The sequence below is a fragment of the Saccharopolyspora sp. MMCC62 genome (assembly GCF_057736575.1).
Genome location: NZ_JBYKCM010000007.1, coordinates 342,732 through 394,849 on the forward strand (window position 1 = coordinate 342,732; position 52,118 = coordinate 394,849).

The 52,118-nt window shown below is 72.8% G+C and carries 47 protein-coding genes and 1 pseudogene (1 of these 48 only partly in view); 15 read left to right on the plus strand and 33 right to left on the minus strand.

The features are described 5' to 3' along the window. Both AC29IT_RS18665 and AC29IT_RS18670 read right to left on the minus strand, forming a co-directional pair. Positions 1 to 305, minus strand: the 5' portion of a protein-coding gene (locus AC29IT_RS18665) for a GntT/GntP/DsdX family permease (protein ID WP_358439366.1). Its footprint begins 1,051 nt before the window's first position; 305 of the gene's 1,356 nt are visible here — the first part of the coding sequence; it begins with the start codon at positions 303 to 305; the stop codon falls past the left edge of the window. After that, entirely contained in the window at positions 302 to 1,678 is a 1,377-nt protein-coding gene (locus tag AC29IT_RS18670; RefSeq protein WP_488219610.1) for a homoserine dehydrogenase, read from the minus strand. The genes AC29IT_RS18665 and AC29IT_RS18670 overlap by 4 nt, the downstream gene beginning before the upstream one ends. 245 nt (positions 1,679 to 1,923) lie before the next feature. On the opposite strand from AC29IT_RS18670, the gene otnK reads away from it, so the two are divergent. From otnK to AC29IT_RS18685, 3 genes are all read left to right on the plus strand, one after another. After that, positions 1,924 to 3,180, plus strand: a complete 1,257-nt coding sequence (otnK, locus tag AC29IT_RS18675) for a 3-oxo-tetronate kinase (protein WP_488219611.1) — start codon at positions 1,924 to 1,926, stop codon at positions 3,178 to 3,180. Beyond that, the gene (locus AC29IT_RS18680) at positions 3,177 to 3,815 is read left to right on the plus strand and encodes a class II aldolase/adducin family protein (protein ID WP_358439375.1); all 639 of its coding nucleotides are present in this window, start codon (positions 3,177 to 3,179) and stop codon (positions 3,813 to 3,815) included. Before otnK ends, AC29IT_RS18680 begins: the two co-directional genes overlap by 4 nt. A 271-nt stretch (positions 3,816 to 4,086) precedes the next feature. Further along, a complete protein-coding gene (locus tag AC29IT_RS18685) occupies positions 4,087 to 4,545 on the plus strand; it encodes a helix-turn-helix transcriptional regulator (protein ID WP_358439378.1) in 459 nt (152 codons plus the stop codon). Positions 4,546 to 4,557: 12 nt separating this feature from the next. On the opposite strand, the gene AC29IT_RS18690 is transcribed toward AC29IT_RS18685, so the two are convergent. The 13 genes from AC29IT_RS18690 to AC29IT_RS18750 all read right to left on the minus strand — a co-directional run bounded on the left by AC29IT_RS18690 (position 4,558) and on the right by AC29IT_RS18750 (position 17,237). Next, positions 4,558 to 5,367, minus strand: a complete 810-nt coding sequence (locus tag AC29IT_RS18690; RefSeq protein ID WP_358439380.1) for a TIGR03619 family F420-dependent LLM class oxidoreductase — start codon at positions 5,365 to 5,367, stop codon at positions 4,558 to 4,560. 53 nt (positions 5,368 to 5,420) lie between these two features. Continuing rightward, positions 5,421 to 6,617, minus strand: coding sequence for an MFS transporter (locus AC29IT_RS18695; RefSeq protein WP_358439383.1), 1,197 nt, complete (start codon positions 6,615 to 6,617; stop codon positions 5,421 to 5,423). A gap of 30 nt (positions 6,618 to 6,647) precedes the next feature. Next, positions 6,648 to 7,433 carry an alpha/beta fold hydrolase gene (locus tag AC29IT_RS18700; RefSeq protein ID WP_358439386.1) on the minus strand — a complete coding sequence of 262 codons (786 nt, stop codon included), beginning with the start codon at positions 7,431 to 7,433 and terminating at the stop codon, positions 6,648 to 6,650. A gap of 35 nt (positions 7,434 to 7,468) precedes the next feature. Next, entirely contained in the window at positions 7,469 to 8,476 is a 1,008-nt protein-coding gene (locus AC29IT_RS18705; protein WP_488219612.1) for a zinc-dependent alcohol dehydrogenase, read from the minus strand. Between the two features lie 73 nt (positions 8,477 to 8,549). Then, positions 8,550 to 9,734 carry an acyltransferase family protein gene (locus AC29IT_RS18710; protein ID WP_488219613.1) on the minus strand — a complete coding sequence of 395 codons (1,185 nt, stop codon included), beginning with the start codon at positions 9,732 to 9,734 and terminating at the stop codon, positions 8,550 to 8,552. Beyond that, a complete protein-coding gene (locus AC29IT_RS18715; protein WP_488219614.1) occupies positions 9,731 to 10,405 on the minus strand; it encodes an HAD-IA family hydrolase in 675 nt (224 codons plus the stop codon). The genes AC29IT_RS18710 and AC29IT_RS18715 overlap by 4 nt, the downstream gene beginning before the upstream one ends. After that, positions 10,402 to 11,178 (minus strand): sugar phosphate isomerase/epimerase family protein, encoded by a 777-nt coding sequence (locus AC29IT_RS18720; RefSeq protein WP_358439398.1) that lies wholly within the window; start codon positions 11,176 to 11,178, stop codon positions 10,402 to 10,404. Before AC29IT_RS18720 ends, AC29IT_RS18715 begins: the two co-directional genes overlap by 4 nt. After that, on the minus strand, positions 11,175 to 11,924 hold the full coding sequence (locus tag AC29IT_RS18725; protein ID WP_488219615.1) for an SDR family NAD(P)-dependent oxidoreductase: 750 nt from the start codon (positions 11,922 to 11,924) through the stop codon (positions 11,175 to 11,177). The genes AC29IT_RS18720 and AC29IT_RS18725 overlap by 4 nt, the downstream gene beginning before the upstream one ends. Beyond that, entirely contained in the window at positions 11,924 to 13,042 is a 1,119-nt protein-coding gene (locus tag AC29IT_RS18730) for an alcohol dehydrogenase catalytic domain-containing protein (RefSeq protein WP_488219616.1), read from the minus strand. Before AC29IT_RS18730 ends, AC29IT_RS18725 begins: the two co-directional genes overlap by 1 nt. Further along, on the minus strand, positions 13,039 to 14,052 hold the full coding sequence (locus AC29IT_RS18735) for an ROK family protein (RefSeq protein WP_488219617.1): 1,014 nt from the start codon (positions 14,050 to 14,052) through the stop codon (positions 13,039 to 13,041). The genes AC29IT_RS18730 and AC29IT_RS18735 overlap by 4 nt, the downstream gene beginning before the upstream one ends. Continuing rightward, entirely contained in the window at positions 14,049 to 15,242 is a 1,194-nt protein-coding gene (locus tag AC29IT_RS18740) for a sedoheptulose 7-phosphate cyclase (protein WP_358439409.1), read from the minus strand. The genes AC29IT_RS18735 and AC29IT_RS18740 overlap by 4 nt, the downstream gene beginning before the upstream one ends. A 322-nt stretch (positions 15,243 to 15,564) precedes the next feature. Beyond that, positions 15,565 to 16,725, minus strand: coding sequence for an MAB_1171c family putative transporter (locus AC29IT_RS18745; protein WP_488219618.1), 1,161 nt, complete (start codon positions 16,723 to 16,725; stop codon positions 15,565 to 15,567). Beyond that, on the minus strand, positions 16,707 to 17,237 hold the full coding sequence (locus tag AC29IT_RS18750; RefSeq protein WP_488219619.1) for a hypothetical protein: 531 nt from the start codon (positions 17,235 to 17,237) through the stop codon (positions 16,707 to 16,709). The genes AC29IT_RS18745 and AC29IT_RS18750 overlap by 19 nt, the downstream gene beginning before the upstream one ends. 325 nt (positions 17,238 to 17,562) lie before the next feature. Here AC29IT_RS18750 and AC29IT_RS18755 point away from each other — a divergent pair, with 325 nt between their 5' ends. Next, the gene (locus AC29IT_RS18755; protein WP_488219620.1) at positions 17,563 to 17,751 is read left to right on the plus strand and encodes a class II aldolase/adducin family protein; all 189 of its coding nucleotides are present in this window, start codon (positions 17,563 to 17,565) and stop codon (positions 17,749 to 17,751) included. Here AC29IT_RS18755 and AC29IT_RS18760 read toward each other — a convergent pair whose 3' ends face one another. Further along, entirely contained in the window at positions 17,752 to 18,834 is a 1,083-nt protein-coding gene (locus tag AC29IT_RS18760; protein WP_488219621.1) for an amidohydrolase family protein, read from the minus strand. A gap of 118 nt (positions 18,835 to 18,952) precedes the next feature. Here AC29IT_RS18760 and AC29IT_RS18765 point away from each other — a divergent pair, with 118 nt between their 5' ends. Beyond that, on the plus strand, positions 18,953 to 19,561 hold the full coding sequence (locus AC29IT_RS18765; RefSeq protein WP_488219622.1) for a TetR-like C-terminal domain-containing protein: 609 nt from the start codon (positions 18,953 to 18,955) through the stop codon (positions 19,559 to 19,561). A gap of 54 nt (positions 19,562 to 19,615) precedes the next feature. On the opposite strand, the gene AC29IT_RS18770 is transcribed toward AC29IT_RS18765, so the two are convergent. Together AC29IT_RS18770 and AC29IT_RS18775 are read right to left on the minus strand one after the other, a co-directional pair. Then, the gene (locus AC29IT_RS18770; RefSeq protein ID WP_488219623.1) at positions 19,616 to 21,883 is read right to left on the minus strand and encodes a GH92 family glycosyl hydrolase; all 2,268 of its coding nucleotides are present in this window, start codon (positions 21,881 to 21,883) and stop codon (positions 19,616 to 19,618) included. Between the two features lie 561 nt (positions 21,884 to 22,444). Next, entirely contained in the window at positions 22,445 to 23,014 is a 570-nt protein-coding gene (locus AC29IT_RS18775; RefSeq protein WP_358439430.1) for a TetR/AcrR family transcriptional regulator, read from the minus strand. Between the two features lie 220 nt (positions 23,015 to 23,234). Here AC29IT_RS18775 and AC29IT_RS18780 point away from each other — a divergent pair, with 220 nt between their 5' ends. The 9 genes from AC29IT_RS18780 to AC29IT_RS18820 all read left to right on the plus strand — a co-directional run bounded on the left by AC29IT_RS18780 (position 23,235) and on the right by AC29IT_RS18820 (position 31,940). Continuing rightward, positions 23,235 to 23,768, plus strand: a complete 534-nt coding sequence (locus AC29IT_RS18780) for a DUF4242 domain-containing protein (RefSeq protein WP_358439433.1) — start codon at positions 23,235 to 23,237, stop codon at positions 23,766 to 23,768. 1 nt (position 23,769) lies between these two features. After that, entirely contained in the window at positions 23,770 to 24,837 is a 1,068-nt protein-coding gene (locus tag AC29IT_RS18785) for a hypothetical protein (protein ID WP_488219624.1), read from the plus strand. Further along, positions 24,813 to 25,547, plus strand: coding sequence for an ABC transporter ATP-binding protein (locus AC29IT_RS18790; protein WP_488219625.1), 735 nt, complete (start codon positions 24,813 to 24,815; stop codon positions 25,545 to 25,547). Before AC29IT_RS18785 ends, AC29IT_RS18790 begins: the two co-directional genes overlap by 25 nt. Then, positions 25,544 to 26,719 (plus strand): ABC transporter substrate-binding protein, encoded by a 1,176-nt coding sequence (locus tag AC29IT_RS18795; protein ID WP_358439440.1) that lies wholly within the window; start codon positions 25,544 to 25,546, stop codon positions 26,717 to 26,719. Before AC29IT_RS18790 ends, AC29IT_RS18795 begins: the two co-directional genes overlap by 4 nt. Next, entirely contained in the window at positions 26,716 to 27,516 is an 801-nt protein-coding gene (locus AC29IT_RS18800) for an ABC transporter permease (protein ID WP_488219626.1), read from the plus strand. Before AC29IT_RS18795 ends, AC29IT_RS18800 begins: the two co-directional genes overlap by 4 nt. A gap of 97 nt (positions 27,517 to 27,613) precedes the next feature. Beyond that, complete coding sequence (locus AC29IT_RS18805; protein ID WP_488219627.1) at positions 27,614 to 29,041, plus strand: alpha/beta hydrolase; 1,428 nt, start codon at positions 27,614 to 27,616, stop codon at positions 29,039 to 29,041. 228 nt (positions 29,042 to 29,269) lie between these two features. Further along, positions 29,270 to 30,109, plus strand: coding sequence for an ABC transporter permease (locus tag AC29IT_RS18810; RefSeq protein ID WP_358439448.1), 840 nt, complete (start codon positions 29,270 to 29,272; stop codon positions 30,107 to 30,109). Positions 30,110 to 30,133: 24 nt separating this feature from the next. Next, on the plus strand, positions 30,134 to 31,168 hold the full coding sequence (locus AC29IT_RS18815) for a taurine ABC transporter substrate-binding protein (protein WP_488219628.1): 1,035 nt from the start codon (positions 30,134 to 30,136) through the stop codon (positions 31,166 to 31,168). After that, positions 31,161 to 31,940 (plus strand): ABC transporter ATP-binding protein, encoded by a 780-nt coding sequence (locus tag AC29IT_RS18820; RefSeq protein WP_488219629.1) that lies wholly within the window; start codon positions 31,161 to 31,163, stop codon positions 31,938 to 31,940. The genes AC29IT_RS18815 and AC29IT_RS18820 overlap by 8 nt, the downstream gene beginning before the upstream one ends. A gap of 88 nt (positions 31,941 to 32,028) precedes the next feature. Here the strand turns inward: AC29IT_RS18820 and gdhA are convergent, their stop codons facing one another. From gdhA to AC29IT_RS18840, 4 genes are all read right to left on the minus strand, one after another. Further along, positions 32,029 to 33,378, minus strand: a complete 1,350-nt coding sequence (gene gdhA, locus AC29IT_RS18825; RefSeq protein ID WP_358439456.1) for an NADP-specific glutamate dehydrogenase — start codon at positions 33,376 to 33,378, stop codon at positions 32,029 to 32,031. 428 nt (positions 33,379 to 33,806) lie between these two features. Further along, a complete protein-coding gene (locus AC29IT_RS18830; protein WP_358439459.1) occupies positions 33,807 to 35,231 on the minus strand; it encodes a sodium:solute symporter family protein in 1,425 nt (474 codons plus the stop codon). Further along, on the minus strand, positions 35,228 to 35,560 hold the full coding sequence (locus tag AC29IT_RS18835; RefSeq protein ID WP_488219630.1) for a hypothetical protein: 333 nt from the start codon (positions 35,558 to 35,560) through the stop codon (positions 35,228 to 35,230). The genes AC29IT_RS18830 and AC29IT_RS18835 overlap by 4 nt, the downstream gene beginning before the upstream one ends. Positions 35,561 to 35,691: 131 nt before the next feature. Further along, positions 35,692 to 36,651 (minus strand): 2-hydroxyacid dehydrogenase, encoded by a 960-nt coding sequence (locus AC29IT_RS18840; protein ID WP_358439465.1) that lies wholly within the window; start codon positions 36,649 to 36,651, stop codon positions 35,692 to 35,694. A gap of 279 nt (positions 36,652 to 36,930) precedes the next feature. Between AC29IT_RS18840 and AC29IT_RS18845 the strand changes: the two genes are divergently transcribed. Next, a complete protein-coding gene (locus AC29IT_RS18845) occupies positions 36,931 to 38,178 on the plus strand; it encodes a flavin-containing monooxygenase (RefSeq protein WP_488219631.1) in 1,248 nt (415 codons plus the stop codon). A gap of 3 nt (positions 38,179 to 38,181) precedes the next feature. Here the strand turns inward: AC29IT_RS18845 and AC29IT_RS18850 are convergent, their stop codons facing one another. The 11 genes and pseudogenes from AC29IT_RS18850 to AC29IT_RS18900 all read right to left on the minus strand — a co-directional run. Then, complete coding sequence (locus AC29IT_RS18850) at positions 38,182 to 40,908, minus strand: DUF5682 family protein (RefSeq protein ID WP_488219632.1); 2,727 nt, start codon at positions 40,906 to 40,908, stop codon at positions 38,182 to 38,184. Continuing rightward, the gene (locus tag AC29IT_RS18855) at positions 40,905 to 42,017 is read right to left on the minus strand and encodes an ATP-binding protein (protein WP_488219633.1); all 1,113 of its coding nucleotides are present in this window, start codon (positions 42,015 to 42,017) and stop codon (positions 40,905 to 40,907) included. The genes AC29IT_RS18850 and AC29IT_RS18855 overlap by 4 nt, the downstream gene beginning before the upstream one ends. A gap of 63 nt (positions 42,018 to 42,080) precedes the next feature. Then, positions 42,081 to 43,559 carry a VWA domain-containing protein gene (locus AC29IT_RS18860; protein ID WP_488219634.1) on the minus strand — a complete coding sequence of 493 codons (1,479 nt, stop codon included), beginning with the start codon at positions 43,557 to 43,559 and terminating at the stop codon, positions 42,081 to 42,083. Beyond that, positions 43,556 to 44,932 (minus strand): hypothetical protein, encoded by a 1,377-nt coding sequence (locus tag AC29IT_RS18865; RefSeq protein ID WP_488219635.1) that lies wholly within the window; start codon positions 44,930 to 44,932, stop codon positions 43,556 to 43,558. The genes AC29IT_RS18860 and AC29IT_RS18865 overlap by 4 nt, the downstream gene beginning before the upstream one ends. Continuing rightward, entirely contained in the window at positions 44,932 to 45,435 is a 504-nt protein-coding gene (locus AC29IT_RS18870) for a hypothetical protein (protein ID WP_358439482.1), read from the minus strand. The genes AC29IT_RS18865 and AC29IT_RS18870 overlap by 1 nt, the downstream gene beginning before the upstream one ends. A 383-nt stretch (positions 45,436 to 45,818) precedes the next feature. After that, complete coding sequence (locus AC29IT_RS18875) at positions 45,819 to 46,901, minus strand: S-(hydroxymethyl)mycothiol dehydrogenase (RefSeq protein WP_488219636.1); 1,083 nt, start codon at positions 46,899 to 46,901, stop codon at positions 45,819 to 45,821. A 46-nt stretch (positions 46,902 to 46,947) separates the two neighbouring features. Then, positions 46,948 to 47,535, minus strand: coding sequence for a sarcosine oxidase subunit gamma (locus tag AC29IT_RS18880; protein ID WP_358447071.1), 588 nt, complete (start codon positions 47,533 to 47,535; stop codon positions 46,948 to 46,950). After that, positions 47,528 to 50,365 (minus strand): 2Fe-2S iron-sulfur cluster-binding protein, encoded by a 2,838-nt coding sequence (locus AC29IT_RS18885; protein ID WP_488219637.1) that lies wholly within the window; start codon positions 50,363 to 50,365, stop codon positions 47,528 to 47,530. The genes AC29IT_RS18880 and AC29IT_RS18885 overlap by 8 nt, the downstream gene beginning before the upstream one ends. Continuing rightward, positions 50,362 to 50,631 carry a sarcosine oxidase subunit delta gene (locus AC29IT_RS18890; protein ID WP_224963073.1) on the minus strand — a complete coding sequence of 90 codons (270 nt, stop codon included), beginning with the start codon at positions 50,629 to 50,631 and terminating at the stop codon, positions 50,362 to 50,364. Before AC29IT_RS18890 ends, AC29IT_RS18885 begins: the two co-directional genes overlap by 4 nt. A gap of 13 nt (positions 50,632 to 50,644) precedes the next feature. Beyond that, positions 50,645 to 51,877, minus strand: a complete 1,233-nt coding sequence (locus AC29IT_RS18895; protein WP_358447064.1) for a sarcosine oxidase subunit beta family protein — start codon at positions 51,875 to 51,877, stop codon at positions 50,645 to 50,647. Continuing rightward, a pseudogene (locus AC29IT_RS18900) lies at positions 51,877 to 52,118 on the minus strand (serine hydroxymethyltransferase); the annotation flags it as partial. The gene AC29IT_RS18895 and the pseudogene AC29IT_RS18900, both read right to left, overlap by 1 nt.

Sequence of the window (52,118 nt, forward strand, 5' to 3'; positions counted from 1 at the left end):
ATCCACTTGACCGGCCGGGCGCCGATGAACGCGGTGGCGATGCGGTCGGCGCCACCGGAGCCGAGCAGGATGCCGCCGAGGATGGTGCCGAGGCCGATGACGGGCCCGGTGTCGCTGAGCGCGTCGCCGAAGCCGGTCTGGAAGTGCTCGGCGGTCTCGCCGGGTGCGATGCCGTTGGCGAAGCCGAGGCCGAGCGCGGCGATCATGAGCGCGAGGAACGGGTGCAGCTTCATCTTGGTGATGAGCAGGATCAGCACCACGATCGCGCCCGCCGCGAGCAGCAGCGGGGTCAAGTCGGTGCTCATCTGGTCTCCTCGCCCTGCTGCCAGGCCTCGACGAGGGCGGCGTCCGGGTTCTCCAGGTCGGACAGGGTGATCAGGTCGCCGGCGCGAACGTCGCGGCGCAGCGCGGTGTGCGCGGCGAGGTACAGCGGCGCGACGTCGGCGGGGGCCTCGTCGCCGCGCAGCAGCACGGCCTGCACGCCGGTGACGTCGTGGTGGTGCCCGCCCATGTCGAGCACGGTGCCCGCGCCGATGTCCTGCTTCGCGCGCCCGGCGAGCACGGCGTGCCTGCGGGGTTCGCGGGTGAGCGCGTCGCGGCCGCGGGCGACGAGGTCGAGCAGCGTCGCCGGGGTCTCCACGCCCATCAGGTGGAAGGGCAGGTAGAGCACGGCGTAGCGGCCGTCGCGACTGACGACGTGGCCCTTCTCGGCGAGCAGCCGCCAGGTCTCGGCGTCGTTGGTGCGCAGCACCACGAATTCGCCGCCGGCGAAGGAGGCCTCGCCGGGCAGCCGCAGCGCGCTGAACACGTCCACGGCGCCGGGTTCGCGCAGCACCCCGCCGTCCTCGCGCAGCGCGTAGACGTCGGCGAGCTCGGCGATCCGCGCGACCGGGTAGTGCAGCAGTTCCACGTCGGGCCGGAATCCGGTGCCGTTGGCGACGACGGCCATCTCGCAGTAGTCGGCGGTGGCTCCGGTGGGGAGCGCCGCGACCGCGTCGGCGCGGGCGGCGAGGGTGGCGCGCACGTCGGTACCGAGGTCGAGCAGCGCGCCGAGCGCCGGGGCGTCGACGGTGCGGTCGAGCTGGGTGACGGTCCCGCGTTCCGGGTCGTAGACGAGGTCGTACTCGGTGGACTTGCCGATGGCGACGACGTCCATGCCGAGCAGCCGCGCCCGCTCCAGCAGCTTGAGCAGGTTGCCGGGCTGGTCGCCTTCGGCGGGCAGGTAGGCGACGTCGTTGGCGGCGGCGATCCGGGCCAGGTGCAGCCCGGCGACGGAGTCGACCTCCTTGCTGACCATCGCGACGTGCCTGCCGAGTTCGAGCGCGGTGCGCGCCATCGCGTAGCCGTGGGCGGGGCTGCCGGTGGCTTCGACGAGGACGTCCCAGCCGCCCGCGGCGATCAGCTCGTGGTCGGCGACGAGGGCGATGTCCCCGGCCGCGGTGGCGGCGGCGGTCTCCGCGGCGTCGGTGCAGGTGCGCAGGCGTGCCTCGGGGTAGCCGAGTTCGACGCACAGCGCGCGCAGCCGCGGGACGTCGACGTCGCAGAGCACGGCGGGTTCGAGCGCGGGGATCAGCCTGGTCTGCGCCAGCAGGGTGCGCGCGAAACCGCCCGCCGCGCCGGAGAGCGCGTACCCGACGGGCCGGTCGCCGGCGCCCGGTGGGCGGGGCTGCTCGTTCATGAGTCTCCTCGTTGAGTCTCGCGTCGCGATAGCTCGGGGGCCGTGCGGCGCGACGGCCGATCAGGTGGGACCGGCAGCACACTGTTTCACAGAAGATATTCACTGATTCACACAAGAGTCAAGCGTGCTAACATATTTTCACGGCCGCGTTGCGGTTCGTCCGCGACCCCCGATCCGGGCGACCCCCGGCCACGCCTTCGAACCCCCGTCCGCGCGCACCGCGGACCACCTGCCAGGGAGGACGCATGCCGCTGCTCGGCGCGATCGCCGACGACTTCACCGGGGCGACCGACCTCGCGACGATGCTCGTCTCCCGCGGCTTCCGCACCGCCGTGGTGATCGGCACCGCGGCACCCGCGGAACCGCTCGCCGAGCTGGACGCGGTGGTGGTGGCGCTGAAGTCCCGCACCGCGCCGGTGGACGAGGCCGTGCGGGACTCGCTGGCCGCGCTGCGCTCGCTGCGCGCGGCGGGCTGCGAGCGGATCTACCTCAAGCACTGCTCCACGTTCGACTCCACACCCGAGGGCAACATCGGGCCGGTGGTGGACGCGGTGCTCGACGAGCTCGGCGCGCCCGGCGCGGTGGTGGTGCCGTCGTTCCCGGCGACCGGCCGCACCGTGCACCGCGGGCACCTGTTCGTCGGCGACCAGCCGCTGGCGGAGAGCCCGATGCGGGACCACCCGCTGACCCCGATGCGGGACTCGAACCTGCTGCGGCTGCTGGCCCCGCAGACCCGCAGGCCGGTGCAGCTGGTCGGGCACGACGTGGTGCGTGCCGGAGCCGACGCGGTCCGCGCGCGGCTGGCCGAGTTCGGCGCGGACCTGGTGGTGGTCGACGCCGCCACCGACGAGGACCTCGCGGTGATCGCGGCGGCCACCGCGGACGCGCCGGTGCTCACCGGCGGCGCGGGCCTCGCGCTCGGGCTCACCGGTCCGCACCCGGGGCGGGCCCGCGCGGGATCGGCCGGGGCGGGCCCGGCGGTGGTGCTGGCGGGCAGCGCATCGGCCGCGACCCGGTCCCAGGTCACGCACGCGAAAACCCGGCTGCCGCACCGGAAGCTGGACCTCGCGGCGCTGCGCGCGGACTTCGACGGCACCACCGCCGAGCTCGTCGAGTTCGTCCGCTCCTGCTGGGCCGGTGATCCCGCGCTGCCGCCGCTGCTCTACGCGGTCGGCGTCGGCGACGAGGTCGAAGCGGCGCGGGAGGACGACGCCGAACCCGCCGGAGCGCTGCTGGAGCGGGCGCTGGCGCGCTGCGCCGCCGAGCTCGTCGCGCACGGCGCGCGGCGGCTGCTCGTCGCGGGCGGTGAGACCTCCGGCGCGGTGGTGCTCGCGCTCGGCGCCACCACCCTGCACGTGGGAGCGCAGATCGCGCCGGGAGTTCCCTGGTGCCGCACCGAATCCGATGTGGACGGTGAGCGTCGACCGGTGGACGTCGCGTTGAAATCGGGCAACTTCGGCGGGATCGACATCTTCACCACCGCATGGGACGTGCTGTCATGAACGAGGCCCGCACCGAACTGGCCGCCGCGGGCGCGAAGCTCGCCGCGCTGGGCCTGAGCCCCGGTTCCTCCGGCAACCTGAGCATCCGGGAGGGCGACCGGATGCTGATCACGCCGACCGGCGCGGACCTCGGCGACCTCGACCCGGCGGCGCTCGCCGAGCTGTCCCTCGACGGCGAGCACCTCGGCGGGCCGCGGCCGTCGAAGGAATTCCCGCTGCACGGCGCCTTCTACCGCCGCGACCCGGCCACCACCGCGGTGGTGCACCTGCACTCCCGGCACGCGTCCGCGGTGTCCTGCCTGCAGCCATGGTCCGAGCGCAGCGCGATCCCGCCGCTGACCCCGTACTTCGTGATGCGCGTCGGCCAGGCCCCGCTCGTCCCGTACGCCGCGCCGGGCGATCCGGCGCAGGCCGGTGCGCTGGCGGCGCTGGACTTCGAGTTCCGGGCCGCGCTGCTGCAGAACCACGGCCCGATCACCGCGGGCACCTCGCTGGCGGCGGCGGTGGACGCGGCGGTGGAGATCGAGGAGGTCGCGGCCCTGCTGCTCGGCCTCGGCCAGCACCACCCGCGCCTGCTCGAACCCACCGAGATCCACGAACTCACCGCGAAGTACGGCACCCCGTGGGACGTCTGACCGAGCACGCAACGACTTCGCACGATCACGCAGCGAATTCGGCCCGGGGTGCCCGGAACGCCCCGGATCGGACCACGAAGAGGATCACCGGAACCGAACCCGGCCCGTGGTACTCTTCCGCGCAAGTCGGCCGCACACCTCCGAAAACGGGTGCGCGGACCCCCGGACCCCGCCGAAACGCACTCGCGGTGGACCGGAATGCGGGCGAACCGGATCGGACCGGTCGGCCACGACGGAGCGTGACGGCCGGCGGTCCCGCCGTGGAGGTGCGATGAACCCGGAACCCGGCTCGATGGAGCAGTCGCCGCGGACGCTCGCCGACAAACTCGTGTACCTGATCGACGTGTACGCCCAGCAGAACGCCGCTCCCGGGCAGCAGGCGCAGTGGCCGACCTTCGAACGCCTCGCAGCGGAGATCAGCACGAGCACCGGGAAATCCATCTCGCACGGCTACCTGCACCAGCTCTGCCGCGGCCAGCGGGACAACCCGACCCTGCACCACCTCCAGGCGCTCGCCGAGTTCTTCCGGGTTCCCGTCGCCTTCTTCACCGACAACGAGGCGACCCGGGAGATCGTGGCGCAGTACGAACTGGTCCTGGCCATGCGCAACAGCCGCATCCGGGAGATCTGCACCTACGCCCCGCTGCTCGACTGGGAAGGACTGGATGCGGTCACCGCGCTGGTGAAGGACCTGGCGGGCGGGGCGAAGCGGCCGGAGACCGGGAGCTGACCGCTCCGGTGCTCATCCGGCGGCGGCGATGAACCGCGCCATCCGGTCGCGCACCCCGTCGTCGGAACCCAGCCACACCGCGACCGAATCGGCCCCGGCCGCGGCATAGGCGTGCAGGTCGTCCACGACGGCCGCCAGCTCCGCGCCGCCGCCGAGCCAGGACGTCCGCACCGAGACCTGGATCGGCCGCGCCGCGTTCGCCCGCAACCACGTGACGCGCGCGGCGAACTCGGCGGGCTCCGGGGCGATGGGCTGCCACCCGTCGCCCGAGCGGGCCGCGCGGCGCAGCGCCCGCTCCCCCGAACCACCCACCACGATCGGCACCGGTGTGCCGGGCTTCGGTTCGAAAACCCCGGCGTCGTAGTGGAAGTGCGTGCCGTGGAACGGGCCGGACCCGCCGAGCAGATGCCGGATCAGGTCGATGGCCTCGTCGGCGCGCGCCCCGCGGTCGGCGAAATCGGCGCCCACCGCGGCGAATTCCGCCCGGTCCCAGCCGATGCCGACGCCGAGGGTGAAGCGGCCGCCGGAGATCCGCTCCAGTGTGGCGGCCTGCTTGGCGACGGCGAACGGGCTGCGCATCGGCAGCACCAGCACCGAGGTGCCCAACCGGATCGTCCGGGTGCGCACCGCGATGGCGGCCAGCGCGACCAGCGGATCGTAGATCCCGCCGTAGCTGCCGGGTGCGTAACGGGACGGCGGCAGCAGGTGGTCCGGCAACCACACCGCCCCGTATCCGAGCCGCTCGGCCGCCACCGCGAGATCGCCGAGCTCCGTGAACGGCAGCTCCGGCGATTCCGCGGGCAGCACCAGTTGCAGGTCCACCCGTCACCTCCTCCGCTCGGGTGCGGCCGGGGTCCGCCGACCCCGGCCGCCGGTCACACCGCGGATTCCACCGCGACCCGGTCACCGCCGCTCGATGACCGGTTCCGCCACCAGTGCGAGGTGGCGGCCAGCAGCAGCGCGAGCCCGCACACCACGGCCGAGGTCAGCGGCACCGCCCCGGTCCCCCAGCCGAGGTCGAGCACCTGCCCGCCGAGCCAGGCGCCGAATCCGTTGCCCAGGTTGAACGCGGACACGTTCACCGACAACGCGAGGGTCGGAGCGGCGATCGCGATGCGCTGGATGTGCGCCTGCAGGCTCGGGATGATGGAGAAGCCCGAAGCGCCGAACAGGAACAGCGCCGCCACCGCCAACGCCGGGACCGGACCGCAGAGCCAGAACACCAGGCACACCGCGGTGAGCACGGCCAGCACGGCGAGCACCGCCCGGCCCACGTCTCCGTCGGCGAGCCTGCCACCGGCGAAGTTCCCGACCACCGAGCCGACACCGAACACCACCAGCAGCACCGAGATCGACGCGGGCGCGAACCCGCTGACCTCCTGCAGGATCGGCACCAGGTAGGTGGAAGTGGTGAACACCGCGCCTTGGGCGAGCACCGTGACCACCACGGCCACCGCCAGCACCGGACTGCGCAGTGCCGCGACCTCCTGCCGCAGCCGTTCACGCCCGGTGGCCGCCTGCTGCTGCGCGGGCGGCCGCATGAACAGCGCGATCAGCACGATGGTCAGCCCCGCCACCAGCGCGATGGCGACGAAGGTGAACCGCCAGCCGAACCGCTGCCCGACGAACGTGCCCAGCGGGGAGCCGAGCGCGTTCGCCAGGTTGAACCCGAGCGCGATCTTGGCCATCGCCGAACCCTGCTTGTCCGGCGCGGAGATGGCAGCGGCCAGTGAGAACGCGACCGCGACGAAGGTTCCGTGGCTCATCGCGGTGAACACCCGCGCCGCCATCAGCACCCCGTAGTCCGGCGCGACCACCGCGGCGGCGTTGCCCGCGGTGAACACGGCCATCAGCACGAGCACCAGCGCCTTGCGCGGGACCTTCGTGGTCAGCAGTGTCACCGCGGGCCCGATCACCGTCACGCCGAGGGCGTATCCGGTGACCAGCAGACCCGCCGAGGGCACGCTGACCGCCAGGTCCGCCGCCACGTTCGGCAGCAGTCCGGAGATCGCGACCTCGGCGGTGCCGACGCAGAACACGCCGAGCATGAGTGCGAACACGGGAATGGGCATGGGCGAACCTCGCGGAGCGGTGGTCGTCGGTCAGTTCTCGGGGTGCAGGAATCCGCGGACCAGGTCGACCAGCTCGTCCGGCCGTTCCATGACGACCAGGTGCCCGCTGTCGATCTCGGCGTAGGTGCTGCCTTCGATGGACTCGTGCAGTTCCCGGGAGTGCCCGACGGGCACCAGCTGGTCGTGGGTGCAGCCGATGACCAGCGTGGGCGCCTGGATCTTCGGGGTGAGGTCGCTGATGTCCACGGCGAGCCCCAGGTCGATCTGCCGGTTGGTGCCGTCCGAGCACTTGGTGCCCGCGACGAACTCGGCCAGCGCCTCCACGCCCATCCGGCTGACGAAGCCCGGGGTGAACAGCAGCAGCGTGATCAGCCGCGCGTAGGAGGACTCGTCGAGTTCCGCCAGGTCACGCCACAGCTTGAAGGTGAGCTGGTGGCGCGGATCGGTCGAGTCCTGCCAGCCGGCGATGAGCACCAGCCGGTGCACCAGTTCGGGGTGCTTGGCGGCCACTCCCGCTGCGACGACGGCGCCCAGCGAGAACCCGCCGAGGTCCACCGGCTCGCCACCGTTGTCCCGGATGACGGCGGCGACCTGCTCGATCAACGCGTCGAGGGTGATCGCACCACCGTCGTCCTCGGTGCCGCCGCTGCCCGCGTAGTCCGGGGTGATCACGGTGTGCCGATCGGTGAACCGGTCCACCAGGTGGCCGAAGTTGGCGACCGAATCGGCTCCGGTCCCGTGCACCAGGACGAGTCCTGGCCCCGCGCCGTGCGTCGTGTAATGCACCACCGCGCCGGGGATCGAAACTGTACTCACGATGAGTTCACTTCTCCTTTCTCGTCCGGTCACCGTCAGGACATCCGAATCAGGATCTTCGGGCGTCGGCGACCGCTGCTGGCAAGCCGTTGGAAGGCGGCACCGACTTCCGAACGGGAGAAAACGGAATCTACCAAGGGATCCAGCCGGATCAGGCCGCTTTCCACGAACGTGATCAACTCCTCCCAGCACCCGATCCCGGAAAGGACCGCGTGCACCGTGACGTTCTTGATCACCAGGGCGGCGATCGGGAATCCGTCCACCGAATGGTGCGGAGTGCCCAGTTGCGCCATTCGGGCGCCCGGCGCGCACAGCACCGGCGCGGACCTGGCCGCGGCCACCGAACCCGATGCCTCGATGACGGCCGAGTAGCGGTCCGCTTCGGCGTTCTCCGGAACCGAGACCGGGAAGCCGAGCTCCGCGGCGAGCTCCCGCGGCTCCGGCTGCGGGTCGAACACCTCGACCCGCGCGCCCAGCGCACGGCACAACTGGGCCGCTACGACGCCGAGCGTGCCGGCGCCCAGCACCGCCACCCGGTCCGCATCGGTCACCGCCAGCCGCCGCACCGCGTGCAGCGCGGCCGAGGCGGGTTCCAGCAGCGCGGCGACGTCGTCGCCGAGCGAGTCCGGGATCCGGACCAGCGTGCCCGCCGGGGCTTCGAGGTAGTCGGCCGCGGCGCCTTGCTCCCGGCCGAGCACGCCGATCTCGCTGCGGGCCGGGCAGTACCTGAGGTCGCCGCGTCCGCACGCGGGGCAGTTCCCGCAGGGGCGGAAATTGTGCCCGGTAACGCGCTGCCCGACTTCGAATCCGACGACCCCGGAGCCGGTTTCGACGATCCGCCCGCTCCACTCGTGGCCGAACACGAACGGGAACGCCTTCAACCCGTCGTGCAGGTAATTGCTCGATCCGTCGTAGAAACCCAGATCCGTGCCGCACAGGCCGATCCGGCTGATCCGGATCAGGCAGTTCCCGCGGCTCGGCGGGGCCACCGGAATGCGCCGCTCCCGCACCACCCCGGGAGCTTCCAGCACCAGTGCGGACATCGCAGACGACGCGCCTTCGGGCGAATCGGGCGAAACACGGCCTGTCATGTCGGTGGAATGGGACATGCGCACCTCACTTGGCGGGAACGGGTTCGGCTGGGACGGATCCCTCGGGTGCCCCGGGCGCCGCGGGCGGGCGGCGACGGCCGAAGCGCCGCATGATCGGCCGTTCGACGGTGGTGTACAGCAGCCACGCACCCAGCACCGAGACGACGAGTTCGGCGAGCACCACCCCGCTCGCGGCCCAGAAACCGAAGTAGGCGTCCGGTCCCAGCAGCTCCCGGGTACCGCTCAGCACCAGCGCGTGCACCATGTAGAACGCGAACGAGATCTCGCCCAGCCACACCGCGAACCGCCCGCGCAGCGGCGAGCGGCCGCCTCGGACGTCGGCGCACGCGGCCGCCGGGATGAGCAGCGCCAACGGGATGATCGTGACCGCGTTCAGGTGGAACACCCACGGCACGAAGGACGCCAGTACGTACCCGCCGGCAGTGAGCAGCGCCGCGGTCCCGAACCCGAGCCCGATCCAGCGCCCGCTCAGCACGATCCTGGCCAGCACGATGCCGAGCGCGAAGTCCAGCGCGCGCACCGGCGGCAGGAAGTACACCAACCAGAACTGCCACACCGAGCCCGGCGAGTTCGCCTCCGGCAACCCCGGTTCGGTGGGCACCAGGAACTGCGCCACGAACGCCACCGCGAACACCGCCGCGATCAGCCCGATCGCGGTCGCCCACAGCCGAGCCGCGGGAATCCGCTTGATCAGCGGGAACAGCACCGGGAACGCCAGGTAGAACAGCAGCTCGCAACCCAGCGACCAGCTCGGCACGTTCACGCTGAGGAACGTGTCGTAGTCCGGCACCCACGGGTGCAGCAGGAACAGGTTGGCGAGCACCGTCCCGGCCGCCGCGGTGCCGCCGCCGAACAGCACCAGCGCCAGCGCCCAGGTCACCAGGTGGTTCGGGAACACCTTCACCAACCTGCGCCGCCAGAAGTCCAGCACGTCCCCCACGGAGTCGCTGGACCAGGTGAGCACGAATCCGCTGAGGATGAAGAAGAACGCGACACCGATGCGGCCCGCGTCGGCGGCGACGGTGCTGAACGCGCTCGCCTGCGCCGGGTCGCCGAAGAACGTCCACGGCGGCGTCGTGCAGGAAGCGTGGAACAAGAACACGAGCAGCGCGGAGATGAACCGCATGCTCGTCAAGGACGGTAACCGCGAGGTGCGGGCCCGCTCGGTGATCCCCCAGGTCTGCGTCATGGTCGTGCGGTCCTCGTTTCTGCGAGTCGGACCCGCAGGCGTTCGCCGTCGCTGGATGCGGTGACCGCGTCGAGGTCGGCGACGCGCGGCAGATCTGCGGCGACCCGCCCTCCGTGGGCGCCGACGACGACCGCCCGCGCCCCGCTCGCCAGTGCCGAGAGCAGGCCTGCCTCGGCGTCCTCGAACACGATCGCCGCTTCCGGTGGCACCCCCAGGTGCCGGGCGGCGAGCGAATACCCCTCCGGGTCCGGTTTTCCTTGTCGGACGTCTTCGGCGCTGACGACCACGTCGGGCAGCCGCAGCCCGGCCGCCGCCATGCGCCGCCGCGCCAGTTCGCGGCCGGCCGAGGTGACCACGGCCCACCGCCCCGCGGGCAGGCTCGCCAGGAGCTCGGCGGCCCCGGGAATCTGCACGATCCCGTCGACGTCGGCCACTTCCTCCGCGACGAGCCGGGCGGTCTCCGCGGCCACGTCGCCGCCGGTCGGCAGGTGCCGCGCCACGGTCTCCCCGGTCCTCCTGCCGTGCGCGTCGGCGAGGATCTCGGCGCCGTCGAGCCCGTGGCGGCGGGCGAAGCGGTGCCAGGTCCGTTCGACGACGGTGGTCGAGTCGACCAGGGTGCCGTCCATGTCGAACAGCAGCGCTTCGGCGGTGAGCAGCACATCTTCGGTCATGGCCGGGCCTCGCTCGGTCGTCGGGTCAGGGTGTCGGCGTGTCCGCGCAGCCGCGCCAGGTCGACGCGCAGCCGTTCCCGGTCGCCGTCGCGGTGGTCGTTCTCCAGCACCAGGGCGTGCACGTGCCCGCCGTGCGCGCGGACCGCGGCGAGGGCGGCCTCGGTGTCGCCACCGTCCTTGACGTGGATCTGGTCGGCGAACCGGTCGCCGAGCGCCGCGACCAACGCCGCGACGTCCACGCCCGCCTGGTGCGGGTTGGCCGTGTCAAGGAGCAGCCGGAAGGAGTCCGCGCCGACCTGGTCGAGCAGCCGTTCGGCCGCGGGACCGTCGAGGACGTTCTCGTTGGCCAGCAGCAGGCCGCGAGCGGCGGCTTCGGCACTCGCCCAGCGCAGCACCTCGGCGGTCGCCGACAACGTTGCGGGGCCGGTGATCGCGCTGCGCCGGAAGCTCGGCACGAACACCAGCGGTGCCTCCAGTTCCCGCGCCGCGTCCAAGGCGCGGGTCAGGGTGCCGCGCACCACCGCCGGGTCGGCGACGGTGAGCCCGATGTCGTTCATCAGGTTCACCGCTACCCCCAGCACGCGGACTCCGGTGGCGGCCGAGGTCTCCCGGATCCGCCGGATGCGCCCCGGTCCGTCGAGCGGTGCGCCGCGTCCCGGACCGCCGAGGTCGAGCTGCACCCCGTCCACGCCGAGCTCTGCCGCGAGGGTGAGCACGTCCGCGCCGTCGGCGTCGACGCGCCAGCCGGTGAGCCCGATCAGCGGCCGGTTCACGAACCCAGCCCGCGGCTCTGCGACTCCGGCGGCTGCTCGCGCACCGAACGCCAGCGGCCGTCGGCGTCGACGACCAGGCTGTCGCCGTGGTGCTCGCCGCCGCGGGTGCGCAGCAATTCGGTGGCGACCGGGCCGAACCCGGCCGGGCGCATGTAGTCGCTGTAGTCGAAGTCCTCCGGCCGCCGGCGGCGGATGCCCGGGGTGTCGACCATGCCGGCGGGCAGCACCTGCACGATCCGCAGCCGCGCGGCGTCCTCCTCCTGGGCCAGCGAGTGGAGCAGGCCGGTGCCCGCCGCCTTGGTCGCGGCGTAGCCGGACCGGCCCGGTCCCGCGTTGTAGACCACTTCGGAGGAGACGCCGAGCAGCAGTCCGGGGCCTGCTTCCCGCAATGCGGGCAGCGTGGCCGCCAGCGTCAGCCACAGGCCGTGCAGGTTCACGTCCACCTGGCGGCGCCATTCCTGTTCGGTGACGTCGCGGAACAGCGCCCGCTTCGTCCCGTAGTGCACTGCGGAGAAGCACACCGCGTGCAGCGGGCCCGCGTTCGCGACCTCGGCGAGGGCCTGTCGGGCCTGGTCGGGTTCGGTGAAGTCCAGCGGCGCCCAGCCCAGCGCGGCGTCATCGGGCTCGCTGCGGCTCGCGACGACGACGTCGGCGCCCGCTTTCGCCCAGGCGTCGGCGATGCCGCGACCGATGCCCGTGGAGCCGCCGACCACGAGCGCGCGGACCGGTCCGGAAATGTCTGCCATCAGTTCTCCTCGTGGTGTCGGGGCCGCGGAGCGGAGATCCGCACGGCGAGCTTCACCAGCCGGCGGCCGTCGATGTCGCGGCCGCGGCCGGTCGCGAGCTCGCGCATGATCCGCGCCGCTCCGTGGAGGTCGGTGCCGTGCGTGACCAGGTCGCGGTAGCGCTCCGGGGCGCGCACCAATTCGTCGGCGGCGATCCGCAGGTGGTCGTTGCCGACCCCGCGGTGCCCGAACAGGTGCACGCGGTCGCCGGTGGTGGTGCTGAGCCCGGCGTGTTCGGGCGGGTCGGGTGTTCCCGCTCGGTTGGCGGCGCGGAGCGCGACGAGGTCGGCACCGGGCAGCATCGGCGTGCCCGCCGCCGGTGGCAGGCCGCCCACCAGGTCCACTGCGAGCTCATGGTCCGCTGCCGCCGCGATCGCCGCCTCCAGGCAGCCGACGGTCGCGTCCCGCGGGGTGGCGATGAGCACGGCGACGGCCCCCGGCGCCATTTCCGCCGCCAAGTCGGCGCCGGGTTCCAACACCGCGTGCACCGGCTCCGGCGGCAGTTCGTCGGCGGTGCGGCGCACCAAGACGCGCCGCTCGGCCTCGGCCAGCCATCGGCTCGCGGCGCGCACCGCGAGCCTGCCGACCGTCCCGGCGCCGAAGACGACGAGGGTGCGCGGGCGGAACCGGCGCAGCGCCGAGAGCGCGTAGCGCACCACCGCGAGCGGTTCCAGCAGCGCCGCCAGGTCGGGTTCCGGCACCGCGGTCAGCGGCAGCACCAGGCCGGCGTCGACGGCCGATGCCGGTATCCAGGTCCGCTCCTGCAGCAGTCCGCCCACGTTGTGTCCCAGCAGGAACGCGGGATCGGTGGGGTGCGTCGGGTTCACCACGACCTTGGTGCCCGCGGCGAGCTCCGGTGCGACGCCGGGCCCGGCCGCCACCACGGTCGCGATGCCTTCGTGGCCGATCACCTCGGCCGGGTCGTCCCGCATCCCGCGCAGCATCTGGACGTCGGTGCCGCACAGGCCTGCTACTTCGGTGCCCAGCAGCAGTTCTCCCGGACCGGGCGGCCGGGTCGGCCGGTGTCGGACCGCGATGCCGGTGCCGTCGCGCACCACGGCTCGGTGCATCCGGGTCATCTGCCCTCCCGCGCCGCGAGTCCCGCTCCGACGAGCCCGCCGGAGGTACTCGCGTCGTCGACGACGAGCCGCCGCGCCGCCCAGCCGGGGACGCGGTCCCCGGTCAGGTAGGTCCCGGCGCGTTCCAGGTGTGCCAGCACCGCGCCGCGGTAGTGCTCGCCCAGCCCGGCGACGACGCCACCGGTCAGCACCAGGTGGTCCAGTTCCGGGTCCAGGCACACGGCGGTGCGCAGCAGGTCGGCGACCGGTGCTGTGACGGTGGCCAGCAATGCGGTGGCGAGCCGGTCGCCGTGGTCCAGCGCGGCGCGGAACGCGTCCTCGAACGCGGTGCCATCCTCGACGCGCCCCAGTTCCGAGTTCCGCCATCCGACGGGATCGCGGCGCCGGATCTCCTCCGCGACCCGGCGGATCCCGGGCCCTGCGGCGAACGCCGAGAGGTGGTCGTCGACTCCGCAATCGCAGGGCAGGTGCAGTTGTTCGCCGCGCCACGACGCGGCGACCGGCAGGTGCCCGATCTCGCCCTGCAGACCGCACTCGTCGACCGGGATCTCGCCGCGGCGGCGGTCCACGGTGCGGCAGGCGATGCCGGTGCTGATCGTCGCGAGCAGCACCTTGCGGTCGTCCGCGTACCTGGGCGCGGTGATGGCGTGCAGCAATGCGGCGGTGACGTCGTTGACGACGTGCCAGCGCACGTCCGGGCGCGCGGACCGCAGCTCGCCCAGCAGGTCGAACGGCTCCGCGCAGGATCCCCACAGCGGTGCCGAGGCGTGCACGGTGCCGGTCCGGTGGTCCAGCGCGGCGCCGAAGGAGATCCCGGCGACGCGGCCTGCCGGCACCGCGGCGCACAGGTCCCGCACGAGTTCGGCCCGCAGCTGCGCGACGTCGGCGTCGGGATCCCTGCTGATGCTGGGCGAGGCGGTCTCGGTGATCTCGGCCAGCCCGTGCTCCGGCGTCCAGTCGGCGGCACGCAGCCGGGTGCCGCCGACGTCGATCACGGTGATCGGGTTCATCGCGCCGCACGCACCAGAGCCGCGTCCGATTCGGCCCGCTCGTGCACGAATCGGAGCGCCTCGTCGAGCTCCTCGCGGGTGATGTCGTGCACGAAGGTCGCGGAGCCGATGCGGTCGGTCAGCGGAATCCGCTGCTCGCCGTCCCGGTGCTTCACCGCGTCGCGCAACGCTTCGACGAGCAGGTCGGTGGTGAACACCGGGTCGGTCACGGGCAGGCCTGCGGCCTGCAGCAGCCCGATCGCCCGGGCTGCGTCCGCGGTGCCGAGCATCCCCCGGTTGTGCGCGAGCGCCACGCACACGGCCATGTCCACCGCGACGGCTTCGCCGTGCAGCAGCGGCGGGTCGGCTCGCAGTTCCAGCGAGGGGCTGAAGGTGTGCCCGTAGTCGACCGAGCGCTCCAGCACCTCTTCCCACAGATTCGGTTCCAGCTCGTCGAGCATGCCGCCGATCGCCCGCGACATGATCTCCATCGCCGGGCCGCCCGGCTCGCCGTCGGCGAACGCGGCCGCGTCCAGGTCGTGCACGGCGAGCTCCAGCAGGTCGAACAGAGCCGCGTCCTTGATCAACGCCATCTTCACGATCTCGGCGATCCCGTTCGCGATGTGCCGTTTCGGCACCGTACGCAGGAATTCCGGGTCGATCAGCGCCACTTCGGGCGCGTAGTAGCTGCCGAGCCGGTTCTTGTGCGTGCCGTGGTTGATGCCGGTCTTGACGCCGATCCCGGCGTCGACCTGGCCGATGAGCGTGGTGGGCACGCGGACGTAGGGAACGCCGCGCCGGTACAGTCCCGCGGCCATGCCGGCGACGTCGAGGACGGCTCCGCCACCGACCGCGACGACCTTCTCCGAGCGCCGCAGGATGCCCATCCCGGTCATCGCCTCGGTGATGGCGACGACTTGGTCGAGGTTCTTGGACTGCTCTCCGCCGGGGACGACGTGCCACTCCACGTCGATCGACCACGCCTCGAAGTAGGCGCGGAGCCGGTCGCCGTGGAGGACGTCGACGGAGTCGTCGACGATCAGCAGGCAGCGCGGTGACCTGCCGGGCGCGGTTCCGCACGCGTCGGCGAGCGCCGAGTTCGACGGCGACAGCAGCCCGTTGAGCACGCGGACGTCGTAGCCGACCGGTTGCCGGGCGCGGACCCGCCAGTCGGTGCCGATCTTCGCGGTGCCTCCGGAGTTCGCGGACATCACAGAGTCCTCCCAGTGGTGGTTCCGGCGCCAGGACGCGCGGTCCCGGCGCGCAGAGGTGCGCTCCCGAATTCGTGGATGGGTGGATCCGGGCGGGGTCGTGCCCTCGCCGGATCAGGTCGGCTGCGCTGCCGACGATCAGTTCGGTCGACCGAACTCCCCAGTTGCGCGAGCGAAGCCGATGCCCCAGATCATCCATATCAGCTTACGTCGCGCAGCCTAATGCTAATCAGAGCGGATGAACGTCGTCAACTGAAATGGATGAAAACGGGAGGTTGCCTGTTTTCCCTGGTCCCGGGACGGGCCGGTTACCGGGCGCTGCTCAGCGACCCGCGGGCTGCGAACGCTCCGCGCGGCGGAAGTCGAGCGCCGGCGCCGCCTCGTACTCCTCGGCGACCATCAGCAGGAAGCGGATCTCCGAATCCAGATCAGCCCCACCGGGCAGCGGCGCCGAACTCCCGGCCGCCACGGCGCCCTGCGCCCGGACGTCCTCCGCCGCCCGCAGCCAGCAGGCCAGCACCGCCGCCGCCACCCGGCTCGGCGGCACCCCCGTCGACACCACGTGCGCGCGCGCCCGCTCGACCAGTTCGGCCGAGCAGTGCCCGCTCAACAGCAGCACCGCATCCCGGATCTCGATCACGAGCCGGTAGCACGCCAGCTCCACGGCGGCACGCGACCGGAACACCTCCCGCCCCGCAGCAGCGACCGGAACACGCCGGACCTCGGGCACCCCGGCGGTGATCTCCGCCCACAACGGCAGCAGGCGCCGCAGAACCCGGCGCTTGGCCGAGGACCCGCGCACCTCGGCCCACAGCGGGGCGGATACCCCCACCGCGAAGCACCCGGCCTGCACCCCGGTGACGAAGGGCGCGACCGACAGCGGCGACGACTCCCCCGTCGAGGCCGCGAACGCCGCCAGCGGGCAGAGCACGAGAACCGACAGGAAGAAACCCGCCCCGTACGCGAGCAGACCGAACCGCGCCCCACCCGATCCCCCGCGCACGCCCGCACGCACGCACAACCCGCACGCCACCGCGTGCGCGACGACGTGCAGCAGCAGAAAACCCGACCAGTAGCTGTCCAGCACCGCGACCGGCACCGGCGAACCTGCGAAACCGACCGCGGACAGATCGGAGCGGACCAGCAGCGAGACCACCACGGCCCCACCGGCCCACAGCAGCGACCTCCGAGCGCCACGCACCTGAAGGAAAGCCGAGAAGCCGTGGAGCACCAGGCAGGAACTCGTCACCGCGATCGAATTGCGCAGCACGTGCACCGCCTGCGCGCTCAGCGCGGACTCGCGCAACCACGTGCAGGAAGCGTCGGTGTGCAGCGTCATCGTCGTCGCGAGCCCGGCTCCGACGAGCCAGAACACCCGGGTCCGGCGCTGCCGCACCGCCTGCGGTGCGCGGAACAGGACCGCGAGCCAGAGCGCCCCGATGCCCGCGAACTCCATCATCGAGCTCACCGCAGCGGCGGCCACGGGGTCACCGCGAACCCGAACGCCTCCTCGATTCCGCCCACCCGCACCGGAGTCGGCAGAATTCGGCTGCCCAGCAGCACCGCGATCTCCTCCGCCTCCCGCTCGGCCGCGGCACCGTGCCCGCCGTGCGAGCGGGCCAGCAACCGGGACACCGTTCCCGGGTCGAGGTCCGGGACCATCCGCCGAAATTGCGCAGCCCGCCGCTCCGAGTGATCAGCGGGTTCCGCTCCACCGTGCGCGAGGATGTGGCCGATCTCGTGCAGGATGATGTGCTTTCGGTGCAGTTCGCTGGTACGCGGCTCGACGAAAACGTAGTCGGTGTCCGCGGCTTCCACCCAGAGCCCGTGCGGACGGGCCGAATTCGCCACCCCCGGAAAGGGGAGCACGCGCAGCGGACGTTTCCGGCGCGCGGAGATGCACTCGATCAACTCTTCCATCGAACAGACGGCAGGCAGCGCCAATTCCTTGATCAGCCTGCGAAAACGCGCGCGCGAACGCCACCCCTCCAGCACCGGAAGCCCTCCCCGGTCACATGTCCACCCCAGTACGCTGAGCACTCTGTCCGACACTTTCCGCTACAGTCAATGCCTCCTGCGTCACAGCGCACGAAAATCGCGCCCCCTTAACAGAAGGTTCACGTTCTCACGAACGATTTCCAGATAATGGGCGAAATGGCGCGGCACCGCGCGGAAATGGAGCAGGCGCCCGGTCCCGGTGTCGGCACCGGGACCACCGCGATCAGGCGGCGGGGCCGATCTCGATGCACGCGCCGGACACCGCGGACCTTGTTCGCAGTACGCCCGCTCCCACGCCGGCGCCGCCGTCGGCCCGCACGTCGTGATCGTCGAGCACGTCGAGACCGGCACCGTCCCCAGGTCCGACGTGGAGTCCATCGTGCACCTCGAAGGGCCGCGGCCCTCGAAGGAGTTCCCGCTACGCGGGGCCTCCTACCGCCGCGACCCGGCCCCCACCGCGGTCGTGCACCTGCACTCCAGGCACGGCACCCCGTGGGACGCGTCGGCCTGATCAGGCGGCGGGTTCGACCTCGATGCCGGCGCACCAGATCCGGCGGAGCGCCCGGGTGGCGGTGATGTCGGCGAGCGGATCGCCGTCGACGAGCACCAGGTCGGCGCGCAGTCCCGGGGCGATGCTCCCCCGGTCGGCGAGCCCGAAGTACCGGGCGGGCAGCGAGGTCGCCGCGCGCAGCGCCTCCAGCGGGGTGAGCCCGGCCGCCACCAGCAGTTCCAGCTCGTGGTGCAGGCTGCTGCCGTGCGGCACCGGCGACGGCGACCCGGGCTGGGTGTTCGCGTCGGTCCCGGCGAGCACCGGAACCCCGGCGCGGTGCAGCGCGCCGACGCTGCGCGGCGCGGCCTCGTAGGCCTGCGGGAATCCCTTGGCGGTGGCGATGCCCTCCATCATGGCCAGCGTCGGCACGGCCACCGTCCCGGCCGCGACGGCGCGGGCGATGTCGGCCTCGGCCAGCGGGGCGCCCAGCGGGGTGTGCGTGACGATGTCGGCGCCGACGTCCAGGGCCAGTGCCCAGGCGCCGGGCGTGCTGGCGTGCGCGACGACCTGCTCGCCCTGCTCGTGCGCGGCTTCGACGAGGGCGACCGCGGTGTCCCGGTCCGGGCCGCCGTCGCCCGGGGCCTCCAGCACGATCTTGATGTAGTCGGAGCCTTCGGCGACGCGCGCCCGCACGAAGCGGCGCGCCTCGGCCGGGTCGTGCAGCACGGCCTCCGCGGGCATGCCGGGGATGTGGTTGTGCGGGCCGGACGGCCCGATCCCGGGGGTGCCCGCGCTGCGGATGTCGGCGGCGCCGGTCGTGCCGCGCAGCGCGTCGACGAAGTCGGCGGGCCAGGACGCCATGTCCAGGCCGGTCGTCACCCCGTGCTCGGCGAGCCGCCGCAGCGTTTCCGGGCCCTGCAGGTGGACGTGCGCGTCGATCAGGCCGGGCAGCAGCACCGCGCCGCCGCCGTCGACGACCTGCGCGCCGCGCTCGTCGCCGCCGATCAGGCCCGCGTCCAGCACGACGGTGGTGGGCTCCCCGATGCGGTGGCCGTCGAAGGGCCGGACGTCGCGCAGGGCGATCTTCGCGGGCTGGGTGCTCATGTGCGACTCCCATTTAAGAGACATGTCTGTTCACTAAGAACACCGTACGCTCGCCCCCCTCGCGACGCGCGGCGGGCCGGGCTACGCGCACCCCTGCCTCGGGGGCTATACAGGTCGGGTGAGCACCGCACCCCACGAGGACTCCGCGCCACGGCCCCGCAGGCGGGGCGCGGCGCTGCTCCACGCGATCTACCTGACCACGCTGGAAGAACTGGCGCACACCAGCTTCGAAGAGCTCAGCTTCGACAAGATCGCCACCAAGGCGGGCGCGGGCAAGGCCTCGCTGTACCGGCGCTGGAGCAGCCCCGCCGAACTGGTGCTGGCCGCGCTCGCCGACCCGGTCACCGGCTTCGCCGAGACCCCCGACCCGCGGACCGGCTCGCTGCGCGACGACCTGGTGGCGGTGCTGAGCGGGCTCGCCGCCGCGCTGGACGAACCGCAGGGCCGCGCGCTGCGGCCGCTGCTGACGCAGAGCTCCCGGCACCCCGAGCTCTACGAGCGGGTGTTCCAGCAGGTCGTCGAGCCCCGGCAGGAGCTGCTGCTGCGGATCCTGCGCGCAGGCGCCGAACGCGGCGAAGCCGACCCGGACGCGATCACCCCGCGCATCGCCGCCGTGGGCCCCCGCCTGGTGATCGTCGAGCACGTCAAGACCGGCACCGTCCCCCGGTCCGAAGTGGAATCCATCGTGGACGAAGTGCTGCTGCGCCTGCTCGCACCCCGCCGCTGACGCGGATCGAGGCCCCCGGCGGGAACCGGAGGCCTCGATCGGATCAGCGCGGGATCAGCCGAACGACGGCGGCGCGTCCTCCGGAGCGCTGCCCCACCCGGTGTTCGGCTCGGCGCCGAGGGTGTAGTCGAGCGTGCCGCCGTCGGCGACGAACCGCTCGGACAGCCACGGCTTCCCGGTCCGCTCCCCGTTCACCGACAGGTCCTGCACGTACTTCGCGTCCTGCGACGCGTCGGGCGCGTTGACGGTGATGGTGGTGCCGTTGCCCCGGTCGATGCTGATCGACGGGAACAGCGGGCTGGCCAGCACCAGGTCCGCGCGGCCCGGCGCCTCCGGGTACATGCCCAGCGCCGCCCACACCGACCAGGACGACATCTGGCCGAGGTCGTCGTTGCCGACGAGGCCGTCGGGTTCGGCGCTGAACAGCTCGGTCAGCGCCCGGCGCACCACGTCCTGCGTCTTGTGCGGCTGCCCGGCGTAGGCGTAGGCCCACGGGGTGTTCGCGGACGGCTCGTTGCCGAGGTACGCGTGCGGTTCCTCCGGTCCGGCGTTGAGCTCGGCGAAGAACTCGTCGAGCCGCGCCCCGGCCTGCTCGTTCCCGCCCATCCGGTCGAACAGCCCCGCGTGGTCGAACGGCACCATCCAGGCGTACTGGGCGGCGTTGCCCTCCACGTAGCCGTCCTGCTGGGCGAGGTCGAACTCGGGCCAGGACCCGTCCGCCTTGCGCGGCTGGATCCAGCCGCTGTCCGGGTTGACCAGGTTCTGCCAGTTCCGCGCGCGCTGCTGGAACTCGTCGCGCGCCCCGGTGTCGCCGATCCGGTCGGCGAACTGGGAGATGGCGAAGTCGGAGCTGGTGTACTCCAGCGTCGTCGACACCGAGCCCCACGATTCCTCGTCCTCGGCGGGGATGTAGCCGAGTTCGCCGTACTGCTCGTGCACCGGCCGCTCGTCCTCGTTCGCCGCCCCGGCGCGCATCCGCTCCAGCGCCCGGCCGGTGTCGAAGTCGGTGGCGCCGAACGCGTGCGCGCTGGAGATCATGATCGGCAGCGGGTCGCCGGTCATCACGCCGGTGCCGCCGTTGGCGACGGTCCAGCGGTCGAAGTAACCGCCCTGCGCGGACTGGTTCACCGCGGACTGCGCGATGTCCGAGGCGATGTCCGGGGCGATCAGCGCGACCAGCTGGGTCTGCGAGCGGTACACGTCCCAGCCGGAGTAGTTGGCGTACTGGACGTGACCCTGCTCGGCCTGGTGCACCTCGCCGTCGAAACCGGTGTAGTTCCCGTCGACGTCGCTGAACACGTTGGGGTGCAGCAGCGAGTGGTACAGCCCGGTGTAGAGCCGCCGCCGGTCCTGGTCGCTGCCGCCGCCGACGTCGATCCGGCCGAGCATCTCGTTCCACGCCGCGCGGGTGCCGTCGCGGACCTGGTCGAGCCCGCGGTCGCCGAGCTCCGCCGCGGCGTTGGCCTTCGCGCCGTCCAGGCTGACGAACGACATGCCGACGCGGGCGGTGACGGTGCGTTCGGCGCCCGGGTCGAAGGAGACGAAGGCCTGCGCGCCGTCGTCCTGCGCCTGCTGCCGGTTCGCGGCCCCGGTGCCCGATCCGGAGATCTCCTTCGCCGAGGTGTCGACCCGGCCGTCGCGGACGACGCCGCTGCTGGTGAAGTCGTGGTCGAACTCGGCGTGGAAGTAAACGCGGTATTCGTTGGAGCCGCCGCAGAATCCGCCGCCGTCGCTGTAACCGTCGATGCTGTTGCCGTTGATGGTCAGCGAGCCCGATGCGTCGTTGAACGCCTTCGCCGCGTCGATCGACAGCGAGGCGGTCTCGCCCTCGGGGTAGGTGAACCGGGCGAGGCCCGCGCGCTGGGTCGCGGTGAGCTCGGTGCGCAGCCCGTTGTCGAAGGTGACGTCGTAGGCGCCGGGCGAGGCCGACTCGTTCTCGTGCGAGAACGGGTAGTCCGGTGCCGGGGCGTCGCCGAGCGTCGGCAGGAACGGGATGTTGCCGAAGTCCCCGCACCCGGCGCCGGAGATGTGGGTGAGGCTGAACCCGCGGATCCGGTCGTCCTCGTACTGGTAGCCGCCGTGCTGGTACTCGGCGGTGTCCGGGCTCCACTGCATCATCCCGAACGGCGCGACCGCGCCGGGGAAGGTGTTGCCCGCTCCCCCGCCGTGGCCGAAGTCGGGACCACCCGGCTTGGTGCCGGTGAACGGGTTGACGTACTGCGCCGGGTCTTCGACGCCCGGCGCGGCCGGGGCGGCGACGGCCGGGACCGCGGAGCCCGGCAGGGCCAGTGCAGTGACCAGTCCGACGGCTCCGGCCAGCATCGATCTGTTCCGGCCGGATGTGCGTCTGCGCCTGGAGGTGCGCATCGTGCTCCTCTCCTGGGAGGTCGGGGCGGTTCGGTGCCGGACGAGGCGGATCCGCGCCACGGCGAACGGGGACGACCGCGGTTCCGCGGACGCGGAACGGGTCGGGTGGAATCGGAATTGTTCGCGGCGGGCCGAGTTCGCGGATTTTCCCGTTCAGGCCCGAGGAATCACGGACCGCATTCCGGCGGCCGTTTCCCGTCGATCATCGAGGCGGATTCGGTGGTGCGTGCGGCGACGGCCCGCCCGGCCACGGCAGCGGCGCGACCACCGGGAACACCGCGCGGAATCCTCGGAGGCAGCGGGAAGAACAGCCCGGATCGCGCACAGATCCCCCATGACAACGTTGTCCATCGCGGCGAGATCAACCGTACAGATCGGACTCGGCGACGGCAATCATCCGCGCTGCGTGCGCCGCCCGGAGCAGCGGATTCCGGATGCGTTTCCATCCGTTCAGGGCAATGCGCGCACCCGCGCTCCCACATTTCCCAGTAAAAGGGGAAATCCCGGGAACGGCGGTCAGTTCGGGAGCAGCTCGGCGGCGAGCCGCTTGCCCAGTTCGATCGGTTCGGTGCCGCGGCTGAACTTGGAGCCCGCGACCGCGCCGTCGTAGATCAGCCGGATCCGCTCGGCGGTCGCTTCGGGATCGGCGGCACCCGACCGGGCGGCGAGGTCCACGAGCAGCTCGTGCAGCCAGGTGCGATGCCGGTCGATGGCGGCGCGCGCCGGGTGCTGCGGATCGGGGAACTCGGTGGCGGCGTTGAGGTAGAGGCAGCCGCGGAACCGCCGGTTCAACGCGGCGCCGTGCGCGAGGTCGAACAGCGCCAGGACCTTCTCGCGCGGCGAGTCCAGTTCGGCGGCGGCCTTCTCCCACTTGCCGCGGTCGGCCTCGTCCTGGTCGTCGAGGTAGGCGGCGATGAGGCCGTCCTTGGAGCCGTAGGCGTGGTAGAGGCTGGCCCGCGCGACCCCGGCCTCGGCGAGCACCCGGTCGATGCCGACCGCGCGGATGCCCTCCCGCACGAACAGGGTTCCGGCCGCGTCCAGGAGTCGCTGGGCGGGGGCGGCTGCGCCGGATCGCGTGGTGGCCATGGACACAGCCTAACATCGATGGACAGAACGATCGGTCTAGCTCTAGGGTGGTGGCATGCCAGGTTCGGAGCTCGTGCGGCGGTTGCAGGTGGACCTGCTCCGCATCGCCAGCGCGATCTGTCCCGCTCCCCTGGCCTGAACCCCTCTCGCGCCATCCGCGCGGACGACGTGTCCCGTCGTCCGCTGCCGCGCATCCCCCTGCCCGCACGGAGGCTCCGCCATGTCCTTGTTCCTGTACGAGATCGTGCCCGCCGACGACGCCCGCCAGCGGACCGAGCAGCTGCTCGCCGCCTTCGACTCCGCCGCGCGCGACGCGGGCGCCGAACTGATCGAATCGCAGGTCACCGGCGCGCGGGACCGGGTGTTCGCCGTGGTGGAGGCCGCGGACGACGCCGACCTCGCCGCCCTCCGCGGCGAGCGGCTGCCCGAGGTCGCCGAGCTGTCCGGCCCGCACCTGGTCCGCCTGGTCGGCGCCGACCTCGCCGACGTCAAGGCGGCCCGCCCCGAAGCCGGCTACCTCGTCGAGTGGGACTTCCCCGCCGACCTGGACATGGACACCTACCTGGCGAACAAGAAGGCCAAGGCGCCCAAGTACGCCGAGGTGCCCGAGGTGACGTTCCTGCGCACCTACGTGCGCGAGGACATGGCCAAGTGCCTGTGCCTCTACGACGCCCCCGACGAGGGCGTCGTGCGCAAGGCGCGCGACGCCGTGAGCACGCCGATCGACCGGCTGCACACCTTGGACCGGGGCTGACATGACGGCGGCGCACACCACCCGGACCGGCGTGCCCGCGGACTACCCGGGCCGCGCCGAGGTCGCCGAGCACTTCGCCGACCGCGCCGCGGAACTGGACCGCGGCGACGCCGACGTGCGGCCCGGCCTGCGGTTCCTCGGGGAGCGCGGGCTGCTGGAGCTCGGGGCACCGGGCTGCGGCGGCGACCTCGCCACGATGCTGCTGCTCGTCGAGGACGTCGCGGCCGGGTGCCTGTCCTCGGCGTTCTCGCTGTGGGCGCAGCGGATGGTCGTCGAGTACGTGGCCCGCGGTCCCGCCGGTGCGGGAGCGGCGCGGGAACTGGGCGCGCTGCGCACCGGGTCCCGGATCGGCGTCACCGCGATGGCGCCCGCCATGAAGCACGTCGCCGGTATCGAACCGGTGCCGGTGCTGGCCGAGCGGACCGGCACCGGGGTGCGGCTGAACGGGCCCATCCGGTGGGCTTCGAACCTGTTCGACGGCGCGCTGGTGGTGGTCCCCGCCCGGTTCGCCGACGGCGGCGGGCTGATCGCGGCGCTGCGCGTCGGCGATCCGGGTGTGACCGTCCGCCCCGCGCCCGAGCTGCTGGCGCTCGGCGCGACCGGTTCCTCGTCGGTGGTTCTGTCCGAAGTGGACGTTCCGGCGGCGGACGTGCTCAGCGCGGACCTGACGGAGTTCGTGCGCGCGGTGCGGCCGACGTTCCTGCTGGTGCAGAGCGCGTTCTGCACCGGGCTCGCGGGCGCGTCCCGGCGGCAGGCGGCGACCGCGCTGGACGGGCTGAACGCCGAGTTCCGCCCGGACTTCGACGAGCTCGCCGCCGCGCACGACTCGGTGCGGTCCCGGCTGTTCGAGTTCGCCCGCGTCCCGCCGCGGCCCGCGGACCTGCTGCGGCTGCGGCTGGACGCGGCGCGCGCGGCCGGCGCGGCGAGCAGGCTGGAGGCGGCGGTGACCGGTGGCCGCGGCTACGCCGCCACCAGCCCCACGAGCCGCAGGCTGCGCGAGGCCGCCTTCCTCCCGATCCAGGCCCCGACGGAAGGACAACTGCGGTGGGAACTGTCACGGTCCGCCTGAGCGGCGCGGAGAAGTCGTACCCGCCGCACCACCGCAAGGTCCTCGACGGACTGGACCTGGTGGTGCGGGACGGGGAGTTCGTGGTGCTGCTGGGCCCCAGCGGCTGCGGCAAGTCCACGCTGCTGCGCATCCTCGCCGGACTGGAGTCCCTCGACGGCGGCGCGCTGGAGTGGGCCGGTGGCACCCGGCCCCCGATCGGTGCCGTGTTCCAGCAGCCGCACCTGATGCCGTGGCTGACGGCGCGGGACAACGTGCTGCTCGGCGGCCGCTACCGGGCCAACCGGGCGCGGTTCTCGCCGGACCGGGCGGCGGGGCTGATCGAGCGGCTCGGGCTCGCCGAGCTCGCCGATTCCTACCCGGACCGGCTCTCCGGCGGGCAGGCGCAGCGGGTCGCGGTCGCGCGGGCCGCGGCGATCGGCCCGGCGCTGCTGCTGCTCGACGAACCGTTCAGCGCGCTGGACCCGGCGGCGCGCGCCGACCTGCAGCGCTGGGTGCGGGCGAGCACCGACGACCTCGCGCTCACCTCGGTGCTGGTCACCCACGACGTGGACGAGGCGCTGCTGGTCGCCGACCGGATCGCGATGCTCGACGGTTCCGGGGCGGTGGCGCGGGAATGGCCGAACTCCCCCGGCACCGCGGACGGCCCGCTGCGGGAAGAACTGCTCGCGCACTACCCGGCGAGCCCCGTCGCCGCGGGAGCGGCCCGATGAGTCCGCTGTGGTCACGCCGGTCGCTGCTGCTGGGCGCCGGGGCGCTGGGCGCGGCCGCAGGTCTCGGCGCCACCGCCGACCTCGGGCTGAACGCGGCGCGGCACCGCGACGTCTCCTCCGGCGCACTGCGCATCGGTTACCTGCCGATCACCGACGCGGCACCGCTGCTGCTCGCGCACGGCAGCGGCCTGCTCGACGAGCACGGCACCGGGGCGGCGCGGCCGGTGAAGTTCCGCAGCTGGGCGTCGCTGGCCGAAGCGTTCCTCACCCGGCAGGTCGACGTGGTGCACCTGCTGATGCCGTTCGCGGTGCAGCTGCGCTACGCGATGGGCGCCGAATGCCGGGTGCTGGCCTGGAACCACACGAACGGCTCGGCGCTCACCGTCCGCCGCGACGTCGAACGCGTCGAGCAGCTCGCCGGGCACAAGGTCGCCATCCCGTTCTGGTGGTCCATCCACAACATCGTGCTGCAGCGGATGTTGCGCGCCGCCGGGCTCACCCCGGTGGTGCGGCAGCAGCCCTCCGCCGCGGACGGCACGGTGGAGCTGGTGGTGCTGAGCCCCTCCGACATGGTCCCCGCGCTGGACGGCGGCTCCGTCGGCGGCTACATCGTGGCCGACCCGTTCAACGCGATCGCCGAGATCAAGGGCGTGGGTCGCATCCTGCGGTTCGTCGGCGACGTGTGGCGCGACCACGCCTGCTGCGTGGTGCTCGCGCACCAGGACCTGCTGGACACCGCACCGGGCCGGGTGCAAGGCCTGGTGGACGCGCTGGCGCTCACCCAGCTCGGCCTCGCCCGCGATCGCGCGGGTGGCGCGCGGGCGCTCACCGGCGGGAAGTACCTGCCGCAGCCGCTGAAAGCGGTGTCGACGGCGTTGGAGTACCCGGCGGCCGACTACCCGCACGCCCTGCACCACCCGGAGTGGTCCGGGCAGCGCATCGGCTTCCAACCGTTCCCGTTCCCCGGCTTCACCGCGGAACTCGTCGAATCGATGCGCGCCACGGTCGTCGACGGCGACACCCGGTTCCTCGACGGCCTCCGCGCCGACGAGGTGCACGGGCAGCTCGTCGACGACCGGTTCGTCCGCGGCAGCCTGCGCCGCTTCGGCGGACCGGCCGCGTTCGGCCTGCCCGGCTCCCTGACCCGCAGCGAAGAGGTGAACCCCGCATGACCACGCTCTCCCCGCGCGGCGCCGAGGACACGAGCCCCGCCCGGACCGACCGGCCGAGTCTCGCGCACCGGGTCGGGCCGCCGCTGGTGGCGGTGCTGGTGGCCGTCGCGGTGTGGTGGCTGCTGACCGACGTGCTCACCGGCGACCGGCTGCTGTCGGCGTTCGCCCCGCAGCGCGCGGTGCCCGCGATCGGCGACCTGCTGGCCAGGGGCGTGCTGCTGCCGGACGTGGCGGCCAGCCTGTGGCGGCTGCTGCTGGGCATGCTCATCGCCGCGGTCGTCGGCGTCCCGGTCGGACTGCTCGTCGGGTCGCTGGACGTGGTGGAACGGGCGACGCGGCCGGTGTTCCAGTTCCTGCGGATGATCTCGCCGCTGTCCTGGGCACCGATTGCGGTCGCCGTGTTCGGCATCGGGCACCGGCCGGTCACGTTCCTGGTGGCGGCCGCGGCCGTGTGGCCGATCGTGCTCAACACCGCCGCCGGGGTGCACGCCGTCTCGCCCGGGCACGTGCGGGTGGCCCGGTCGCTCGGCGCGACCCGGTTCGAAGTGCTCACCAGCGTGGTGCTGCCGACCGCCCGGACCCACGTGCTGACCGGGCTGCGGCTGGCGCTCGGCATCGCGTGGGTGGTGCTGGTGCCCGCGGAGATGCTCGGCGTCGATTCCGGGCTGGGGTACCAGATCCTCAACTCCCGCGACCAGCTCGCCTACGACCAGGTGATGGCCGTGATCCTGGTGATCGGCGTCCTCGGCTACCTCCTCGACGCGCTCGCGCGCACGCTGCTGCGCCCCCGGCCGTGAGCACGGGCCCGCCCCGCGGGTGATCACCGCGTGGGACGATCTCGGGGTGGTGAGCGTCGTGCGTCCCGCTTCGTCGTGGCTGGTTCCCGTCCTGGCGGTGTTGCTGCTCGTGGGTGCCGGATTCGGGCTGGCCCAGGTCGATTCGGGCGTGATCCGCACGCGCGCCGTCGTCGACGGGGTGCCGATGGACCTGGTGCGCCCCGCCGCGCTGACCGGGACGGCTCCGGCGGTGGTCGTGGCGCACGGGCACGCCGCGAGCCGCCGGCTGATGGCCGACTGGGGGACGACGCTGGCGCGTTCCGGGTTCGTCGTCGCGCTGCCGGACTTCGCCGGGCACGGGGCGAACCGGACGCCGCTACCCGATGGCCCGGCGCGGGAACTCCGGCTCGCGGCGGACCTGGACGCGGCCGTCGGCATGCTGCGGCGGACGCCGCAGGTCGACCCGGACCGGATCGGGCTGGTCGGCCACTCCATGGGAGCGGGCGCGGTGTACCGGTTCGCCGCGGCGCACCCCGAGATCGCGGCGACGGTAGCGATCTCGCTGCCCGACGGTGCCGTGCCGGAGCCCGCGGCGGCACGGCACCTCCTGCTGCTGGTCGGCAGGCACGAGTTCCCGTCGTTCCACCGGGCCGCCGAGCAGGCCTCCCGGGCCGGGGCGCCGGGCGACCACCGGCCGGTCGAGGTCCTCCCCCGCGCCGAGCACCTCTCGATCCTCTTCGCGCCGCGGGCGCACGCGGACACCGCGCGGTGGTTGCAGAACTCGCTGGGCGTCGATGCTCCGCTCGGGAACGCCGCGGGCGAACGCATCCGGCCCGCGGTGCTGCTGTGGGCCGCGTTCGCGGTCGGCTTCGTGCCGTTCGCGCGCCGGATCGTCCGGCCCGCGGCCCCCGCGGACCAGGAATCCCCTGCCGCGCCGCCCGCGATCGCCGGTGCCGTCGCGGCCGGGCTCGCGGCCGGCTGGGCGGGCTCCGCGGCCGCCCCGGCCGGCTGGTCGCCGCTGGCGGTCGGCGGCGAGCTCGGGCTGTTCCTCGTGCTGTTCGGGCTCGGATTCGCCGCGGTGCCGCAACTTCGCCATCGAGTCCGATGTGGACGTTCAGGTTCGGCGTGGCGGTCGGTGGCGGTCGCCTGCTACGCGGCGCTGGCCGTCCTGCTGCCCATCGGGATCGGCGCGGCGGAGCCCGTGCCGCACGGCGCGCGCTGGTGGTGGACCCCGCTGCTGGTCGCGAGCGGCGGCATCGCCTGCGCAGCGGCGGAACTCGCGGCCCGCGGCCGACGCGGCGTGCGCCGGGACGGCGTGCGGGTGGCGGTGCTGGGATCCGCCGCGCTCGGCATCGCGGTGGCCGTCGGCGCGGGGCTGCTGCCCGGGTTCGTGGTCCTGATCGCTCCGCTGCTCGCGATGCTGCTGCTCTGGCACCTCGCGTGGGCCGCCGTGCTCGCCAGGGCCGGCGCCCCGTGGTGGCTGCCCGCCGTCGTCGGCGGCGTGCTGCTCGGCTGGCCGCTCGCCGCGGTCAGCCCGCTCGGCTGAGGGCTCCGTCCGGCAGCTGGGAGATCCACCCGAACCCTTGCGCGCGCGGCCCCCGCCGTGGTGGGCGGCGGGCGCCCGCGCGTCGACCGGCTGAGCTGGCACTTCCGCCCGAACCGGAGGAACCGGCCGCGCCCACGACGGTCCACATCGGAGCGCACCGCGACCGGCGCGATCCCGCATGCCGGACGGCATTGCCCGGCGCGCACCCCGGGTCCTAGCTTTCCCGCCGTGCTGACGCAGTGGGGAAGACCGAGGCAACAACCCGGACCGGCGCTGCGCGCGCTGCGCCCGTTCAGCGGACCGCTGCTGGGGCTCGGCGCCGTCGTAGTACTGGTGCTGGTGTGGCAGCTCGTCGCCGCGCTGCGGATCTGGCCCGAGCAGATCGTGCCCGCGCCCGCGCAGGTGTGGGCGCAGCTGCTGTCCACCAGCGACGCGGACAACGGCCAGTCCGGCTACGCCGGCTACACGCTGCTGGAACGGCTCGCGGTGAGCCTGCGCAGACTGGCCTACGGCGTCGGCTACGGCGTGCTGATCGGTATCGGTCTCGGCCTGGTGATGGGTCTGGTCCGGCCGGTGCGGGTGATGCTGGAACCGCTGGTCACGTTCATCCGCGCGCTACCGCCGCTGGCCTACCTGAGCCTGCTGGTCATCTGGTTCGGCATCGACGAGGAACCCAAGGTGTACCTGCTGATGGTGGCCTCGTTCCCACCGGTCGCCGTGGCCACCGCCGCCGCGGTCACCGGGGTCGGCAGGCAGTACGTGGAGGCCGCCGAAGCGCTCGGTGCGAGCAGGCTGCAAGTGGTCGCCTCGGTGGTCCTGCCCGCCTCGGTGCCCGAGATCCTCACCGGCGTGCGGCTCGCCGTCGGCATCGCCTACGGGTCGGTGGTGGCCGCGGAGACCGTGAACGGCGCCGACGGGCTCGGCGGCATGGTGCTCAACGCCCAGCGCTACAACCAGACCGCCGTGGTGATCCTCGGCCTGTTCGTCATCGGCATCACCGGACTCGTCATCGACCTGCTGATCGTCGCGGCGCGCCAAGCGCTGTCCCCGTGGCGCAGCCGCATCTGACCACCCCTTCCAGGAGGAGAACCCGTGCACCGGTTCAGCAGGCGCGCCGCGCTCGGCCTGTTCGGCGCCGCCGCGGCCGTCCCCGCGCTCAGCGCGTGCGGCGTCGGCGGCGAGACCGAGGAGGAGAAGGCCCGCAAGGTCCGGATCGCCTACCAGAACTTCGCCGACGGCACGCTGCTCGTCAAGGAGCAGCGCACCCTGGAGGACCGGTTCCCGGACCACGAGTTCGAGTGGACCGCGTTCGACTCCGGCGCGAGCATCAACACCGCGTTCCTCAGCGGTGCGCTGGACATCGCCGTCATCGGCAGCAGCCCGGCCGCGCAGGCGCTCAGCCCGCCGCTGGCCGTGCCGTACCAGATCGTCCAGCTGCTCAACGTGATCGGCAGCAGCGAGGCGCTCGTGGTGCGCGGTGACCGCGGCATCCGCGCGATCCCCGACCTGGTCGGGCGCAAGGTCGCCGCCCCGTTCAGCTCCACCGCGCACTACAGCCTGCTCGCCGCGCTGCGGCAGCACGGCGTCGACCCGGGCGGAGTCGACATCGTTGACCTGGAACCGCAGAACATCCAGGCGGCGTGGGAACGCGGCGACCTCGACGGCGCCTACCTGTGGACGCCGACGCTGACCGCGCTGCAGCGCACCGGGACGACGCTGGTGGACAGCGCGCAGCTCGCCGCCGCGGGCAAGCCGACGCTCACCTTCGCCGTGGCCGCCCGGGAATTCCTCGACCGCAGCCCCGACGTCGTGCAGGGCTGGCTGGACGCCACCGATGCGGCGATCCGGCAGATCCGCACCGATCCGCGGCCCGTCGCGGAAGCGGTGAGCAGGCAGCTCGGCAGCAGCGTGGACGACGCGCTCGGCCAGTTGCGGCAGAACCTCTACCTCGACCTGGACCAGCAGCGCGCCCCCGAGTACTTCGGCGACCCGCAGGCACCCGGTGCGCTCGCCGCGCGACTGCGCGACACCGCCGGATTCCTGCTGGAGCAGCGGAAGATCGACGCCCTGCCCGACCTCGCCACCTTCCAGCGCGCCCTGCGCATCCCGGAGCCCGCCCATGCCTGAACAGCCCCTCGTCGAGATCTCCGGCGCCACCCGTTCCTACGGCCGCGGCGGGAACGCCGTCACCGCGCTCGGGCCGCTGGACCTGCGCGTCGAGCGCGGCGAGTTCGTGGTGGTCGTGGGCCCGTCCGGCTCCGGCAAGAGCACCCTGCTGCGGCTGGTGTCCGGTTTCGAGCGGCCCAGCACCGGCGCGGTCGCCTTGGACGGGCGCGCTCCGGTGCCCGGCCGCGACGTGGGCGTGGTGTTCCAGCAACCCCGGTTGTTCCCGTGGCGCACGGTCGCCGGGAACCTGGACGTGGCGCTGCGCTGGGCCGGGGTACCGCGCGGGCAGCGCGCGCAGCCGCGCGCGGAACTGCTGGACCGGGTGGGCCTCGCCGAGATCGGCGGGCGGCGGGTCTGGGAGATCTCCGGCGGCCAGCAGCAGCGGGTCGCCATCGCCCGCGCCCTGGCCGGACGGCCGGACCTGCTGCTGCTCGACGAGCCGTTCGCGGCGCTCGACGCGCTCACCAGGGAACGCCTGCAGGAGGACCTGCGGTCGCTGACCGACGGCGCCGAGCAGGGCGCGGTGTTCGTGACGCACAGCGTCGACGAGGCCGTCTTCCTGGCCAGCAGGGTGATCGTGCTCAGCAACCGGCCCGGCCGGATCGAGCTGGATCTGCCGGTTCCGCTGCCGCGAAGCGGAGTTCCGGCCGACGAGCTGCGCGCCTCCGCGGAGTTCGCCCGGCTGCGCGGCGAGGTGTCCACCGCCGTCCGCGCCGCCCTCCAGCCCGCCTGATCCGGGCCCCGCAGGCGAACGGCCCGTTCGACCGCAGTGGCCGAACGGGCCGTTCCACCTCGCCGGGCCGCCGCGCGAGCGGTGCGGCTCAGACGACGCCGAGGGACAGCATCGCGTCGGCGACCTGCGTGAAGCCGGCGATGTTGGCGCCCGCGATGTAGTTGCCGGGAGTGTCGTACTCGTCGGCGGTCTGCAGGCAGCGGTCGTGGATGCCGCGCATGATCTCGGCGAGCCGCTGCTCGGTGTGCTCGAACGTCCACGAGTCGCGCGAGGCGTTCTGCTGCATCTCCAGCGCGGAGGTCGCGACGCCGCCCGCGTTCGCCGCCTTGCCCGGCGCGAACTTCACGCCCGCGTCGGTCAGGTACTTGATGGCGTCCGGCGTGGTGGGCATGTTCGCGCCCTCCGCGACGATCTTGCAGCCGTTGCGGACCAGTTCGGCCGCGTGGTCGGCGTCCAGCTCGTTCTGGGTGGCGCAGGGCAGCGCGATCTCGCACGGCACGTCCCAGGCCGCACCACCGGTGATGAACCGGACGCCGTTGCCGCGGTCGGTGGCGTACTCGTCGATGCGGGCGCGCCGCACCTCCTTGATGTCCTGCAGCAGGGCGACGTCGATGCCCTTCTCGTCCACCACGTAACCGCTGGAGTCCGAACAGGCCACGACGGTGCCGCCGAGCTGGTGCACCTTCTCGATCGCGTACTGCGCGACGTTGCCCGAACCGGACACGACGACCCGCTTGCCGTCGAAGGAATCCCCGGCGGCCTTGAGGATCTCGTCCACGAAGAACACCGTGCCGTAGCCGGTGGCCTCCGGGCGCACCTGGGAACCACCCCAGCTGAGGCCCTTGCCGGTGAGCACACCGGACTCGTAGCGGTTGGTGATCCGCTTGTACTGGCCGAACAGGTAGCCGATCTCCCGGCCGCCGACCCCGGTGTCCCCGGCGGGAACGTCGGTGTACTCGCCGATGTGCCGGTACAGCTCGGTCATGAACGACTGGCAGAACCGCATGACCTCGCCGTCGGAACGGCCCTTCGGGTCGAAGTCGGAGCCGCCCTTGCCGCCGCCGATCGGCATGCCGGTCAACGAGTTCTTGAAGATCTGCTCGAAGCCGAGGAACTTCACGATGCCCAGGTAGACGCTGGGGTGGAACCGCAGGCCGCCCTTGTACGGCCCGAGCGCGGAGTTGAACTCGACGCGGAACCCGCGGTTGATCTGCACCGATCCCTTGTCGTCCACCCACGGCACCCGGAAGATGATCTGCCGTTCCGGCTCGCACAGGCGGCGGATGACCTCGGCGTCGACGTACTGCGGGTGCTTGGCGACGACCGGGCGGAGGCTGTCGAGGACTTCGTGCACCGCCTGGTGGAACTCGTCCTCACCGGGGTTGCGGTGCAGCACCTCGTCGTAGATGTCCTGAAGCTTCTCGTCGAGATTCGCCACAGCTCGCTCCTCCATCTCCTCGTGATCGCCCGGCGCGCGGCGGTCCGCACCGGTGCGCCACCCGGTGGGCACGGCCCGCTGCCAGCTTCGGTATCGCGGCGGCCCGACCCGCCGCCGCAGACCTTATCCCGGCCTCCGCGCCGCGAACGGCTTCCGGAACGACCCACCGAAACATGCCCGAAACACACCGGAAACACCGCTTTACGGCGCTCACGCGCCACCTGGGCGGCGAAAACCCGGTGAACGCAGGGGTTTCCGGCAGGTTGCGCGCCGATTGCACAGCTTGGCACGAGCGCGCACACCTGTCAGCAGCCGAGCGGCCGCGATCCGCGATGCGCCTTTCCCCGTGGCGTTGCTCACGAGTGGCCCTGATCACAGTGGAACGGGCCCGCCGGACGCCCCCGGCGGGCCCGTGCGGAGCCGGTCGATCAGCCGATCCGGGCGGGCTCCGCGGTGGCCGGAGAACGGCGTTGCACCACCGCGACGGCACCCAGCACCAGCAGGTTCACCGCCAGCCCGGTGAGCCCCGCGTTCACGCCGAACGGGTTCACCTGCAGCACCGCCGACACCAGCACCACGCACTCGCCCGCGACCAGCCCGGCCAGCACCGCCGAGGACCGCACCGGCACCGGTTCCCGCAGCGCCAGCAGGTTCGCGGGCGCGAGCTGGATCATGCCGCTGTAGGTGAGCAGGTACAGGTTCGCCATCAGGTCCGGGCGCCCCAACGTCAACGCCAGCACCAGCACCGACACCACCGCCGCGGTGATCCGGCTCGCCCGCAGCCGCGCGCCCTCCGCCATGCCGGACGGCACCAGGTTGCTCGACACCAGCGTCGCCACGCAGATCAGGCCGCCCGCGGCGGGCACCATCGCGCAGGCCGCACCGCCGATCAGCACCACCGCCAGCAGCGGGGCGGGCAGCGTGCGCTGCGCCAGCTCCAGCAGCGCCGCGTTCTCCGCACCGGCCGGAGTGGTCGCGGCGGCGACCGCGTAGAAGCCGACCAGCACCGGGATCGCCACCGCCACGGTGTACAGCGGCAGGAACACGTGGTTCGAGGCCACCGCCTTCGACGAGCGACCCGACAGCACCGCGGGCCAGCTCGACGGCAGCGTCATCGCCCCGAACCCGGCCGCGCTGACCAGGATGCTCGTCACGTACCAGGCGGTGCCGTAGGAACCGCCGGGCTGGATCGTCAGCAGCTCCCGCGCGCCCTGGAACACGGCGGTGAACAGCCCGCCCTCCGGTTGCCGCGCCAGCAGCACGCCGCCTGCGATCACCAGCAGCGCCACCACCATCAGCACGTCCTTCAGGTAGGACGTCGCCGCCACCCCGTGCAACCCCGACCACAGCACGAACACCAGCACCAGCAACATCGCCACCACGACGCTCACCGTCCCGGTCCGCTCGTCACCGGTCATGAACGACACGATCGTGCCCAGCCCGACCAGCTGCACCTGGATGACCGGCATGAAGAACACGATCGCCAGCACCGCCGTCAGCCCGCCCAGCACCGGGCTGCGGAACCGGTGGCGCAGGTAGTCCGAGTTCGTCCGGTACCCGTGGCGCTTGCCGAGCCGCCACACCAGCGGCGCCACCAGGAACATCCCGACGTAGCCGAGCACCAGGTACGAGGGCATGTACATCGCGGCCACGCCACCGCCGAGGACCAATCCGGAGATGCCGAGGAACGTGAAGGTCGTAAAGATCTCCCCCGCCTGCAGGAAGAACGTGGCCACCGCGCCGAAGCGGCGGCCACCGACGGTCCAGGCGGCCAGGTCGAACCCGCCGCCGCGCCTGCCGAGCAGGCCGACGACGGCGATGAGCACCAGGCCGGACAGCGCGATCGCGATCACGGGGCGTCCACCTTCCCGCCGCGCTCCGCGACCGGATCGGCCGGGTCATCCGGGTCGTCCGGTCCATCCGGGTCGTCGCCGGAGATCAGCCCGGCCGCCTCCTCGCGCCGCAGCACCCACGCCAGCAGCAGGCTGGTCAGCACGCACCAGCCGCACACCCACACCACCACCGACGGCAACCCGAACCAGGGCGCCGCCGTGTTGACGAAGGGGAAGAAGGGGGTGCCCAGCAGAGCGATCACCGGCAGCACCAGCACCGCGTGGAACGGGCGCAGCGCTCCCCCCGTGATCCGGGGCCCCGGTGGCCCGCTCCGCTCATGTCCGCTCATGTCAGCCTCCTGCGCAGGTGGCCGTCTCCGCCCGCGGATGTCGCGGGTCGAGCAGCGCACCGTGCGCCGGACACGCTAACCGGCCGCGGCCCGGAATCGTGCAGGTGCGCGCGGTGTCACCCGCGGCGAGGTCAGCTCGCCGGGACCGGGGTGACCAGGGTGCCTTCGGCCAGGTAGCGCTCCAGGTTGCGGAAGGTGAGCTCTCCCATGGCTTCGCGGGTTTCGCGCGTGGCGCTGGCGATGTGCGGCAGCAGCACCACGTCGTCCCGGTCCAGCAGTGCCGCGGGCACGTTCGGTTCGTCGGCGAACACGTCCAGTGCGGCGCCCGCGAGCCGTCCCTCGACCAGCGCCGAGACCAGCGCGGGTTCGTCCACGACGCTGCCCCGGGCGATGTTGACCAGGTAGCCGCGCGGACCGAGCTCGGCCAGCACCTCCGCCGAGACCAGACCGCTGGTCCCGGCTCCCCCCGCGGTGGCGATCACCAGCACGTCCGCCCCGGCCGCCAGCTCCCGCGCCGAGGCGGCGTAGCGGTAGCCGACGCCCTCGACGGGCCGCCGCGAGTGGTACGAGATCTCGGCGCCGAAGCCCTCCAGCCGCCGGGCGATGGCGCGCCCGATGCGGCCCAGCCCCAGGACGCCGACCCGCTTGCCGCTGACCTTGGTGCGCAACCCGAAACCGCCCGGCACCCACTCGCCGCGCCGCACGTAGCGGTCCGCGGCGGACAACCCGCGCAGCACGTCGATCAGCCCGCCCACCGCGAGGTCCGCGACGCAGTCGGTGAGCACGTCGGGGGTGTTGCTCACGTCGATGCCGCGGGCGCGGGCGCGGGCCACGTCGGTGCGCTCGTAGCCGACTCCGAAGTGGACGATCGCACCGAGCTCCGGCAGCGCGTCCATCAGCTCGTCGCTCACCCCGTAGCGCGCGCTGGTGACGGCGGCGACGACCTCGGCGCCGCGCTCGGCGAGGCAGGCGGCCGGATCGGACTGCTCGTGCAGGCGCAGCACCTCGTAGCGCGCCGCCATCTCCGCCTCCAGCGAAGGCAGCAGCTCGCAGACCTGCAGGACGGTGCCGGACGGGGCGGACTGGGACATGCGGGGATTCCTCCTGCTGCGGCTCTCGCTGGGCTCCCCGCAGCCTAGGCCTGCGGTGGTGCCGCGCCGACACCGCTGCGGACGTGCCCGCCGGATCCCGCCGCGGGCGGACGGCCCGGCCACCCCGGTCGCCGTCATCGGATCGGCGGAAACCTGGTCGTGTGGATCTTCCGCGTGCGGGGCGGCACGAGCGGGTGAACCGATCTTCGCGGGCGTCAGAGCGAGCCGTTCCCGACCGACGTAGGGGGTGATCGTCCCCGACCGCCCCAGGAGGACAGCGTGCACTCCGACCCGCTCCGCGCGTGCCGGCACCAGGTCCGCGCCCACCACCGGGAGATCCCCGTCGCGATCATCGGCGCCGGGCCGGGAGGTCTGGCCGTCGCGGCCGAACTGGCGCGCCGCGGCGTCCCGGCCACCGTGTTCGAGCGCGGCCCGCAGGTCGGGTCGAGCTGGCGCCACCACTACGACCACCTGCGGCTGCACACCACGCGCTCGCTGTCCCGGTTGCCGGGGATGCGCCTCCCGCGCCGCTTCGGGCGCTGGGTCGCCCGGGAGGACCTGGTGCGGTACCTGGAGGACTACGCGCAGCGGTACGAGCTGGACGTGCGGCCGAACACCACCGTGGAACGGGTGTGGCCCGCCGAGCGCATCGGCGGGGAGCGCTGCTGGCGGCTGCGGGCCGGTGGCGAGACCACGACGGCGCGCGCGGTGGTCGTCGCGACCGGGCTCGACCACACCCCGCACATCCCGGACTGGCCCGGGTTGGACGGGTTCTCCGGGCTGCTGCTGCACTCCGCGCGCTACCGGAACCCGGATCGGCACGCCGGTCGCGACGTCCTCGTCGTCGGCGGCGGCAACAGCGGCGCCGAGATCGCGACGGCTCTCGCCCGGCAGGGCGCCACCCGGGTCTGGTGGTCGCTGCGCACGCCTCCGACCATCGTGCCCGCCGCGGCGGACCGGTGGCAGCGGCTGGGAGTCCTCGTCGCGAAGCTGCCGACCTCCGTCGCGGACCTGCTGACCCGGACGTTCACCCGAGCTCGGCTGCCCGACCTGCGCGAGCACGGGCTGCCGCGCCCGCAGGACGGGCTCTACGCGCGCGTCCGACGGGACGGGCGCAGCCCGGTGCACGACCGCGGCATCGTCGATGCCATCCGGAAGGGCCGGGTGCAACCGGTCGCGGCGGTGGCGAGCGTGGACCGCAGCCAGGTCGTGCTCGTCGACGGCACCCGAATACGGCCGGACCACGTCATCGCCGCCACCGGCTACCGCACCGAACTGGCCCGGCTGGTGGGACCGGACGTGCTCTCGAAACCGCGGGACCTGCCCGTCGCCGGGGAACCCGCCGAAGCACCGGACCTGCACTTCCTGGGCTTCACCAACGACCCGGCCGGGCACCTGCACCGGATCGCCGTCGAAGCGCGCGCCACCGCCAAGCTCATCGCCCGACGGCAGCGCTTCGCCGGGGCCCGCACCGCCGGCGAACCGGAATGCGAGTGCGCGCAACGGGTTTCCGACCTGGCCGGGTGATCCTCAGCCCAGCAGTTCCGCCACCGCGCGCGCCGTGTCCGGATGCCCGCCCAGCAACGCCGCACCGGACGGTTCGGCGACCGGCCACCCGCCGGTGCACCCGAGCAGCTCCGCGACCGCGTCGCAGGTCGCCGGGTGCGCGGCAGGCAGCTCCGCCCCACCGGACCCGCCGCTCGCCGGGAGCTGTGCCGCCGGGGCCGGTTCGGCCAGCCACGGCGGCACCCACCGGTCCAGTTCCGGGAGCCGCCCCGGGAACACCCGGCCCGCCTCCCGGATCAGCAGCGGCGCCGACTCGGCGCCACCGGAGCGCAACGTGGTGATCAGCATCGGCAGCCACGGCACCAGCACCCGGTCCGGCAGCACCCGGAACGCCTCGGACACCGACTCCACCACGAAGTCCGCCAACCCCGGCACCGGTTCCAGGGCGTGCACGAAACCGCTCAGGTACCGCGGGTACGCGGGCAGCACCATCGGGTTCGCCAGCAGCTCGGCGCACCGCTCGCGCAGGTCCGCGCGGGACAGCAGCCCGAGCCGCAGCCGCGCCGCCCACAGCAGCGCGACCTTCGCCGGCTCCACCGGGTGCGACTGCGCCACCGCCAGTTCCAGCTGGGTGCGGTCGCAGCCCAGCGACAGCGCCAGGCCTTCCATGCCGAACAGGAACCCGAGCATCGCCGCCACCTGGCCGACGCCCGCCTCCTCGTCGGTGAACGCGGTCGGCAGCAGCGTGCAGTAGTGCGCGTACCCGGTCCGCACGAACGATTCGATCCACGGCGGCAGCGCGGGCTCGCTCGTCCGGTAGTGCGCCAGCAGCCGCCGCACCCGGCGCAGCACCTCGGGGGCGCCGTCCGCGGTGCGCTCGGCGGCGAGGACCTCCAGGGCGCGGACGCCGAGCTCGTTGGCGAGCCGGTTGCCGCGCAGCAGCAGCGTCGCGTCCTCCACGGCGGCCAGCACGCTCGCCGCGGTGGCCTGCGGGTCGTGCGCGGCGCGGCGCAGCCGCTGCTCCAGCACCTGCTCCAGGCTCACCCCCTCGTAGCCGAGTTCGACCAGCGCCCGCTGGTGGGTGCCGAGCGCCAGATCCCAGGACTCCTGGATGGGGCGTTCGCCGAGCCGCCGCTCCCCCATGATCGGCCGGGCCGCGCCGCGCGGCAGCAACCGGTGCAGCATCCACAGCACGTCGGAGCAGCGTTCCAGCTCGGGGCGGCCCGCGATGTCCAGCAGCGCCCGCTGCACGCCGCGCCGCTCCAGCGGCAACCCGAGCGGTGCCAGCCGGTCGTGCAAGTCGCGGGCCAGCGGCGGCAGCGCCGCGTAGCCGACCTTCCCGACCCGGTCGCCGCCGAGCATGTTCTCGACGATGCGGCGGACGTCGCGGCGCCCGGGCACCACGTCCTTCTCGATGCAGGTGATCGCCGCGTCCTGGAAGTCGTACGGGGTGGGTCCGGCCCGGTCCCGCATCCCGGCGAGCAGGATCGAGGTCTCGAACACGGCGATGGCGTCGGCGGTGGAGGCCAGGTACCCGTTGCGGCGGGCGGCGCGCACCACCTCCACCGACCAGGAGCGCAGTTCCGCCTCGTCGAGCCGGTCCAGCTCGGGCGGTCGCCGCAGGAACCCGGACAGCTTGTCCGCGGGTTCCGCGGGCGCCACCGGCGGTGCGGACTTGAGCGGTTTCCCACCGGCCTGCCCGGTGAGCCGGAACGGGCGGACGCGCTTGGACTGTTTGGCCCACTCGCCCGCGGCGATGGACACCGAACCGCCCGCCAGGCCGAACTGCGCTTCGATGGCGGCGTGGCTGGACGGGATCAGCCCGTGCTGCCAGCTGGTCCCGCTCGGCGGGTCGATGCGGTGCCCGGTGGCGCCGTGCACGCCGAACTCGGCGACGCGGCTGGCGGCGTGCACCGCGCCGCACACGTGGATGCCGTCGGCGGGGTCGGTGCCGGACGCGGCGAGGTGCTCCCGGATCCGGGTCCACATGTGCCGTTCCCGCTCTTCGTCGAGGCGCAGCCGGGGCGATGCTGCGGGCGTGAGGCGGCGGAACAGGCTGCCGATGAGGAACAGCACCTGCCGGTAGGTGTCGTGATCGCCACCGGCGAGCGGCACTTCCACGTACTGGTGCCACCACTCCGACCAGTGCCGCACCCGGCCGTTGCGCAGCAGGTGCTCCTCCAGTTCGGCGAACCGGGGGCGCAGGTCGCCGAGTTCGACCCCGATCGCGTCGCCGTGCAGCGCGGCTTCCTCGTCGGCCGGTTCGGCGCCGGTTTCGCGGTCGGCCTGCTGCTGGAAGACGTGATCGCTGGAGCGGTCCACCAGCACCAGTTCGACGCCGGGCGTGTCCAGCGCGTAGGCGATGGCCTGGTACTCGGCGGAGGCCTCGGTGATCGGGGCGACCACCGACAGCGGCGACCATTCGATCGGGAGGCCGTCGACTTCGGTGGCGAACGCCTGCACCGCCACCGGCAGCCGGCAGTGGCGCAGTTCGGGCAGCACCGGTGCCATGTCCTCGCACAGCTCCAGGTACACGACCGAGGGCCGTTTCTCCCGCAGCCGTCGCGCCATCGCGACCGCCGATGCCGGGGAGTGGTGGCAGACCGGGAAGATCTCCAGCGGTTCCCGCTCGGCGCGGTCCACGTCGTCGACGAGGCCGAGCAGGATCTCCTCCAGCGCGCCGGGCCCGTCGGCGAACGCGGCGGCGGCCTCCCGCAGCCGGGTGCGCAGCGGGTCGAACGGCGCGGTCACGAGAGGGTGGCGATCGCGTCGCGCCCGCCCGCCAGGAATTCGGGCCAGCAGCCGCCTTCTTCGTCGCTGCGCGGTTCCACGACGCCGTGCAGGTACTTGTTGAGGATGGCGAGGTCCTCCGGTTCGCGGCGGGCCAGCGAGCCGACGAGCGAGGAGGCGAGGACGCGGGCGCTGAGCGCGCGGTCGCCGAAGAAGTTGCTCTGCAGGATCGCGTCCTCCAGCACGCCGATCTGCTCGGCCGTGGACAGCGCCGATTCGAGCTTCTCGTCGTCGCTGCCCGCGGCGGCCGCGGCGGCGCGCAGATCGCCGAAGCTGCGCAGCAGCACGTCCAGCAGGGTCGGCGGCACGTCCAGCTCGATCCGCTGGCGCCGCAGCAGTTCCTCGGTGCGGAACCGCACGATCTCCGCTTCGCTCTTCTTGTTCGTCACCACGGGGATGCGCACGAAGTTGAACCGCCGCTTCATCGCGGAGGACAGGTCGTTGACGCCGCGGTCGCGGCTGTTGGCGGTGGCGATGATGGAGAAGCCGGGTTCGGCGAACACGATGCCGTCGTCGTCGAGTTCGGGCACCGAGATGTACTTCTCGGACAGCACGGAGATCAGCGCGTCCTGCACGTCGCTGGTGGCGCGGGTGAGCTCTTCGAAGCGGCCGATGGCGCCGGACTCCATCGCGGTCATGATCGGCGAGGGGATCATCGATTCCCGGGACTGGCCCTTCGCGATGACCATCGAGACGTTCCAGGAGTACTTGATCTGGTCTTCGGTGGTGCCCGCGGTGCCCTGCACGACGAGCGTGGAGTTGCGGCAGATCGCCGCGGACAGCAGCTCGGCCAGCCAGCTCTTGCCGGTGCCGGGGTCGCCGATGAGCAGCAGTCCGCGGTCGGAGGCGAGGGTGACGATGGAGCGTTCCACGAAGGTGCGGTCGCCGAACCACTTCTGCTGGACGTCGCGGTCGAGGCCGTCGGCGGGTTCGGAACCGAGCACGAACAGCCGGACCATCTTCGGCGACAGGCGCCAGGAGAACGGTTTCGGGGCGTCGTCGATCGACTCCAACCAGTCCAGCTCCTCCGCGTACTTGATCTCGGCGGGGGCTCGCAGCAGTTCGGACATGGCCGGCCTTTCTCGGAATTCTGGGAGTTCTCGGGTTTTCTCGGTGCGGGAGCGGTGGTGCGGTCAGGTGAGGAAGGTCTTGAGCTCGTGCACGAGCTTCCGGATGTGCCCGGAGATGACCGGGGTGCCGAGGTCCTTGAACCGCTCCCGGAACCACGGGTTGACGCTGCCGCGGCCGGAGCCGGACACCGAGCCGACCGGGATGAACTTGGTGCCGGAGCGGTGCAGGGCGGCCATGCCGTCGAAGACCTGCTCGCCGCGCCACTCGTAGAAGTCGGAGATCCACACGACCGCGGTGTTGCGCGGTTCGGCGATCTTCGGCTGGACCTGCGCGAGCGCGGCGGTGCCGTCGGTGCCGCCGCCGAGGTCGGTGCGCAGCAGCGCCTCGAACGGGTCGTGCACCCACGGGGTGAGGTCGAGCGCCCGCGTGTCGTAGGCGATGAGGTGCACGTCGACCTTGGGCAGCCCGGCGAAGATGGACGCGAGGATGGTGCAGTTCACCATCGAGTCGACCATCGAACCGGACTGGTCGACGACGACCACCATCCGCTGCGGCGTGGTCTTGCGGGCGGTGCGCCGGTAGTACAGCCGGTCGACGTGCAGCCGCTGCGATTCCGGGTCCCAGTTGGTGAGGTTCTTCCAGATCGTGCGGTCCAGGTCGAGGTTGCGGAACACCCGCTTCGGCGGCACCGAGCGGTCCACCGCGCCGACGCTGGTGCGCTCGACCTGGGTGCGCAGCACTTGCGCGACCTCGTCCACGTAGCGGCGGATGAGCGATTTCGCGTTGGCGAGCGCGGTGCCGGACAGGTTGTCCTTGTCCCGCAGCAGCTGCTCGATCAGCGACATGCTGGGGTTGAGCCGCGCGGCGAGGTCCGGGTCGGCGAGCACCTCCCGCAGGTGCATCCGGTCGACCAGGTCGGCTTCGATGGCGTCGAGGTCGGGGCCGATCGGCGGGACCGGGGTGCCGAGGTCGGGTGTGCCGCCGCCGGTCCGCCGCGTCCCGGGCGGTCCCCCGGCTCGGCCGCGCAGCCCGCCGGGTTCGCAGCCGAGCGCCGCTTCGAGCCGGCCGACGTCGGACTGCCAGTTCGACAGCTGCCCGGCGGTGACCGCACCGGTGCCGGTGCCGAACACGTTGAGCAGCAGCTTCGACAGGAGCGCGGCGCGGCGCACTTCGGCGGCCCGGTCGCGCTCGTCGGCCGGGTCGCGCGCCTCGGCCGAGGTGGATTCGCCGTCCGCATCCGGTTCGCCGTCCGCCGCCGGTTCGCCGTCCGCCGCCGGTTCGGCTCCCGCGGCCGGTTCGGCGTCCACGCCCGGTTCGTCGACGAGCGGCGCCGCGAGTTCCTCGGCGAGCTCGGGATGGCGCTGCACGAGCGCGTCGACCGAGACCTGCGGGTCGAGCAGCGCGGCGGGGAGGCCGATGTCGTCGAGGACGGCGACGCTCGCCGATTCCAGCGCGGGCTGCTCCTCCTGGTCGAAGAGCCGGGCCAGCAGCCGCCAGTAGAGGACTTGGCGGCGGTTCTCGTCGGAGGCGGGTGTGGTCATGTGCGCAGCAACCTCCCGGCCCGTTCGCGCAGCGCCGCGGCGGCGTCGGTGGCCGCTTTCTCCGCCTTGGCCCCGGCCTTGTCAGTGGTGCCGCCCGCCCAGGCTCCGGCGTGCACGGCGGTGGTCTTCTTCCGCTTGGTGGTCTCGACGGCCAGCGGCTGGACGCGGAACTCGCCGGCGTCCCAGCGCAGCAGGCCGATGCACGCGTGCGAGGCGGCGACGGCCTCGGCGGTGAGCGGCCCGGCGGCCGGGGCTCGGTCTGCGTCGACGGGCAGCGCGTGCCCGGCGAGTGCGAACACCGGCCGGTCGTCGCGGGTGGTGGCCGTGTAGCCGTCGAGGAAGACGGGGACCGCGATGCTCGCGGGGTGCCGGTCCAGCGGGGCGGCGGTGCGCTCGGTGGCGGCGGGCAGCACGGCGCGGGCGGTGGCGAACGGGTCGGCGGGCTCACCGGTGCGGGCGCGCGCGTCGTCCCAGATCAGGTCGCCCGCGGCGGTGATCGGCATGCCGGTGAGCTCCAGGCTGCGGCCGTCGCCGAGCGCGGCGAGCGCGGACAGGTGCGGGCGCAGCAGCTGCCAGGTCCCGGCGCCGACGACGGTGTCGGGTTTCGGCGCGGAGGCGGTGGCGCGCACCAGCAGCGGTGCGCCGCCGTCGGCGGGTTCGAGCACCGCGTGCACCTGGGCTTGGGCGGCGGTGGGGTGTTCGTGCAGGTCGACGCCCAGCGGCAGCAGCCGTCCGCTGATGGGGGTGGTCCCGGGCGCGGCGGCGGCGCCGGGGAGCGTGAGCAGCACCGCGCGGGACCACAGGTCGGCCCAGCGGCGGGCCGGGACGTGTTCCAGGGCGGTGCCGGGGCAGCTCGCGGCGAGTTCGGCGGCGAACCCGTCGAGCAGCGCGGCGGGGCGCCGCAACTCGGGTTCGGCGAGCAGCGCGGTGGTGACCTGCGCGGCGCCGCCGATCAGGTCGTGGTCGATGCCGCGCCATCCGGCGCGGGCCAGGTCGGCGAGCCAGCTGCGGGCGGCGGCGAGCAGGTTCACCGGTTCACCACCGGCGACGGGCGTGCCGTGGTCTTCGCGGGTGCGGCCGGTGGCTTCGGTGGCGCGTGCCAGCAGCGCGTCGTGCGCGGCGCCGAGCAGCGCGGTGCGGGCCCCCGCGAGCGCGGTGAAGTGGTCTTCGCCCGCGGCTCCGGCGGCGGCCTGCCGAGCGGCTTCGGCGACGGTGGCCGCCAGCGGGGTGCCCGCGACGGCGGCGGCGAGCAGGGTGAGGCCGTCGCCGTGCGGCCGCAGCAGGCCGGTGGTGAGCACCTGGTCGAAGGCGTCGACGGCGGCGAGCGCCTCGTCGAGCCCGTCGACGGGGCCGGGGAGCAGGTCGGCGCGCATCAGGACACCGCCCGGGTCGCCGGGAACCAGTGCATCTCGGGCAGCGGTGCCGTCACCGGCGTCAGTTCCAGGTAGGCGAGGTGGCGCAGGAACCGGCTGAACACGGGCGCGGCGGTGGCCGCGTCTCCCTGCGGCGGGTTCCCGCGGTCCACCAGGTCGGCGAGCGCGGTGTCGTCGGCTTCATCCGCGGGGAGGTCGACGCGGAGGTAGCGGGCGACGCGCTCCGGACCGTGCTGCACGACGGCTTCGGCGATCAACGTGCGGATGTGGTTGCAGAGCCCGCCGCGCAGCCCGCCGCAGGGCCGGTTGTTGTTGGTGCTGCAGGTGAACGCGTGGCTCCCGGCGGCGACCGACGAGACGTACACGCGCGCCACGTCGGAGCCGCTGGAGACCACGCCTTGCAGCCGCCCGTCGGCGAGTTCCACGAACGGCACCTTCGCGAGCTTGCGCGGCCGCGCGGGTGGCACGACCCGCGCGGTGCTCGACGTTCCCCAGGCTGTCAACGACCTACTCCTCCGCGTCCCCGTGCAGTGCGGAGGAACATACCCACACCCACCGACAACACGAGATCAGCCCAGTTCACAGCCCTCGGAGCACAGTGGACCCGAACACGCCGGTGCTCCCGCCGCCCGGCCGGAACCGAGCAGGACGGGAGCACCGGCACCACAACGCGGAACCTGCTCAGCAGCGGCGCAAGCCGTCGTCCTTCCCATCAGCGGCGCAGCCGCTGAGCCGCCGACCACCCGAGCAACCGGCACCGCAGCGGGTTCTCAGCGTTCTCCTCGCGAGGACGGCGTTTTCTCCTGTGGCGGAGCCACCGGTGAAATCGATCCCGCAGCGAGGGAACCGCTGAGGTTCCGCCACCCGCCCCGAAAAACAAACCGAGTCAGAACACCACAACAGACCGAAGAACTTCGCCGTCGTGCATCTTGGTGAAGGCGGACTCGACCTGGTCCAACGAGATCTCCTCGGTCACGAACTTCTCCAACGGCAACCTGCCCTGGAGGTACATCTCCACCAGCATGGGGAAATCACGACTCGGCAAGCAATCCCCATACCACGACGACTTCAACGCACCACCCCGCCCGAACACCTCCAACAACGGCAACTCCAACTTCATCTCCGGAGTCGGCACCCCCACCAACACCACCGTCCCCGCCAGATCCCGCGCGTAGAACGCCTGCTCATACGTCGCAGGCACCCCCACCGCATCGATCACCAGATCCGCACCGAACCCATCCGTGAGCTCCCGCACCGCCTCCACGGTGTCCACCTCGGCCGCGTTCACCGTGTGCGTCGCACCGAACTCCCGCGCCCACGCCAACTTCGCCGGATCCCTGTCCACCGCGATGATCCGCCGCGCACCCGCGAAACTCGCCCCCGCGATCGCACCATCACCCACACCACCACACCCGATCACCGCAACCGAATCACCCGGCCCCGCACCACCGGTGTTCACCGCCGCACCGATCCCCGCCATCACACCGCACCCCAACAACCCCGCCACCGCAGGCCGCGCCGCCGGATCCACCTTCGTGCACTGCCCCGCATGCACCAACGTCTTCTCCGCGAACGCACCGATCCCCAACGCCGGCGACAACGCAGTCCCATCCACCAACGTCATCGGCTGCGCCGCATTGTGCGTATCGAAGCAGTACTGCGGACGACCCCGCCTGCACGCCCGACACACCCCACACACCGCACGCCAGTTCAACACCACGAAATCACCAGGCTCGAGATCCACCACCCCGACACCCACCGACTCCACAACCCCAGCAGCCTCATGCCCCAGCAAGAACGGGAACTCGTCATTGATCCCACCCTCCCGGTAGTGCAAATCCGTGTGGCACACCCCGCACGCCTGCACCCGCACCACCGCCTCACCCGGACCCGGATCAGGAACGATGATGGTGGTGACCTCGACCGGCTTGCCCTTGCCGGTCGCCACTACGCCGCGCACTTCGGTCATCCAGAGCTCCAGTTCACACGTGGGGAAATTCCCGCAGGTTCGGTCGTCACCAGCCGTATTCGCCGGCGGCGTCGATGAGCCAGTCCGCGACGTACCGCGCGAACGACGAACGCACGATCAGCCAGTAGGTGGGCAGTGCCGCGTCCCGGCACACCAGCACGACGGCGGCGCGCGCGAGCAGCGTCTGCGCGCACCGGCCGGTCGCGAAGCTGCGCGGGTGCAGGTCCAGCGCGCAGCCCATGTTCAGCAGGTCCCGGGCGTGCGGCCCGGAGACCTCCAGGATGGTGCGGTGCGCGGACACGTCCACCACCGCGCCGTGATCACCGTCGAGCGCCGTGGTCAAGGTGTCCGAAATGGACTCGGCGGCGCCTTCCGGTCCGACCAGCAGCCATTCGTCCGGGCCGAGGCCGAGGACCAGCGCGCCTTCGGCGTGCACCACCTCGCCGGGCTGGTTCGGCAGCATCGCGTGGATCGCGGTGCCGATCCGCTCCGCGCCCGACCCCTTCGGGTCGACCCGCAGCGTGATCTGCGCCTTGAACGGCACCTCGGTGATGTGCACGGCGTCGGGCCCGGAACGCGCGGCGAGGGCCTCCGCCCGGGCCGCGAGCGGGGACTCTCCGTAGGGCTCAGCCATCGCGACGCGCTCCTTCCTTGTCGTAGAAGACGGGTTCGGTGACGGTCAGCGGGACCAGCCTGCCGTCGACCGGGCTGTAGACGGTGTCGCCGATGCGGTCCCGCCCGCCCTTCACCAGCGCGAGGCTGAACCCACCGCCGAGCACGGCGCTGCGGTAGCTGGAGGTGACGTGGCCGAGCATCGGCACCGGTGGTGCGGGCAGCACGTCGCTCGCCACCAGCTGCGAACCTTCCGGCAGCACCAGGGATTCGTCCTGCGGTCGCAGGCCGACGAGGTGCTTGCGGTCCGGGCGGGCGTTGTCGGCGCGGGAGAACGAGCGCATGCCGAGGAAGTCGTCCTTCTTCTTCGACACCGCCCAGCCCATGCCGAGGTCGTGCGGGGTGACGGTGCCGTCGGTGTCCTGCCCGACGATCGGGAAGCCCTTCTCGGCCCGCAGCACGTGCATCGTCTCGGTGCCGTACGGGGTGATGTCGAACGGACGACCGGCTTCGTGCAGGGCTTCCCACACCTCGCGGCCGTACCACCAGGGCACGTTGATCTCGAAGGCGAGCTCGCCGGAGAAGCTGATCCGGCAGACCCGCGCCCTCCTGCCCGCGACGACCCCGTCCTGCCAGGACATGAACGGGAACGCGTCGTTGTCCAACTCCAGCCCGGTGGCCACCCGGGCGAGGACTTCGCGGGACTTCGGCCCGGCGAGGGCGATGGTGGCCCACTGCTCGGTGACCGAGGTCAGGTGCACCCGCAGCTGCGGCCACTCGGTCTGGAGCCATTCCTCCAGCCAGTCCAGCACGCCCGCCGCGCCCCCGGAGGTGGTGGAGATCAGGTAGCGGTGCTCGCCGGTGCGCATCACGGTGCCGTCGTCGAAGACCATGCCGTCGGCGGTGCACATCAGCCCGTACCGGATGCGGCCGACCTTGAGCGTGCTCATCTTGTTGGTGTAGACGAGGTCGAGGAACGCGGCGGCGTCCGGCCCCTGCACGTCGATCTTGCCGAGGGTGGAGACGTCCTGCATGCCGACCCCGGAGCGCACCGCCGCGCACTCGCGCAGCACCGCCGCCGCCATGTCCTCGCCGGGCCGCGGGTAGTACCAGGGCCGCTTCCACTGCCCCACGTTCTCGAACGGCGCCCCGCGCTGCACGTGCCAGTCGTGCATCGCGGTGACGCGCACCGGGTCGTAGAGGTCGCCGCGGTCGCGCCCGGCGAGGGCGGCGAACGCGACCGGCGTGTAGGGCGCGCGGAACGTGGTGGTGCGGGACGGTTCCCGCCCGAGCAGCTGCGCGATGATGCCGGTGGTGAGCGTGCCGGAGGTCTTGCCCTGGTCGTGCGCGGTGCCGATGGTGGTGAAGCGCTTGACGTGCTCCACCGAGTCGAGCCCGGCGCCGACGGCCTTGCGGATGTCGGCGACGGTGGCGTCCCGCGCCAGGTCGACGAACTGGTTGGCGCCGCCGGAGTCGGCGGGGCTGGGCAGCAGCCAGGTGGTGCGCCCGGCCAGCACCGGCGGATTCTTCGCGGCGGGCAGTTCGGGCGCGGTGGCGTCGAATCCGGCGGCCCGCGCGGCGGCTTCGCCCGCTTCGGCGCCGGTCCGCAGGCAGTCACCGGTGGCGAACACCCCGGCAGCGGCGCCCGCGGAGCGGACCGAGCGCAGGTCCTCCTCGGGCACGTAGCCGCCGATCCGCTCCGAGTAGCGCACCCCACCGCGGCCTTGGGCGTGCAGGTGCACCGCCGGGTTCCAGCCGCCGGAGACCAGCAGCAGGTCGCAGCGCACCACTTGGCGGACGGTCACCGGCTGGTGCTCGTCGGAGCGCAGCCCCACGAGGTGCGCGCTGACGACCCGGTCGACGCCGGAGGTGCCGACGACGGCGGCGTCGGGGCGGATCGTGATGCCGCGTTCCACGCACAGCGAGGCCCAGTAGGTGGGCACCACGTCGCGCACGTCGACGATGGCGGCGATCTCCACCCCGGCGTCGTGCAGGTCGATCGCGGCGGCGTAGGCGCTGTCGTTGGTGGTGAACACGACGGCCCGCTTGCCGGGCAGCACTCCGTAGCGGTGCAGGTAGGTGCGGGCGGAGGCGGCGAGCATGGTGCCGGGCCGGTCGTTGCCGGTGAACACCACGGGCCGTTCGTGCGCCCCGGTGGCGAGCACGGTCTCGCGGGCCCGGATGCGCCAGATGCGCTGGCGGCTGGGCGCGTCGTCGCCGCGGTGCTGCACGGCCACGAAGTAGCCGTCCTCGTAGTGCCCGAACACGGTGGTGCGCGGGAGGGTGCGCACGTCGGGCAGCGAGTCGAGCTCGGCGACGGCGCGGCGCACCCAGTCGGTGCCGGGCTTGCGGTCGAGCTCCTCGCCGTTGCCGAGCAGCGCGCCGCCGAATTCGGTGTCGGCGTCGGCGACGATCACCCGCGCCCCGCTGCGGGCCGCGGTCAGCGCGGCGGCCAGCCCGGCCGGTCCGGCTCCGACGACGAGCACGTCGCAGTGCGCGTGCATCGCGTCGTAGCGGGCCGGGTCGGGTTCGTCCGACAACCGCCCCTGCCCGGGGATCGAGGTCGCTTCCAGGCCGTCGACGAGTTCCACGGTGGTGGCGGTCAGCATCGGTTCCGGGAACGGCTTCTCGATCTGCACCAGGGCGTTCGGGTCCTCCGGCCCGGCGGCCATGATGCCGCGGGGTCGCCCGTACTTGATGCTGGTGGAGATCTGGTGCACGCCGTTGGCCAGCAGCGCGGAGGCGAGGGTGTCGCCTTCGCGGCCTTCGTAGTCCTGCCCGTCGAAGCGGAACCGGACGGGTCGGCGGCGGTCGATGCGCCCTCCGTCGGCGGTCCTGAACTCGTCGTTCACCTGGTCACCGTCCTCGTCGCGCCGTCGGGGTGGATCTCGTTGGTGGTGGTGTCGCGCTGCACGGTGAACCAGCGCCGGCAGCCGGCGTGGTGCGACCAGCGCTCGGTGAACACGCCCTTCGGATTGGCGCGGTAGAACAGGAATCGCGCCCAGTCCTCATCGGACACCGACTGCGGGTCGTCCGGGTAGCGGACGTCGGCTTGGCCGCCGTAGTGGAATTCGGTCTCGTTCCGCGGCCCGCACCACGGGCAGGGGATCAGCAGCATGTGCGGACTCCGTTCAGTGCGCGACGCCTGCGGCGCCGTGCTCGTCGACGAGGGCTCCGGTGGTGAACCGCTCCAAGCTGAAGGGAGCGTTGAGCGGGTGCGGTTCGTCGTGGGCGATGGTGTGCGCGTAGCACCAGCCGACACCGGGCGTGGCCTTGAACCCGCCGGTGCCCCAGCCGCAGTTGACGTACAGGCCGTCGAACGGGGTGCGGCCCATGATCGCGGAGGCGTCGGGGGTGACGTCCACGATCCCGGCCCAGGTGCGCAGCACGTGCGCCCGGGCGAAGATCGGGAACAGTTCGACGGCCGCGGTGAGTTCGCGTTCGATGGTGTGGAACGCGCCGCGCTGCCCGTAGGAGTTGTAGGCGTCGATGCCGGCGCCGAGGACCAGTTCGCCCTTGTGCGCCTGGCTGACGTAGACGTGCACGGCGTTGGACATGACCACCGTGGGGTGCACGGGTTCGAGCAGTTCGGACACGAGCGCCTGCAGCGGGTGGCTCTGGATCGGCAGCCGCAGCCCGAGGGTGTCGGCGAGCACCGAGGTGCTGCCCGCGGCGGCGAGCGCGACCTTGCCGGCCCGGATGTTCCCGCGGGTGGTCTCGACGCCGACGACCCGGTCGCCGACGGTCTCGAATCCGGTGACCTGGCAGTTCTGCACCAGGTCGACGCCCATCCGGTCGAGGGCGCGGGCGAAGCCCCAGGCGACGTGGTCGTGCTTGGCGATCCCGGCCCGCGGCTGCCAGGTGCCGCCGTGCACCGGGTAGCGGAGGTCCTCGGAGGTGTTCAGGATCGGGCAGATCTCCTTGACCTGCGCGGGATCGAGCCATTCGGCGTCGACGCCGTTGAGCTTGTTCGCCTCGACGCGGCGGACGCTGTCGCGCACTTCCTGCAGCGAGTGCGCCAGGTTCAGCACACCGCGCTGGGAGAACAGCAGCGGGTAGTCCAGCGCGTCTTCGAGGCCTTCCCACAACTTCAGCGCGTGCTCGTAGAGCCCGGCGCTCTCGTCCCACAGGTAGTTGGAGCGGATGATCGTGGTGTTGCGGGCCATGTTCCCGCCCGCGAGCCAGCCGCTCTCCAGCACGGCGACGTTGGTGATGCCGTGGTTGACGGCGAGGTAGTAGGCGGTGGCGAGCCCGTGCCCGCCGCCGCCGACGATCACCACGTCGTAGGAGCGTTTCGGGTCCGGGGAGCTCCAGAGCCGATCCGGGTGCTCGGGCAGGTCTGCACCGGGTGTGCGCGGCGACATCAGAGCCCTCCGTTCAGGTTCGGGTACAGCGGGAACTTGCGGGTGAGCGCCTCGACGCGGTCGCGCAGCGCCTCGGTGTCGATCGTGGGTTGGAGTGCTGTGGCGATGATGTCGGCGACTTCGGTGAATTCGGTGGTGGTGAAGCCGCGGGTGGCGAGGGCGGGGGTGCCGATGCGCAGGCCGCTGGTGGTCATGGGGGGTCGGGGGTCGTTCGGGACGGCGTTGCGGTTGACGGTGATGC

What these genes read in the sequence shown, in the direction of transcription:
- AC29IT_RS18670 (WP_488219610.1), bottom strand. Translation starts at nt 1,678, where the DNA reads ATGAACGAGCAGCCCCGCCCACCGGGCGCCGGCGACCGGCCCGTCGGG.
- otnK (WP_488219611.1), top strand. Translation starts at nt 1,924, where the DNA reads ATGCCGCTGCTCGGCGCGATCGCCGACGACTTCACCGGGGCGACCGAC.
- AC29IT_RS18680 (WP_358439375.1), top strand. Translation starts at nt 3,177, where the DNA reads ATGAACGAGGCCCGCACCGAACTGGCCGCCGCGGGCGCGAAGCTCGCC.
- AC29IT_RS18685 (WP_358439378.1), top strand. Translation starts at nt 4,087, where the DNA reads ATGAACCCGGAACCCGGCTCGATGGAGCAGTCGCCGCGGACGCTCGCC.
- AC29IT_RS18695 (WP_358439383.1), bottom strand. Translation starts at nt 6,617, where the DNA reads ATGCCCATTCCCGTGTTCGCACTCATGCTCGGCGTGTTCTGCGTCGGC.
- AC29IT_RS18705 (WP_488219612.1), bottom strand. Translation starts at nt 8,476, where the DNA reads ATGTCCGCACTGGTGCTGGAAGCTCCCGGGGTGGTGCGGGAGCGGCGC.
- AC29IT_RS18710 (WP_488219613.1), bottom strand. Translation starts at nt 9,734, where the DNA reads ATGACGCAGACCTGGGGGATCACCGAGCGGGCCCGCACCTCGCGGTTA.
- AC29IT_RS18715 (WP_488219614.1), bottom strand. Translation starts at nt 10,405, where the DNA reads ATGACCGAAGATGTGCTGCTCACCGCCGAAGCGCTGCTGTTCGACATG.
- AC29IT_RS18725 (WP_488219615.1), bottom strand. Translation starts at nt 11,924, where the DNA reads ATGGCAGACATTTCCGGACCGGTCCGCGCGCTCGTGGTCGGCGGCTCC.
- AC29IT_RS18730 (WP_488219616.1), bottom strand. Translation starts at nt 13,042, where the DNA reads ATGACCCGGATGCACCGAGCCGTGGTGCGCGACGGCACCGGCATCGCG.
- AC29IT_RS18735 (WP_488219617.1), bottom strand. Translation starts at nt 14,052, where the DNA reads ATGAACCCGATCACCGTGATCGACGTCGGCGGCACCCGGCTGCGTGCC.
- AC29IT_RS18740 (WP_358439409.1), bottom strand. Translation starts at nt 15,242, where the DNA reads ATGTCCGCGAACTCCGGAGGCACCGCGAAGATCGGCACCGACTGGCGG.
- AC29IT_RS18760 (WP_488219621.1), bottom strand. Translation starts at nt 18,834, where the DNA reads ATGAGCACCCAGCCCGCGAAGATCGCCCTGCGCGACGTCCGGCCCTTC.
- AC29IT_RS18770 (WP_488219623.1), bottom strand. Translation starts at nt 21,883, where the DNA reads ATGCTGGCCGGAGCCGTCGGACTGGTCACTGCACTGGCCCTGCCGGGC.
- AC29IT_RS18775 (WP_358439430.1), bottom strand. Translation starts at nt 23,014, where the DNA reads ATGGCCACCACGCGATCCGGCGCAGCCGCCCCCGCCCAGCGACTCCTG.
- AC29IT_RS18780 (WP_358439433.1), top strand. Translation starts at nt 23,235, where the DNA reads ATGTCCTTGTTCCTGTACGAGATCGTGCCCGCCGACGACGCCCGCCAG.
- AC29IT_RS18785 (WP_488219624.1), top strand. Translation starts at nt 23,770, where the DNA reads ATGACGGCGGCGCACACCACCCGGACCGGCGTGCCCGCGGACTACCCG.
- AC29IT_RS18795 (WP_358439440.1), top strand. Translation starts at nt 25,544, where the DNA reads ATGAGTCCGCTGTGGTCACGCCGGTCGCTGCTGCTGGGCGCCGGGGCG.
- AC29IT_RS18800 (WP_488219626.1), top strand. Translation starts at nt 26,716, where the DNA reads ATGACCACGCTCTCCCCGCGCGGCGCCGAGGACACGAGCCCCGCCCGG.
- AC29IT_RS18820 (WP_488219629.1), top strand. Translation starts at nt 31,161, where the DNA reads ATGCCTGAACAGCCCCTCGTCGAGATCTCCGGCGCCACCCGTTCCTAC.
- AC29IT_RS18835 (WP_488219630.1), bottom strand. Translation starts at nt 35,560, where the DNA reads ATGAGCGGACATGAGCGGAGCGGGCCACCGGGGCCCCGGATCACGGGG.
- AC29IT_RS18840 (WP_358439465.1), bottom strand. Translation starts at nt 36,651, where the DNA reads ATGTCCCAGTCCGCCCCGTCCGGCACCGTCCTGCAGGTCTGCGAGCTG.
- AC29IT_RS18855 (WP_488219633.1), bottom strand. Translation starts at nt 42,017, where the DNA reads ATGTCCGAACTGCTGCGAGCCCCCGCCGAGATCAAGTACGCGGAGGAG.
- AC29IT_RS18860 (WP_488219634.1), bottom strand. Translation starts at nt 43,559, where the DNA reads ATGACCACACCCGCCTCCGACGAGAACCGCCGCCAAGTCCTCTACTGG.
- AC29IT_RS18865 (WP_488219635.1), bottom strand. Translation starts at nt 44,932, where the DNA reads ATGCGCGCCGACCTGCTCCCCGGCCCCGTCGACGGGCTCGACGAGGCG.
- AC29IT_RS18875 (WP_488219636.1), bottom strand. Translation starts at nt 46,901, where the DNA reads ATGACCGAAGTGCGCGGCGTAGTGGCGACCGGCAAGGGCAAGCCGGTC.
- AC29IT_RS18880 (WP_358447071.1), bottom strand. Translation starts at nt 47,535, where the DNA reads ATGGCTGAGCCCTACGGAGAGTCCCCGCTCGCGGCCCGGGCGGAGGCC.
- AC29IT_RS18890 (WP_224963073.1), bottom strand. Translation starts at nt 50,631, where the DNA reads ATGCTGCTGATCCCCTGCCCGTGGTGCGGGCCGCGGAACGAGACCGAA.
- AC29IT_RS18895 (WP_358447064.1), bottom strand. Translation starts at nt 51,877, where the DNA reads ATGTCGCCGCGCACACCCGGTGCAGACCTGCCCGAGCACCCGGATCGG.